Origin of the sequence: Burkholderia sp. LA-2-3-30-S1-D2, assembly GCF_001523915.2 — a bacterium.
In the GTDB taxonomy this organism is placed as follows: domain Bacteria; phylum Pseudomonadota; class Gammaproteobacteria; order Burkholderiales; family Burkholderiaceae; genus Burkholderia; species Burkholderia diffusa.
Genome location: NZ_CP013384.1, coordinates 1,832,684 through 1,889,096, shown reverse-complemented (window position 1 = coordinate 1,889,096; position 56,413 = coordinate 1,832,684). Strand labels below are relative to the sequence as shown.

General features: G+C 65.2%; 53 protein-coding genes and 1 pseudogene (2 of these 54 cut by a window edge). 37 read left to right on the top strand and 17 right to left on the bottom strand.

Annotation, left to right across the window (positions count from 1 at the left end; translation table 11 throughout):
* A protein-coding gene (locus tag WS66_RS21485) for an IS256 family transposase (RefSeq protein ID WP_059600046.1) crosses the window boundary here: on the top strand, positions 1–542 show its final stretch. It extends 709 nt beyond the left edge of the window; 542 of the gene's 1,251 nt are visible here — the last part of the coding sequence; its start codon lies off the left edge, out of view; it ends in the stop codon at positions 540–542.
* Positions 543–582: 40 nt separating this feature from the next.
* On the opposite strand, the pseudogene WS66_RS34440 reads toward WS66_RS21485, so the two are convergent.
* A pseudogene (locus WS66_RS34440) lies at positions 583–717 on the bottom strand (2Fe-2S iron-sulfur cluster-binding protein); the annotation flags it as partial.
* A 565-nt stretch (positions 718–1,282) separates the two neighbouring features.
* Between WS66_RS34440 and WS66_RS21475 the strand changes: the two are divergent.
* The 3 genes from WS66_RS21475 to WS66_RS21465 all read left to right on the top strand — a co-directional run bounded on the left by WS66_RS21475 (position 1,283) and on the right by WS66_RS21465 (position 3,897).
* Positions 1,283–2,368, top strand: a complete 1,086-nt coding sequence (locus tag WS66_RS21475) for an NAD(P)/FAD-dependent oxidoreductase (protein ID WP_059606604.1) — start codon at positions 1,283–1,285, stop codon at positions 2,366–2,368.
* A 480-nt stretch (positions 2,369–2,848) separates the two neighbouring features.
* On the top strand, positions 2,849–3,469 hold the full coding sequence (locus WS66_RS21470; RefSeq protein WP_059606606.1) for a hemerythrin domain-containing protein: 621 nt from the start codon (positions 2,849–2,851) through the stop codon (positions 3,467–3,469).
* Between the two features lie 80 nt (positions 3,470–3,549).
* The gene (locus tag WS66_RS21465; protein ID WP_059606609.1) at positions 3,550–3,897 is read left to right on the top strand and encodes a hypothetical protein; all 348 of its coding nucleotides are present in this window, start codon (positions 3,550–3,552) and stop codon (positions 3,895–3,897) included.
* A gap of 108 nt (positions 3,898–4,005) precedes the next feature.
* Here the strand turns inward: WS66_RS21465 and WS66_RS21460 are convergent, their stop codons facing one another.
* The gene (locus tag WS66_RS21460) at positions 4,006–4,605 is read right to left on the bottom strand and encodes a c-type cytochrome (protein ID WP_082729044.1); all 600 of its coding nucleotides are present in this window, start codon (positions 4,603–4,605) and stop codon (positions 4,006–4,008) included.
* A 72-nt stretch (positions 4,606–4,677) separates the two neighbouring features.
* Complete coding sequence (locus WS66_RS21455) at positions 4,678–5,940, bottom strand: cytochrome C (protein ID WP_174919805.1); 1,263 nt, start codon at positions 5,938–5,940, stop codon at positions 4,678–4,680.
* Positions 5,941–6,840: 900 nt separating this feature from the next.
* Here WS66_RS21455 and WS66_RS21450 point away from each other — a divergent pair.
* Positions 6,841–7,518 (top strand): class I SAM-dependent methyltransferase, encoded by a 678-nt coding sequence (locus WS66_RS21450; protein WP_059606611.1) that lies wholly within the window; start codon positions 6,841–6,843, stop codon positions 7,516–7,518.
* Positions 7,519–8,427: 909 nt separating this feature from the next.
* On the opposite strand, the gene WS66_RS21435 is transcribed toward WS66_RS21450, so the two are convergent.
* Positions 8,428–8,892 carry a plasmid fertility inhibition factor family protein gene (locus WS66_RS21435; protein WP_059606613.1) on the bottom strand — a complete coding sequence of 155 codons (465 nt, stop codon included), beginning with the start codon at positions 8,890–8,892 and terminating at the stop codon, positions 8,428–8,430.
* A 315-nt stretch (positions 8,893–9,207) separates the two neighbouring features.
* Between WS66_RS21435 and WS66_RS34105 the strand changes: the two genes are divergently transcribed.
* Complete coding sequence (locus WS66_RS34105; RefSeq protein WP_179955259.1) at positions 9,208–9,450, top strand: hypothetical protein; 243 nt, start codon at positions 9,208–9,210, stop codon at positions 9,448–9,450.
* A gap of 134 nt (positions 9,451–9,584) precedes the next feature.
* Positions 9,585–9,833 carry a hypothetical protein gene (locus tag WS66_RS33970; RefSeq protein ID WP_162499695.1) on the top strand — a complete coding sequence of 83 codons (249 nt, stop codon included), beginning with the start codon at positions 9,585–9,587 and terminating at the stop codon, positions 9,831–9,833.
* Between the two features lie 411 nt (positions 9,834–10,244).
* Here WS66_RS33970 and WS66_RS21425 read toward each other — a convergent pair whose 3' ends face one another.
* Positions 10,245–10,988, bottom strand: coding sequence for a DUF695 domain-containing protein (locus tag WS66_RS21425; RefSeq protein ID WP_059606615.1), 744 nt, complete (start codon positions 10,986–10,988; stop codon positions 10,245–10,247).
* 203 nt (positions 10,989–11,191) lie between these two features.
* On the opposite strand from WS66_RS21425, the gene WS66_RS21420 reads away from it, so the two are divergent.
* Positions 11,192–11,500: a hypothetical protein gene (locus tag WS66_RS21420; protein ID WP_059606936.1), complete on the top strand. Its 309-nt coding sequence runs from the start codon at positions 11,192–11,194 to the stop codon at positions 11,498–11,500.
* A gap of 119 nt (positions 11,501–11,619) precedes the next feature.
* The gene (locus tag WS66_RS21415) at positions 11,620–12,093 is read left to right on the top strand and encodes a VOC family protein (RefSeq protein WP_059606617.1); all 474 of its coding nucleotides are present in this window, start codon (positions 11,620–11,622) and stop codon (positions 12,091–12,093) included.
* A gap of 73 nt (positions 12,094–12,166) precedes the next feature.
* Here the strand turns inward: WS66_RS21415 and WS66_RS21410 are convergent, their stop codons facing one another.
* Complete coding sequence (locus tag WS66_RS21410; RefSeq protein ID WP_059606619.1) at positions 12,167–13,138, bottom strand: GGDEF domain-containing protein; 972 nt, start codon at positions 13,136–13,138, stop codon at positions 12,167–12,169.
* A gap of 292 nt (positions 13,139–13,430) precedes the next feature.
* Between WS66_RS21410 and WS66_RS21405 the strand changes: the two genes are divergently transcribed.
* Positions 13,431–13,649 carry a hypothetical protein gene (locus WS66_RS21405; protein WP_059606621.1) on the top strand — a complete coding sequence of 73 codons (219 nt, stop codon included), beginning with the start codon at positions 13,431–13,433 and terminating at the stop codon, positions 13,647–13,649.
* 182 nt (positions 13,650–13,831) lie between these two features.
* On the opposite strand, the gene WS66_RS21400 is transcribed toward WS66_RS21405, so the two are convergent.
* Positions 13,832–14,455, bottom strand: coding sequence for a phospholipase D family nuclease (locus tag WS66_RS21400; protein WP_059606624.1), 624 nt, complete (start codon positions 14,453–14,455; stop codon positions 13,832–13,834).
* A 203-nt stretch (positions 14,456–14,658) separates the two neighbouring features.
* Positions 14,659–15,141 (bottom strand): winged helix-turn-helix transcriptional regulator, encoded by a 483-nt coding sequence (locus WS66_RS21395; RefSeq protein ID WP_059606626.1) that lies wholly within the window; start codon positions 15,139–15,141, stop codon positions 14,659–14,661.
* Between the two features lie 169 nt (positions 15,142–15,310).
* Between WS66_RS21395 and WS66_RS21390 the strand changes: the two genes are divergently transcribed.
* Positions 15,311–15,748 carry a PaaI family thioesterase gene (locus WS66_RS21390; protein ID WP_059606628.1) on the top strand — a complete coding sequence of 146 codons (438 nt, stop codon included), beginning with the start codon at positions 15,311–15,313 and terminating at the stop codon, positions 15,746–15,748.
* Positions 15,749–15,949: 201 nt separating this feature from the next.
* Positions 15,950–17,002 (top strand): NADP(H)-dependent aldo-keto reductase, encoded by a 1,053-nt coding sequence (locus WS66_RS21385; RefSeq protein ID WP_059606630.1) that lies wholly within the window; start codon positions 15,950–15,952, stop codon positions 17,000–17,002.
* An 85-nt stretch (positions 17,003–17,087) separates the two neighbouring features.
* Here the strand turns inward: WS66_RS21385 and WS66_RS21380 are convergent, their stop codons facing one another.
* Both WS66_RS21380 and WS66_RS21375 read right to left on the bottom strand, forming a co-directional pair.
* Entirely contained in the window at positions 17,088–18,374 is a 1,287-nt protein-coding gene (locus WS66_RS21380) for an MFS transporter (protein ID WP_059606633.1), read from the bottom strand.
* 35 nt (positions 18,375–18,409) lie between these two features.
* Positions 18,410–19,831, bottom strand: coding sequence for a M20 family metallopeptidase (locus WS66_RS21375; protein WP_059606634.1), 1,422 nt, complete (start codon positions 19,829–19,831; stop codon positions 18,410–18,412).
* Positions 19,832–19,995: 164 nt separating this feature from the next.
* Here WS66_RS21375 and WS66_RS21370 point away from each other — a divergent pair, with 164 nt between their 5' ends.
* The 4 genes from WS66_RS21370 to WS66_RS21355 all read left to right on the top strand — a co-directional run bounded on the left by WS66_RS21370 (position 19,996) and on the right by WS66_RS21355 (position 23,765).
* A complete protein-coding gene (locus tag WS66_RS21370; protein WP_059606636.1) occupies positions 19,996–20,949 on the top strand; it encodes a LysR family transcriptional regulator in 954 nt (317 codons plus the stop codon).
* Between the two features lie 64 nt (positions 20,950–21,013).
* Entirely contained in the window at positions 21,014–22,141 is a 1,128-nt protein-coding gene (gene mnmH, locus WS66_RS21365) for a tRNA 2-selenouridine(34) synthase MnmH (protein ID WP_059606638.1), read from the top strand.
* On the top strand, positions 22,138–23,196 hold the full coding sequence (locus tag WS66_RS21360) for a permease (protein WP_059606640.1): 1,059 nt from the start codon (positions 22,138–22,140) through the stop codon (positions 23,194–23,196). The genes mnmH and WS66_RS21360 overlap by 4 nt, the downstream gene beginning before the upstream one ends.
* 146 nt (positions 23,197–23,342) lie before the next feature.
* Positions 23,343–23,765: a hypothetical protein gene (locus tag WS66_RS21355; RefSeq protein ID WP_059449632.1), complete on the top strand. Its 423-nt coding sequence runs from the start codon at positions 23,343–23,345 to the stop codon at positions 23,763–23,765.
* Positions 23,766–23,816: 51 nt separating this feature from the next.
* On the opposite strand, the gene WS66_RS21350 is transcribed toward WS66_RS21355, so the two are convergent.
* Together WS66_RS21350 and nodI are read right to left on the bottom strand one after the other, a co-directional pair.
* Positions 23,817–24,650, bottom strand: coding sequence for an ABC transporter permease (locus WS66_RS21350; RefSeq protein ID WP_059606648.1), 834 nt, complete (start codon positions 24,648–24,650; stop codon positions 23,817–23,819).
* A gap of 6 nt (positions 24,651–24,656) precedes the next feature.
* The gene (nodI, locus tag WS66_RS21345; RefSeq protein WP_059606650.1) at positions 24,657–25,571 is read right to left on the bottom strand and encodes a nodulation factor ABC transporter ATP-binding protein NodI; all 915 of its coding nucleotides are present in this window, start codon (positions 25,569–25,571) and stop codon (positions 24,657–24,659) included.
* Positions 25,572–25,898: 327 nt separating this feature from the next.
* Between nodI and WS66_RS21340 the strand changes: the two genes are divergently transcribed.
* Complete coding sequence (locus WS66_RS21340) at positions 25,899–26,396, top strand: universal stress protein (protein ID WP_044843612.1); 498 nt, start codon at positions 25,899–25,901, stop codon at positions 26,394–26,396.
* Between the two features lie 90 nt (positions 26,397–26,486).
* Here the strand turns inward: WS66_RS21340 and WS66_RS21335 are convergent, their stop codons facing one another.
* Genes WS66_RS21335 through lexA form a run of 3 tightly spaced genes read right to left on the bottom strand, consistent with a single transcriptional unit; the run spans position 26,487 to position 28,227 of the window.
* Positions 26,487–27,185, bottom strand: coding sequence for a DUF2939 domain-containing protein (locus tag WS66_RS21335; protein WP_059606651.1), 699 nt, complete (start codon positions 27,183–27,185; stop codon positions 26,487–26,489).
* Positions 27,186–27,214: 29 nt separating this feature from the next.
* Complete coding sequence (locus WS66_RS21330) at positions 27,215–27,553, bottom strand: hypothetical protein (protein WP_059606653.1); 339 nt, start codon at positions 27,551–27,553, stop codon at positions 27,215–27,217.
* Between the two features lie 26 nt (positions 27,554–27,579).
* Positions 27,580–28,227 carry a transcriptional repressor LexA gene (lexA, locus tag WS66_RS21325; protein WP_059606655.1) on the bottom strand — a complete coding sequence of 216 codons (648 nt, stop codon included), beginning with the start codon at positions 28,225–28,227 and terminating at the stop codon, positions 27,580–27,582.
* Between the two features lie 264 nt (positions 28,228–28,491).
* Here lexA and WS66_RS21315 point away from each other — a divergent pair, with 264 nt between their 5' ends.
* The 18 genes from WS66_RS21315 (at position 28,492) to WS66_RS21225 (ending at position 51,617) form a co-directional block, all read left to right on the top strand.
* A complete protein-coding gene (locus WS66_RS21315) occupies positions 28,492–29,529 on the top strand; it encodes a sulfate ABC transporter substrate-binding protein (RefSeq protein ID WP_059606657.1) in 1,038 nt (345 codons plus the stop codon).
* Between the two features lie 135 nt (positions 29,530–29,664).
* Positions 29,665–30,561, top strand: coding sequence for a sulfate ABC transporter permease subunit CysT (gene cysT, locus WS66_RS21310; protein WP_059606659.1), 897 nt, complete (start codon positions 29,665–29,667; stop codon positions 30,559–30,561).
* Entirely contained in the window at positions 30,558–31,508 is a 951-nt protein-coding gene (cysW, locus tag WS66_RS21305; protein WP_059606662.1) for a sulfate ABC transporter permease subunit CysW, read from the top strand. Before cysT ends, cysW begins: the two co-directional genes overlap by 4 nt.
* A 13-nt stretch (positions 31,509–31,521) precedes the next feature.
* Positions 31,522–32,580, top strand: coding sequence for a sulfate/molybdate ABC transporter ATP-binding protein (locus tag WS66_RS21300; protein ID WP_059606663.1), 1,059 nt, complete (start codon positions 31,522–31,524; stop codon positions 32,578–32,580).
* A gap of 80 nt (positions 32,581–32,660) precedes the next feature.
* The gene (locus WS66_RS21295; RefSeq protein ID WP_059606665.1) at positions 32,661–33,587 is read left to right on the top strand and encodes a CysB family HTH-type transcriptional regulator; all 927 of its coding nucleotides are present in this window, start codon (positions 32,661–32,663) and stop codon (positions 33,585–33,587) included.
* A 372-nt stretch (positions 33,588–33,959) separates the two neighbouring features.
* Positions 33,960–34,910, top strand: coding sequence for a sugar ABC transporter substrate-binding protein (locus WS66_RS21290; protein ID WP_059606671.1), 951 nt, complete (start codon positions 33,960–33,962; stop codon positions 34,908–34,910).
* A 145-nt stretch (positions 34,911–35,055) separates the two neighbouring features.
* Positions 35,056–36,669, top strand: coding sequence for a sugar ABC transporter ATP-binding protein (locus tag WS66_RS21285; RefSeq protein WP_059606673.1), 1,614 nt, complete (start codon positions 35,056–35,058; stop codon positions 36,667–36,669).
* Positions 36,666–37,685, top strand: coding sequence for an ABC transporter permease (locus tag WS66_RS21280; RefSeq protein WP_059606675.1), 1,020 nt, complete (start codon positions 36,666–36,668; stop codon positions 37,683–37,685). Before WS66_RS21285 ends, WS66_RS21280 begins: the two co-directional genes overlap by 4 nt.
* A 38-nt stretch (positions 37,686–37,723) precedes the next feature.
* The gene (locus tag WS66_RS21275) at positions 37,724–38,755 is read left to right on the top strand and encodes a LacI family DNA-binding transcriptional regulator (RefSeq protein WP_059606677.1); all 1,032 of its coding nucleotides are present in this window, start codon (positions 37,724–37,726) and stop codon (positions 38,753–38,755) included.
* Positions 38,752–39,681, top strand: a complete 930-nt coding sequence (gene rbsK, locus WS66_RS21270) for a ribokinase (RefSeq protein ID WP_059606680.1) — start codon at positions 38,752–38,754, stop codon at positions 39,679–39,681. Before WS66_RS21275 ends, rbsK begins: the two co-directional genes overlap by 4 nt.
* 277 nt (positions 39,682–39,958) lie before the next feature.
* Positions 39,959–41,731, top strand: coding sequence for a methyl-accepting chemotaxis protein (locus tag WS66_RS21265; protein ID WP_059606938.1), 1,773 nt, complete (start codon positions 39,959–39,961; stop codon positions 41,729–41,731).
* 523 nt (positions 41,732–42,254) lie between these two features.
* The gene (locus WS66_RS21255) at positions 42,255–44,177 is read left to right on the top strand and encodes a PrkA family serine protein kinase (protein WP_059606682.1); all 1,923 of its coding nucleotides are present in this window, start codon (positions 42,255–42,257) and stop codon (positions 44,175–44,177) included.
* 125 nt (positions 44,178–44,302) lie between these two features.
* Positions 44,303–45,571 (top strand): YeaH/YhbH family protein, encoded by a 1,269-nt coding sequence (locus WS66_RS21250; RefSeq protein ID WP_059606685.1) that lies wholly within the window; start codon positions 44,303–44,305, stop codon positions 45,569–45,571.
* A complete protein-coding gene (locus WS66_RS21245) occupies positions 45,568–47,247 on the top strand; it encodes a SpoVR family protein (protein ID WP_059606687.1) in 1,680 nt (559 codons plus the stop codon). Before WS66_RS21250 ends, WS66_RS21245 begins: the two co-directional genes overlap by 4 nt.
* 235 nt (positions 47,248–47,482) lie before the next feature.
* Positions 47,483–48,787: an MFS family transporter gene (locus WS66_RS21240; RefSeq protein WP_059606689.1), complete on the top strand. Its 1,305-nt coding sequence runs from the start codon at positions 47,483–47,485 to the stop codon at positions 48,785–48,787.
* A gap of 457 nt (positions 48,788–49,244) precedes the next feature.
* Entirely contained in the window at positions 49,245–50,060 is an 816-nt protein-coding gene (locus WS66_RS21235; RefSeq protein ID WP_059606940.1) for an ABC transporter substrate-binding protein, read from the top strand.
* A 106-nt stretch (positions 50,061–50,166) separates the two neighbouring features.
* The gene (locus WS66_RS21230; protein WP_059606690.1) at positions 50,167–50,889 is read left to right on the top strand and encodes an amino acid ABC transporter permease; all 723 of its coding nucleotides are present in this window, start codon (positions 50,167–50,169) and stop codon (positions 50,887–50,889) included.
* 2 nt (positions 50,890–50,891) lie between these two features.
* Complete coding sequence (locus tag WS66_RS21225; RefSeq protein ID WP_059606692.1) at positions 50,892–51,617, top strand: amino acid ABC transporter permease; 726 nt, start codon at positions 50,892–50,894, stop codon at positions 51,615–51,617.
* 138 nt (positions 51,618–51,755) lie between these two features.
* Here the strand turns inward: WS66_RS21225 and WS66_RS21220 are convergent, their stop codons facing one another.
* Together WS66_RS21220 and WS66_RS21215 are read right to left on the bottom strand one after the other, a co-directional pair.
* Positions 51,756–53,033, bottom strand: coding sequence for a M23 family metallopeptidase (locus WS66_RS21220; protein WP_059606694.1), 1,278 nt, complete (start codon positions 53,031–53,033; stop codon positions 51,756–51,758).
* Positions 53,034–53,363: 330 nt separating this feature from the next.
* On the bottom strand, positions 53,364–54,011 hold the full coding sequence (locus WS66_RS21215) for a TetR family transcriptional regulator (protein ID WP_059606696.1): 648 nt from the start codon (positions 54,009–54,011) through the stop codon (positions 53,364–53,366).
* A gap of 150 nt (positions 54,012–54,161) precedes the next feature.
* Between WS66_RS21215 and WS66_RS21210 the strand changes: the two genes are divergently transcribed.
* Together WS66_RS21210 and WS66_RS21205 are read left to right on the top strand one after the other, a co-directional pair.
* Complete coding sequence (locus WS66_RS21210; RefSeq protein ID WP_059606698.1) at positions 54,162–55,349, top strand: MexX/AxyX family multidrug efflux RND transporter periplasmic adaptor subunit; 1,188 nt, start codon at positions 54,162–54,164, stop codon at positions 55,347–55,349.
* Positions 55,350–55,368: 19 nt separating this feature from the next.
* On the top strand, positions 55,369–56,413 hold the 5' portion of the coding sequence (locus WS66_RS21205) for a multidrug efflux RND transporter permease subunit (protein WP_059606700.1). The gene runs 2,093 nt beyond the window's last position; the window shows 1,045 of its 3,138 coding nt (coding positions 1–1,045); its start codon is at positions 55,369–55,371; its stop codon lies beyond the right edge, outside the window.

The following is a 56,413-nucleotide window of genomic DNA, read 5'->3' as shown; positions in this document are numbered from 1 at the left end:
ACATCCTGATTGCCGTGACCGACGGCCTCAAGGGCATGCCCGAAGCACTTGCGGTGGTGTTTCCGGCCACGACGCTGCAAACCTGCATCGTCCACCTGATCCGCAACAGTCTCGATTACGCGAGCTGGAAAGACCGCAAGTCCCTCGCTGCTGCGATCCGCCCGATCTATACCGCCCCGAGCGCTGAAGCCGCGCAGGCCGAGCTGGATGCGTTTGCTGACGGTCCGTGGGGGCAGAAATTCCCGCCGGTCAGCACGGCGTGGCGCAACGCCTGGGATCGCGTGATTCCGTTCTTTGCGTTCCCGCCGGGCGTGCGCAAGGTGATCTACACGACGAACGCCATCGAGAACATCAATTCGCAGCTACGCAAGATCATCAAGACCCGAGGTCACTTCCCGACCGATGATGCCGCGACGAAACTGATCTGGCTGGCGCTGCGCAACATCACTGCCGATTGGGGACGTGCCGCTCACGACTGGAAGACAGCGATGAACCAATTCGCTATCCTCTACGAGGACCGGTTCGTTCGACCATCCGTGTGAATCTCAACCCCGCCTTGAACACGGAAATTCTGACACCCCCCATTGCATCCGAGCCGCACACGCCTTCACGGCACGAACGCCGAAAGCTGAGCGTCTCGTCCCGTGCCTTGAGCCGGACAAGGGCATCCAGCAACATCCTGTCAGTCGAGGGCGCCTCGATCTCGTACGTTTGCATGTACGGCCTGGCATCCCGGTCTGGATCGTAGCGGAAGATTTCAAACGTCCTTGTTCTACTCACGATGTTCCTCCTTTGTGGAACGGATCGCGTATCCGGCGCGCGTTATCTCCCCGTCACTTCGTTCCTGTCGATTGCAGACCGACGGTATTCCAGACGGAGCATCCGGTCACCCGCGCCCTAAATTCATTGTTCGCCTTGATCGGACGCCCCCACCACTCGCAGCCACGGCCGTTCTGCGGAAAATTGGGCGCAATGTAGAAAACGGGTCGGGTCTATTTCGCCCGAGGTGCGACGACAGTCACATCGCGACATAGATCACTCGCTCTCGCTTTATCGAGAGGAAACCGCAGGGATTTGCTCCACGTCGATGTATCCATGTATATCACGCCATGATACAAATGGATACTTGCGATGATGGCTTGGAGCCGGCGGGGCCGCGTTCCTTGAACCTTGGAGTAGTCGACGGGTGCGGTAATGGCGTCGTTGCGAGTTTGTACCGGCTCGATATGGGAAAAATGCAGGCGTAGTGCTGCGCCCCGCATGACATTCACGAGGAGGACACGTGACATCACCGGAAAATTCCTCGCTTGCGAGTCCTTTAAGAACCGACGTGCTGATTGTCGGTGCAGGTCCCGTGGGCCTTTTCGCCGCGTTCGAGGCAGGCGTGATCGGCCTGTCGTGCCGGATCGTTGACGGGATCGAGCGCCCGGGTGGCCAGTGCATCGCACTGTATCCGGACAAGCCGATCTACGATATCCCTGGCATACCATCGTGCACTGCACGCGATCTTGTCGATCGCCTCGTCGAGCAATGCCGGCCCTTCGATCCTCCGATGCATCTCGGTCAGCGTATCGAGACGCTTGACCGGCTCGAGGGCGGTCGATGGCTCGCTCGCACCGACAAAGGGTATGCGTTCGACGCCGCGGCGATCTTGATTGCTGCTGGCAACGGAGCGTTTGTGCCGCAACGGCTGGCACTCGACGAGGCGTCGTTCCTTGAAGGCCGGTGCATCCATTACAGCGTTTCCGACGTGAACGGCTTCGCAGGAAAAAACGTCGTGGTCGCGGGCGGTGGCGACTCCGCGCTCGACTGGGCGCTGGCGCTGCGCTCGGTCGCGGGGCGCGTCACGCTCGTTCATCGGCGGAACGGCTTCAGCGCGACGGACTCGAGCATCGCCCGGTTGCAGCAGGCGGTCGCGGCGGGCGAGATGGATTTCGTGGTTGGCACGATTGCTGGGCTGAATGCGCCCGGGGGGACACTCGAATCGATCGAGGTTCGCCAGATCGGTGGCTCGGTGTGCCTCGACACAGATCAATTGCTCGTGCTCTACGGACTTGTCGCGGACCTTGGTCCGATCGCCAACTGGGGGATCGCCGTGCAGGCCGGACGGATCGTCGTCGATACGTCGTACTACGAAAGCTCACGGCCAGGTATCTTCGCGGCAGGCGACATCGCCGGTTATCCGAACAAGCAGAAGCTGATCCTGTCCGGGTTTCATGAGGCATCGCTCGCGCTGCGCAAAGCATACGTCTATGCGTGTCCCGACAAGAAACGCGTGCATGTGCACTCGAGCTACGATGCAAATCTCGCCGAGCGCGTGGCCGCCGTTCATCCCTCGCGGGGCGCCCGGGATTTCTCCGCGCTTTAGAGACATGGACCGACCTGGGCGCGACGGGGAAGGCGAGGAATCAAGCATCGTGTCGACGTTGCTAAACGCGTCGTCACTCGTCCAAAGCAGGACGCAATAGGCCTCGAATGACAACAACGGTGTCAAACCGCCGCGGCTGCTTTGCTTGGTTGAGCGAAAGGCTGGAGTACCTCGGAAGCTGCCGTTGAGGTTTCGCCGGGTCAAGGAACCGATGATGCATCCGATAAAGACCAGACAAATGCCAAGGATCATTTGCCCTATAGTCGGTTGAAAGGGGCGCAGGCCGCCATCGGAACACATCCCGGTGATGATGCCCGCACAGATCGTTGATCTCCATCAACGCGGTGGTGTTGGTGCACTTTGATGTCGGGCGGCGGATGACCAACATTGAAGTATCGAAACAGGCTTTCTCGCTCGCTGTCGGGGTGAGTCAGTAAGCTGATTCGCAAACAAACTTCACCTTCCGGTGCGGAGGTTGAGATGCCGTTGCTCAGGCCGCGTAGCGCTATAACCGTCATCCTCCACGAGCACGACCAGTTGCTTACCGTGATCGGGGGCATGCAGCGCTTTGTCCATCTGCTTGTTGCAGGGGCACCCGTTCCGGGCCTCATGGTGTTTCGGGCGATGCTTTACTACATTCGGGAATACCCGCAACAGGTACACCATCCCAAAGAGGATCGCTACCTGTTCAGGCCATTGCGGGATCGAACCGACGAGTTCGACAGTGTCCTTGATGAACTGGAGTCACAGCACGATCGAGGCGAATTGAAGTTGAGAAATCTGGAGCACGCGCTGACCCGGTACGAGTTGAAGGGCGCGCCAGCGCTTCGTACGCTGGGCGCGCTGATGGACGATTATGCGGAGTTCTATGCGGACCACCGGTGTCTGGAAGAGACACTGATTCTGCCGGCCGCCAAACGTCTGTTGACAATGGATGATTGGGCAGAGATCGACGCCGCCTTTGGCGCCAATCGCGATCCATTCGACGGAGAAAAGCTTGAAGAAGATCTGGGCAAATTGTTCTCGATGATCGTCCAAACCATCCCGGATCAGGACGCTGGCTGTTCAGTCGCGTCGTTCGATGGACGGCCGGTCATGTGATGCACATGCGGATCAGCAGGATCTGCCACCACGAAATGCAGGAAGGCTTTTGAGTACCGGAAGCCGACGCAGGAGGAGATATGCAAGCCATTCACCACTTTCATCTGGAACTGCGGCACGCAAGTGTTCCCACCTACGTCGCCAGTTACGTGTTTCCGATCCTGTTGTTGGCATATGAAGTGCTCAGGGTGGGCAGGTCGGTCGCCGAATACGGCGTGAACTTCTCGAACTTCCGGTTCATGGGCTACGAGTTCCTGTTAATGCTCGTGTTTGTTGCGCTTCAGGTCGTCTTCGAAGGCGTTTTCCTGATTGCAGCCTGGATCAGCCGCCATCACGATTTCGAACATCGTGTCGGAAACGTCCTGGCCGGCCTCGGCTGCTCGCTGGTCGTAATCGGTTTCGACCTGGCATTGCAGTACGCGCTATAGCGCAAGTGGCGCGGGGCGAACTGTCGTTTGGCCGAAATCGCGAGCATCTCATTACGGATGTCGCGAGCAGCCATCCGACTTCCGCCCGTCAACGAGGGGCGGCGAGGACTAATGGGACTCCAGCCACTCTGCGACGGCTTTCGCTTGATCGGCGTCCAGCGTATGCGCGACAGCGGTCATGACGGGCGCATTTGCGCGTGTTCCGTTCCTGAAGACTTCGATCTGACGAAGCAGATATTCCTTGTGCTGGCCGGCAAGGCGCGGAAACTGGCCGATTCCCTGGCCCTGTGCGCCGTGGCACGACGAGCACGCGGGAGTTCCGCGATCAGGCACGCCATGTTCGAAGATTTCCTGTCCCTTCGACATCATTGCCGCGTCGCCCGGTGCACCGCGCACCGGCTCCTGGTGCGAGTAATAGTCGGCCAGCGATGCGATCGTCGCATCGTCGAGTTGCGACGCGATTGCCCACATGTACGAACGGGCATCCGTTTCGCCGCGCGCATGTTCACGGAATCCTTTGAGCTGCGCAGTCAGATATTCCGGTGTCTGAGCGCTCAGCCGGGGAAAAATCGGCGATTCGCTATGTCCGTGTACGCCGTGGCAAGCAGCGCAAAGCTGGGTGGCGAGGCGCGCGCCATCTTCGGCGTGCGTGGTTGATGGCATCCCGATCAGGATTGCGAGGATGCCAAGAGCCGGCACCAGCGGCATCGGCAAGCGAAGCAAGTTCGTCGGGACGGCTCCAGAGCGGCAGAAAATCGTGCGCATGAGTTACCTCGCGGGTCAGAAGACAAGCCAGGCGAGCAGATACAGCGTGTTGTTATCGCTGGCGTTCCGTCCGCTTCCGTCATAGTTGAATCGTGCGCCATTGAACTTGAGGAACCAGGTGTACTGCACGGACAGCTTCACTTGCGGCATCGGCAGGTAGTCGAGTTCGAGGATGATGCCTCGCGTATCGGGCAAGCCATTTGCACTCCCTGTCACTGGAACGGCGCCGTATAGCCCCGCATCCGCATTTCCTGTCGTCGAGAAGTACCCCAGCGTGGCACCGTACTTGCGCTGGTAGTAATACGACGCCTTGAGCTTGAGGGTATTCAGGTGGTCCGTCGGATTGGTGGGGGTCGGTCCTGCACCGATCCCTCCGCTTGGGAAACTTGCGCTCCAGTCCTGCTTTTCGTGAATGAACGCGATCTGGGCCGTGAATGCATTTGACAGCGTAATGTACTGGTACTGGGCGTCCAGGCCAAAATCGGTGAAACGGTCGGTTGGGGTCGTCGGGATCGTGTTATCCGGATAGACATCGGCGATCATGCCGAAGGTGCCCACCTCGAGAGAATGTGGCCCGAACTCGCGGTTGTAAGCGAGCCGCCAGTACGGATTGGCGCCTTTCAGGCGCTTGACACCGCCGGGTGTCGCGGAGTCCTGACCGGTCCGAAACACCGAAAACATCTGATCGGCCGTACGGTAAAAGCCGAACTCTGCATATATGGTCCGGTTCCAGAAGGCGTAGGCGGATACACCCGCAACCTGTTGAGCGAGACCGCCATCGATAAGCGTACTTGCGGTCGGCGTCAAAGAAATGCTGCTCGACGCATACGGAAAACCAAAGGCAGGGGTGGTATTCCAGACATCGGAAACGGTCGGATTGTTGTTGACCGTAACGCCGTAGATGAAATCGATATCGTCCCGCGTGAAATGCCCTGCGGCACGGATATCCGTATTGTCGATCCCGCTGTGGTGAGCGATCCCGTCGTACGTCCACTGCGCAAACGCACCGACCGGACCAGCAATGCGGCCGCCGTAGAATAAGCTCGCCTGCTGCAGCACAACGTCTTGATTGCGGGCGAAGTCGTAGTTGGCGTTGTTGATGCTGCGAGTGTTGGTCTGGGACATCTGGACCATCCCTGCGAGCGGAATAGTCCATTTGTTGGAAAGCGTGTAGGCGGTCAACTTGAAGAAGCGGCCAAAGGGCGTCAACTCAGGGAAGCTGACATGACACGCGACGCAGGCCAGCCCGGTTTGCCGCGCGAACGCAGGTACCGCCATGACCTTGGATGAAAATGACAGCACAGCCGCAGCCAGTACAAACACGGCAAGGGAATACTTTCTCGTCCGGTTGACCATGTCGTCCCCTTCGTCGTTCTTCTCGATGGACTTCACGCCCGATCTCGTTGGCGCTGAAACGGGCTGTCGCTGGCGGCGTCTTTTTAACAGTATTTAACAGAATACGACGGAATGCCGTTTCGTCAACTCTAACGTGCATCAGATACGTAGGTCCGCCGGCGGCCTGCGTCGAATCCGGCATATGTCTACGGGTGAAACCCCATGTTCGTGATGCGGGTTACGCCGAACTCGAGGTCAATATAGAGGCAGCCGGCTGAGGAAATATGATCGAAGTCAAAAACTCTAACTCCTGCATTGATCACGGCGCGTGGCATATGGCCCCCCACCTCGATGAGAGGGCGTGCTGGCCGATGATGTGGACGGTGCCGTGGCGGAACAGCAGCAGGCGCTCCTGCGGAATCGAATGGCCGGTAGAGACGGCGGATTCAGGCCAGCCTCGGCTTCCCACAAGATGCCGATGATTTGTTCTTCGGTGAATCGCTTTTTCATTGCCATTCCGCTCTGGAACAGACTCTACACCGTCACCGTACTAAACGCGGGGAGCAGGTCACTAGTTGAGCCGCAACGAATATTGCACGGCCAACCGTGGAGCGTTGCATTTCGCCGGCCCGGCGTCGCTTGCCTTGGCTAATCGGTCTCTGCTGCACGCGACAATACAGCGAAAACGCGGCTCGCTGAAGCACAACACCCGAAGGCGATACCAAGAAAAGTAAGATCGCCCCCATTTTTCTGTCAAACGAATCACTTTTCAGACATATCTAATATGAGTCGCAGATTGTCTGCTGGTATACAACTTATACCTATCGCCGCCAGCACCATAAAATGAAACATCGCGACCACAGCTACTACCTTCACGGTCAAACGGAATACATGAAGCAGGCGCTCCAGTATTTCGCAGCCCGATGCCACGGGAAGACCAGAATCCTCGATATACCATCAGGTTCCGGCGTGTTCGCCGCATCATTGAATGCGCTCGGCCATGATGTAGTGCAGGCAGACATCCATGGCTACGACGATTCCGTCGTAGCCGACATGGAAGCTTCCCTCCCGTTCCAGAATGACGAGTTCGGTGCAGTCACCTGCCTTGAAGGGGGCGATCACGTACCGAATCCGGCGAATCTCATTTCGGAGTTGGTTCGCGTAACGCGGCAGAATGGCATCATCATCGATTCAACGCCGAATGTATCGAATCTGCATTCGCGCTTGCAGTTTCTCTTTACCGGTACTTTCTTCCAGTTCGATGTGCGTGGTGTGCGCCAGACTCACGGGGTGTCGCCCGGTTGTGGCCACGTGAGTCCGTTCACGCCGCTTCAACTGATCTATGTGTTTGGTGCGATGGGCTGCACGCTCAAGGATATCCACATCGATCGCTGCGAGCGCATGGCGCTGCTCCCGTTCTACCTGCTCCTGAAGCCCCTCTCGATCCTGTGGACCCGGAAAATCACGGGCGGAACTGCCGTCGTAACATACCCGGCGTTGCGCGTCTTAGCCGCCTCCTGACGGGATTCACGCTGATGTTCGGTCGATCGCAAATTTTGATCTTCGAAACAATGCAGTGACCGAGAGGCACCGATACAAAGGCCATGAAAAAAATCGTCGCGAACCATCTCCGGGAGTCGTGGCTCTTCCAGTCCGACACATTCAGTTGAAATATGATTCAGAACTTCTGGCTCGAGTTACTCATAATTGCATGCGCAGCACCATTGGTAGCACATCATTTCCGGACGGAACAAATGGCAAAAATCTGCCGGAAAATCGGCCTGCCGTGCAACATTACATTCTGGACGATGGTGTTTCATCCGCGCTATTGGCACCTCTGGAGCTTGAGGCAGTGGGAGGTTCATCTTGCGCGTCAAGAGGATGCCGAGGGCAAATTGAGACGCGACTAAACCGTCGCCGACTCATTGTGTGTTGGCTCTTCGAACGTCGGCCGGTGATTCAGGCATCACATGATGCTGAGCTGAAACCTGCAGATTGGCGGAATAAGCCAGTGACTTGGCATAAACCACCAAAGATTGACAGTCTTACATTGGTGTAATATTTCGATTCCTCGTGCCCTCAGCTTTGCAGGGCCGTTCGGTCCCGACAACCCGGAAGGCGTCGGGACATTTTTTTGCCAGTCGTGCCCTCGTGCAGCATCTCGTGTGACTCGCGACTCAACCCACCGTCAAAAATATCGGTGCGGACAGGGTTCATCTTTCGGGGCTTGAGGGCAATGTCAGCGCGATTGGCTTCTACGAGCACAATGGATGCGATTGGCACGCGCTGAAACGAGCTTCATTGGCTCGACGGAAGTCGCTGACCGGATCTACGTGATCGAAGCCTGACGGCCTGCCGGCACCGGGTCCAGCGTTCGCACGTTGCACGACCGATTCCGCAAGAGACGGAAAAGATGGCGCATCGCGCCAGTCACTCGCCGCAATACCGCATGAGCAAATCCGCCTCCGTTTCATGTACCTCGACCGGCATGCTCGTTGCCCCGGCATACGCCAGATATCGCGCGCGATGCTGACCGTTTCGGAACGACGCGACGCCGACTTTCGACAGCCCCGGAATGCCGAACAGCATCCGCGTTCTCGTCTCGCGAAAGGTGATGAAGGGCATCTCGGGAATCCGGGCTTGGGCCGGGTCGAGGAAGTCGCGGATGCCGGCGGCCTTGCCAGGCGCCCAGTACTGAACCGATGGCAACACATAGTCCGTCGTGTCGCGATCGGCGCAGGCGAGCAGTTTCGTCAGGTCGACCGTCACGACGCGATGTCGCGAGTCGTCGGATGCGAATACACGCTTGAGATGCGTGGAGGCATAGGCGGCATGCCCCGAAAGCTGGATGATCCAGACATCGACACCATCATGTTGTGCCCGAGCGAGTGACATTGTTTCCTTGGGGGCAAGCGATTTTTGTGGCGGGAGTGTAGCAGCACGGCCGCAGCCGCGGAGCAGTCGGATATCCGGAATCGACAGGGCGAAATCACGCGCGAGCGACCGCGGCGCGGAATCGATCACGCAACGGATACCGGACGCGACGGCCATGTATTTTCAGTCGAGGTCGATAGCTCGCGAGAATATCGCGATACTGCCTGCACGGAATGACGTACAGCCCCGGATTCACACAAGATTCACGCAGCGCGTGAAGCCGGACCGGCGCAGCGCGTCATAAGAACCGAGCGGGCGGATTGGCCGGAGAAAATCATGTCGCCGGAACTTGAGATCGAATATCTCGATTACCGCTTCACGTCGACACTCGAAACGCGGGAAACGGGGCGAGTCGCCGTGGTCGACTGGCAACTGGATTCCATTTCGCGAGGCAAGACGTTCGCGTCGGTCATGTTCGAACGCTTTCTGAAACGCAATGACTTCGCCGACGAGGACGACGCGCGCGCCAATCTCGTCGACTGGCTGGCACAGCTGGTCAGCCGCAGGGCGCGCCACTGATCGAAATCCCTGCGGCGCAGGCTGCTGCCGCCGATGCAGTCGACAATACGGTCGACGGCGATGCTTCAGCCGCGAAAATCGTCAGTGAGGTCGTCGTTGAAATCGTCAGCAATCTCGACTGGAACGAACTGAGCATGGACGGCGCGCTGAACGGTACGCTCTATCGGGTCGGCGGTTTTGAGCGAGGCAAGACGTGGTCGTTTTCCCATACCTGCAAGAGTGGGGTCGACGATCGCCTCACGAAGGGCGGCACGGCCCTGCGCGTGCTCGCGCCCCCCGTCACGCTGGCGGCCGACGGCGTAATGATGATCGGGGCCATCGTGTTGCTTCCGGTGATCCTCGTGATTGCCGCACCGGCCGCAGGCGTCCCGCTTGGACCGTGACGAGCTGCATGCTGCGCCAGGCACACGGACTCTCCGTATGAAAGGGTGAGTTGCCGCACAGACGGTTGCACGGGGCACGATCACAATCTGGCCGGTTGACCGTTCTACCCCGGCCCGGTCAACCATTTCCCCGCTCGCTCGCGCAGGAGCGGGGGCTTTTTCCCTGCACGACGCATGCAAGCCGCGTCGGCGGAAACGGACAGGCGTTCGGCAGGCGGCGTCTTGCGCCACGGCATCCGTTCGCCCGAGCCGCATGAATCGCTTTCCTCGTGCCTGAGCGGTTGCTTGGGCCCATTGCCGGTTACGGCCGGCGATGCCTTGGTCCCGGCGGCGCACAGTCGCGCTGCCGGGATGCTTTTTGTACCGAACCCGTCAAGGTCCGACACGCGCGCAACGCGCGTGTCGGCGGGATCAGCCCGCCTGCTCGACGCTGGTTTCCCAGCCGTCGTATTCGCCGCCGAGCGAGCGTACCTCGCGATTGATCTCGAGCGTATGGTGTGTGATGTCGGCCAGCACCATCGTGCCTTCGTGCGCAAACCTCACGGCCGATTTGCCGTCCTCGGTCGGCGCGACCGATTCGACCAGATAACCTTTCGACTCGGCCCAGTCGGCGAACTGGTGCGCGTCGCTCGGTTCAGGGAAGTAAGCCCAGTGCATCACGCGCCGGCTCGCGTCGCTCACGTCGCCTTTCTGCCGCAGCGCATCGAGCACGCGCATGTCGCGCATCAGTTGCCAGTCGTCGTCGGTCGGGTAGAGCGTGCGCCAGTACGTTTCCTTGTCCGGATCGTCCTGGTATGCGTACTGAAGCGCGTAGGTCGTGTGCTCGGCCAGCGAGTCGACGATCCCGGCCGCGGCTTCCTCGTCGAACGGCACGTAGAACAGGAAATCCTGGTTGCCTTCGACCGTGATGCGGCCGACTTGCACGCCGTTTTTCGCGGTCACTGCGGCGTCCAGCAGATCTTCGACTTTCGTGAGACCGGCGAACTCGTCGCTGCTCGGCAGGCCGTCGGGCGTCGGATGCGCGAACGTGACGCGCACGCTGAACAGCGACGTGCGCGGATCGCTTTCGGCGATTTCCGCAAAGCCGTGATTGAAGCTGATGAAGGCCTGATGGTCGCCCATTCTGGCAGGGAAGGTTCCCCAGGCGTCGGTCATGTGTTTCTCCCGTGCACGATTGTCTGTTGACGGTTGCAAAGCGTCCCAATGTATCATCGAAAATCGCGTTGGCCGAAGCCGCGTGCGGGGATGATCGTGCGTCAGGCTGGTCTGGCGGCGGTCAAATTCGCGTGCTGTTGCGCCATCGCCGGTTTCCATCGTCCGGCGTTCGTCCGGCCGCAATCGTTTCGAAGGAGATTCCGATGTCGATGTTCGCGGTGAATGGTGTCCGAATCGACGTGCTCAGCGCGCGTGTGACGCACGTGCGCTGGGCGGCCGTCAATCCGGCGGACCGGTCGTGGGCGGCGACGCCGAGCGAGGCGTTGGTGGCGGAAGTTGCGCGCGCGCTTGCAGCCGGCAACGACGTTCGCGCAGTGTTTGACGAAGCAGACGGGACGGCGGTGGGGCCGAGACTGAAGCGCGTGCTCTATCGCGACGCGTCGGAAGGGATCGAACTCGACATCGATGCGACAAGCGAGTCGCGTACGCTGCGTGACCTACCGCAGATCTGAAAAAAATGTCTGCAGGCGTGTCGATTTCCGTCGAGTCCGCCCGTCGTAGCATCGGAGGCGTGCGCATCGTGCGTCCGTCCCGATTTCCGCCACGATAACCGACTGAAGGAGCGACACCCATGGCCACGTCCGTCAACCCGATCCCGGAAGGGATGCGCACGCTGACACCGCATCTGATCTGCGCCGGCGCAGCCGCCGCCATCGACTTCTACAAGCGTGCGTTCAACGCGACCGAACGGTTTCGCCTGCCGACCCCGGACGGCCGGCTCGCGCACGCGTGCCTCGCAATCGGCGATTCGACACTGATGCTCGTCGATGAAATGCCGGAGCACGGCGCACTCGGGCCGAAGACGCTGAACGGCACGCCGGTCTGCCTCCACCTGTTCGTACCGGACACCGATGCGGCGATCGCGCAGGCCGTCGCGGCCGGAGCGACAGTCAGGATGCCGGCCGCCGACATGTTCTGGGGAGATCGCTATGGCCAGGTGGAGGATCCGTTCGGCCATCGCTGGTCGATTGCGACCCACAAGCGCGACCTGACGCCGGAGCAGATCGCGGAAGCGATGGCGAGCGCGCCCCCCTGCGGAAGCTGACCGAACGGCGCGTATCGGACCGAACGCGGCTTGCGGCAGCGGCGCCGCGTATCCGAGAGCGGTTCATCCGTGCTCAGGCGCCGGCGGCTTTGCGGCGCTGCTTGTCGTCGTACATGTGGCGATCGGCCGATTCGAGCAGGTCGGCCACGGTGCGATGTTGCGCGGGATCGTATGCCACGTAGCCGACACTGAACCGGATCGCATAGCCGCGTGCGTCGGCCGCGTTGCGCAGCGCGAGTGCCTGCGTGACGCGCTCGATCGGCTCGCCGACGTCGGCCGGATCGCTGGCGCTCAACAGCACGACGAATTCGTCGCCGCCGAGTCGGGCGATCACGTCGCTGTCGCGCAGTGCACCGGTCAGCGTGTCCGCGAAGGCCATGAGCGCGCGGTCGCCTTCGGCATGGCCGAAGCGGTCGTTGATCGCCTTGAAGTCGTTCAGGTCGAAGAAGAGCAGTACCGCGTGCCGGTCCACGCGCTCGCACAGGCTCAGCACGTGGCGCGCGAGAATCTCGAAGCCGCGCCGGTTCGTCAGTTGGGTCAGCTCGTCGGTCGTCGCGAGATGCAGGGCCGCGATTTCGCGTTCGGTCATGTGCGCGAGATCACCGAGCAGCGCGAGTTCGTCGACGGAGAGTTCGCGCGGCCGCGTGTCGATCAGGCACAGCGTGCCGACGGGTGCGCCGTTCGGCGCGGCAAGCGGCCGGCCCGCGTAGAAGCGGATGCCGGGCTGGCCGGTGACCAGCGGATTGTCGTGGAAGCGATCGTCGTTGCGCGCGTCCTGGATCACCATCGTGTCGTCCGCGAGCAGCGCATGTGCGCAGAACGAGACGTCGCGCGAGGTCTGCGTGGCGTCGAGACCTGGATGACTCTTGAACCACTGGCGATTCTCGTCGACGAGGCTGACGAGTGCGATCGGAACGTCGAACAGCCGGCGCGCGAGGCGCGTGAGGCGGTCGAACCGTTCTTCCGGCGGCGTGTCGAGGATCGACAATGAATGAAGCGTCTCGAGCCGGGCCGCCTCGTCGACCGGTTTGGAAGCAATCTGCATTGGTTTTTGTCTCTGGTCCCGGCTGCGGAGCCGGTTATCGATCATCTGTATGTCACTCGGCGCGTGCGCAAGCCCGTCGGCGCATTCGTGCCGATATCGCCGCGCACGCCGAACAGTATCGCGCATTCGCCATTGCGCTGCACGCCGTGTTGTGCGGAATCGCCATGTCGATGCGACGCGAACGCTTCATATGTCGTGCGTCGCTGCCGGCATGCAATTTGATGCCCGGCGGCTCAAGCTCTTCGGCGCGATGCCGTAAACAGGGCAAGATCAATCGCTCATCCACCGCACCATGGTTCGAATTCTGTACGCGGGGTATCTCGCGTTGGCGCTGTATCTGCTCTATCCGATGGTCCAGGACACGCTGACCTTCAGTGCGGACTGTGTGCTCGGCGCGCTGCCGGGCGGGACTCGCGATCGACCGAAGTCTTCGGCCAGCGATGCGCGTGCGCATGCGAGCCGGTGTGTCGCGACCACGCAGATCGCGGAGCGATCGCCCGACATCCACTGATTTCATCAACCGATTCCACCGATCGCGGCGCCGTCACGCCCGGTATGCAGGCCATTCGGCCAGATTGACCGGCGTGCTATGCGCACCGATCATCGACGACATCCCGGCGCGAATGCGCGCAACGATGCGCGTCGGCCGCGCCGCATGCGAACGGCGTCTGACGATCGCACGCGTACGAACGGTCAGTACGTCGAGCGGTACGGCGTACCCTGGTCGAAGCGGCTTTGCCAATGCGCAAGGTAGCGCGACGCGAGTTGCGGATTGTTCCAGACCACGACGACGTTTTCGGAATTGCGGCTGGCTGCCGAGGCGCTGTAGTTGAACGAGCCCGTCTCGACATGCTCGGCATCGACCACGACATACTTGTCGTGGTGGATTGCATAGGCGTCGATCGTGCGTGTCGGAATGCCCGCGTTGACGAGCAGGTTCAGTGCCTGCTTGCTGCTCTTCGCGCGATTGCCCTTGTCGTCCACGACGACCGCGACATTCACGCCGCGCCGTTTCGCGGCGAGCAGCGCGCGCGTGACGGGTGGCGACGTGAACGAGTAGGCTGCCACGCGAATCGAGGTGCGCGCGGCGCCGATTGCCTTCAGCACGAGCGCCTCGGCACCCCCATCGGGCGAGAACGCAGATTCGACAACCTGCGTGGCGGGCGCCTCGTGTGTCGGGGCCGGCAGAAGTCGCCCGATGAAGTCGATCGCCTGCTGCAGCAGCGATTCATTTTGCGTCTTGCCGAAGGCGGCGAAGGGCGTGGCGAGCAGGGAGGCGGCGAGGCAGGCAGCGGCGAGGCGTTGGCGCGACAACATCTTGGACAGCGAATGATTTTGAGACAGCGGGCCGTGAGTGTAACGCAGACACGGCGGCGCGGTCACGCGCGGATGCGAATGCGCGACATCGTGTGACGGTCCGGCGCGGTCGACGTGATGACGTTCATCGTGCCGAGCGGTAACTGCATTGGCTCCGTGATCGTGCGCTGCCATGCGGCACGACACCCGCTTCGCGCCATGCGTCAGGCATCGAGCGGTCCGGCCGCCTCGCGTGCGATCCATCCGGGCCCGGGCTCCGGCTGCACGTCGTGCGCGTCAAGCGGCTCGCCGCACGCCGAGCACACCGCGACCGCGTGCATCAGCTGACCACAGGTGCGATGGCGCAATTGCACCGGCGGCCCCTGGCCGTCGTCCTTCCAGCGATCGCCCCATGTCATCAGCGCGAGCAGGGCCGGGTAGAGGTCGAGGCCTTTTTCCGTCAACCGGTACTCGAAGCGCGGTGGGCGCGCCTGATACGCGCGCTTGACGAGCACGCCTTCGTCGACGAGGCGCGCGAGCCGCTCGGCCAGGACGTGGCGCGTGAGGCCCAGTTGCGTCTGGAACGCATCGAAGCGGCGGCAGCCGAGAAACGCGTTGCGCAGGATCAGCATGGTCCACCGATCGCCGAGCACGGCGAGCGTGCGCGCGACCGAACAGTTCAGCGTGCCGATGTCATCCCATTTCATGATCGATTCTCGTGCGGCGGTTCAGCGAAAGAGCGGGTTGGATTATAGAACTTGCCTTCGGTTGCAACGGGCGGTGGTTGCGTTGACAAGCCCGGTGCGGTTGTCAATAATAAGTTCCAATTTAGAACTTACTCGCGCGGCGACGCGCTTTCAATCAGGAGACAACCCGATGAATCCGCTTTCCCTGTCCGGTCTCGAACTGCTGCGCGCGGCCGCGGCGGGCGATCTGCCGCTCGCGTCGATCTCGGAAACGATCCCGATGCGACCGCTGGGCGTCGAGCTCGGTTACGTGAAGATGTCCGCGCGTGCGGACGGCCGGCACCTGAATCCACTCGGCGGCGTGCACGGCGGGTTCGCCGCGACGGTGCTCGACTCGGTCACGGGCTGCGCGGTGCATTCGATGCTCGACGCGGGCGTCGGTTATGGCACGGTCGACCTCCACGTGAAAATGCTGCGCCCCGTGCCGCGCGACGTCGACCTGATCGCAGAGGGGCGTGTGATTCACCTGTCGCGTTCGCTCGGCGTCGCGGAAGGCACACTGAAGACGCCGGACGACAAGATCGTCGCGCACGCATCGGCGACTTGCTTCATTCAGCGGCCGCAATGACGCAGCGGGTGGCGTCCTGATACCAGCCCGGCCGTCCGGCATCATCGGGACCATGCACGCACACGCGAAGGCCGCCGTACCGCGAATGAGCGAGGGTCGGGCGCACATCGAAGGCGGCCTGTAAGCGAACGCATCGGCCGTCTGAAGCGCTCGCTTCAATGTGATAGCGTTCCTGCTTTCCACTGACGCGACAGGAGCAGCATGGAATACCGCACACTCGGCGATTCAGGCATCGAGGTCAGCCTGATCGGTCTCGGCACGATGACGTGGGGCGAGCAGAATTCTGAACGCGACGCCCACGAGCAGATCGATTTCGCGCTCGGGCAGGGCGTCACGCTGATCGATGCCGCGGAAATGTACCCGGTGCCGCCGAAGCCCGATACCCAGGGACGCACGGAGCAGTACATCGGCACCTGGCTCGCGCAGCATCGTGCGCAGCGCGACCGGATCGTGCTCGCGACGAAGATCGCGGGCCCGGCACGGCAGCCGCACAATCCGCGTCATATTCGCGGCGAAGGCAACCAGTTCGACCGCAAGAACCTGACCGAGGCGCTCGACGGCAGTCTCAAGCGCCTGCAGACCGACTATGTCGACCTGTATCAACTCCACTGGCCCGATCGCAGCACCACGACGTTCGGCCGCCCCGCGTATCCGTGGGTCGACGATGCGTACACGGTGCCGATCGAGGAAACGCTAAGCGTGCTCGCGGAATTCGTGAAGGCCGGCAAGGTCCGCGCGATCGGCGTGTCGAACGAAACGCCGTGGGGCGTCGCGCAGTTCCTGCGCGCGGCCGAGAAGCTCGGTTTGCCGCGCATCGCCAGCATCCAGAATCCGTACAGCCTGCTGAACCGCACGTTCGAGAACGGCCTGTCCGAGTTCACGCATCGCGATGGCGTCGGCCTGCTCGCGTATTCGCCGCTCGCGTTCGGCTGGCTGTCCGGTAAGTACGAGAACGGCGTGCGTCCGGCCGGCGCGCGGATCACGCTGTTCGAGCGCTTCCAGCGTTACAGCAAGCCGCAGGCCGTCGAGGCGACGTCGCGCTACGTCGCGCTCGCGAAACGACACGGGCTGTCGCCCGCGCAGCTGGCGCTCGCGTTCGTCAACGGCCGGCCGTTCGTGCGTAGTAACCTGGTCGGCGCGACGTCGCTCGCGCAACTGAAGGAGAACATCGGCAGCATCGACGTGACGTTGTCCGACGAGATCCTCGCCGAGATCGACGCGCTGCACGAACTGCAGCCGAACCCGGCACCGTAAACGGCGAGCGGCCCGCGCGGCACGGTGCCGCGACGGACCGCGTCCGACGCGCATTGCCGCGCCGCGGTTTCCTTCGTGAGCGCGGTCAGCGCATCCCGAGCCGCGCGCGCGCGACCATCAGTGCGACGAGACTCAGCACCGCGCAACCCATCAGGTACAGCGCCGGCGACAGCCGGTTGCCGGTTGCGCTGATCAGCCACGTGATCACGAACGGCGCGAAGCCGCCGAACAGCGTGACGCCCGTGTTGTAGCTGACGGCGAGGCCGGTCGCGCGGGTCTGCGACGGAAACAGTTCGGCCATCAGCGCCGGCAGCGCGCCGCAGTACGTCGCCTTCAGCAGCCCGATCCAGATCAGCGCCGCGAGCATCGTCGCGAACGACGCGTGATGCGTGAGCCACACGAACGTCGGCCACACGGTGGCGAGCATCAGCAAGGCTGCCGCCGTCATCACGCGGATCCGCCCGGTGCGATCGGACAGATGGCCGACCAGCGGCGTGACGAGCGTCAGCACGAAGCCGGTCGCGAGCGTCGCCGCGAAGCCCGTCGACGCGGGCAGTCCGAGCTGTTTGATCGCATACGTCGGCATGTACAGCACCATGTAGTTGATCGCGGTCGAGATCACGAGCACCCCGATCGACAGCAGCACGCGCATCTTCTGGTCCGCGAACAGCTCGCGCACGGGTGCTTCGGAGCGCGCCTGCGTTTTGAACTCGATCCCCTCGTCGACGTAGCGGCGGATGTAGAGCCCCACCGGGCCGATCGCGAGACCGAAGAGGAACGGCACGCGCCACCCCCAGCTTTCGAGTTGCGCGACGCTCAGCGTCGATGTCAGCAGCGCACCGAAGCCCGATGCCAGTAGCGTCGCGAGGCCCTGGCTCGCGAACTGCCAGCTCGACATGAAGCCGCGCCGCTGCGGCGCGTGTTCGACGAGGAACGCGGTCGAGCTCGCGAATTCGCCGCCGGCGGAAAAGCCCTGCATCAGCCGCGACAGCATGATCCCGAGCGGTGCGAGGATGCCGATCGATGCATAGGTCGGCATCAGCGCGATCAGCAGCGTGCCGGCCATCATCATCCCGATCGACAGCAGCAGCGACGCCTTGCGGCCCGCGCGGTCCGCGTAGGCGCCGAGCACGAAGCCGCCGATCGGCCGGATCAGGTAGGACAGCCCGAACGTGCCGAGCGTGAGCAGCAGCGACGTCGCCTCGCTCGTCGTGGGGAAGAACAGCTTGGCGATCGTCACCGCGAAAAAGCCGTAGACGATCAGGTCGAACCATTCGAGCGCATTGCCGATCGACGCGGCGAAGATGATGCGCCGGATCTTCGCGGCGCTGGGTCGCGCGGCGTCCTGCGAGGTCAGGGTGGTCGTATTCATCGTGTGAGCAGGTCTCGAGAAAGGGGCAAAGCGCGTTACAGGGCGGCGCCGGCCGCGGCGGGTGCCGCGTGGCGAACAGGCGGCGCGGCCTCGCCGAGATCCCAGAAGAGGCCGGCCATCATCTGCAGTCCCTCGCGCACGACGCTCGCGAGCAAGTGCTCGTCGGGCGCGTGCTGCGAGCACGCCGGATACGAGTGCGGCACCCACAGCGTCGGCAGCCCCAGCGTATCGGCGAATACTTCGTTTGGCAGCGTGCCGCCGAGGTTCGGCAGGATCGCGGGCTTCTTGCCGGTCGTGCGCGCGAGCGACGCGACAGCCCAATGGACCCACGGATCGTCCGGCGACAGGCGCGTCGCCGGCGCGCCGCGTTCGACGTCGATCTCGATGTCGCTGAAGCCGTGCGCATCGAGATGCGCGCGCAGGTGCGCATGCAGCGCTTGCCAGTCAGTGCCGACCACGAAACGCAACTGGCAGTGCGCATATGCGACGGGCGGAATCGCATTGACCGGATGGTCGGGATTGCCGGCCTTGAACGCGAGAATTTCGAACGTGTTCCAGCCGAACACGCGCTCGGCGGCGGAGAGGCCCGGCTCGCCCCAGTCCGCGTCGAGCGCCGGATCGCCGGGGCCGCCGCCGACGGACAGGTCGGCGAGCGCGGCGCGCACGGCGGCCGGGATCGGAGGCGGGCGCAGCCCGGCGACACGGATCGCACCGCGCGCGTCGACCAGGCTCGCGAGCGCATTCGCGAGCACGGTCGCCGGGTTGCGCAGCAGGCCGCCCCAGTTGCCCGAGTGATGGCCGCCGTCGCGTGCGCGCAGGCTGAGCGTGAAGTTGACGGAGCCGCGCGAGCCGAGGAACACGGTCGGACGTTCGGCGGTGACGCGAGGTCCGTCGGATGCGATCAGCACGTCGGCCGCGAGCGCGTCGCGCTCCTGCCGGCACAGCGCGTCGAGGCCCGGAGACCCCGTTTCCTCGCCCATCTCGATCAGCAGCTTCGCGTTGAAGCCGAGCCGGCCGCCCCGCGCGTCAAGCACGCTCGCCAGCGCGGCCAGGTTGATCGTGTGCTGACCCTTGTTGTCGGCACTGCCGCGGCCGTACCAGCGATCGCCGTCGACGGTCAACGTCCACGGCGACAGCGGCGCGCGCCATTGCGCGTCGTAGCCGCGCACGACGTCGCCGTGACCATAGACGAGCACGGTCGGCAGCGCGTCGTCCTCGTGGCGCGACGCCAGCAGGAACGGGCCGCCGCCGTCGACGGGGTTCTCGACGATGCGCGACGTGAAACCCAGACGCGTGGCATCCGGCGCGATCTCGTCGGTCAGGTAGGCGCGCAGCGCGGCGCGCGAGCCGCTGTCCTGGCTTTCGGTGCGCAGGCCGACGCGGCGGCTCAGGGTCGCGAAGACCGCGCCCGATTCGAACTGGTTCAGCGCGTGCTGGATGGCGGCGGTACGGCTCAAGACGTGTCTCCTGTATCGGTTTTCCGGCGGGCGCGGCGCGCAGGGCCGGGAGTGCGATCGATTCTAGAAAGCCGTTTTTTTTGTCACAATGATCGAATTTCGAACATTTCTTTGCCGAAAAGGCAAAGCGGAGCGGCCTGGACGACGGGCCCGGGGACAGAACGATGGCGGTTTTCCTGCATGGGCTTGCGTTGCGGTATTTCGTCGAAGTCGCGCGCACCGGGTCGATCAGCGACGCATCCACGCGGCTGCACGTGGCCGTCTCGGCGATCAGCCGGCAGATTGCGAAGCTCGAGAGCGAGCTCGGCGCGCCGCTGTTCGAGCGCCGGCCGCGCGGGATGGCGTTGTCGGAGGCCGGCGAACGGCTGCTGGGCTTCGCGCAGCGTAGCCTGCTGGAGGCCGAGCATGTGATGAAGGAAATCGGCGGGCTGGAGGCGCTGCACGGCAGCCTGTTGAAGGTCGCCTGCTCGGAGGGGTTCGCGATCGACTTCCTGCCAGGCGTGCTGGCAAGCTTCAAGGCGCGCCACCCGGGCGTCGATTTCTCGGTGTGGGTCGTGTCGCCGGCGGAGGCGACACGGCGCGTGCGCGACGGCGATGCAGACATCGGGCTGACGTTCAGCCTCGCGCCGGAGCAGGGCGTGCGCGTCGAACACACGGAGCGTGCGCCGGTCTTCGCGCTCGTGCGGCGCGACCATCCGCTCGCGGCGCGCGATTCGGTGTCGCTTGCCGATGTCGCGCGGCACCCGCATGTGCTGCCCGAGGCCGGCACGACGGTGCGCCAGCTGATCGACATCGCGTGCGTGCTCGACGGGCTCATGCTCGAGCCGGAACTGACCAGCAACAACACTGCGGTGATGTATCGCTACGCGCAGCGTACCGGCGCCGTGATGTTCACGGGGCTGCTGTCGGTGCGGGACCGTTTCGACGCGGACGGCTTCGTCGCCGTGCCCGTCACGAATCCCCAGTTGCGTGAGCGCAGCATCCAGGTGCAGACGATGGCGGGGCGCGATCTTCCCGCGTCGGTGCGCGCGTTTCGCGACCATCTGATCGACGTGATGAGCAGCGCATCGCCCCCGCCGGTTGCCGTGCGCGGCCCGAGACGCCCGGGCATGAGATAATCGCGAATCCGCCTTCCATTCCCGTGCGGCTCGCCGAGCCGCATCGCCCCTGTTCGACGCCAAATTGAAGAACCTGATTGTCACCCTCGATCGCGCTGGCGAGTTCGACGAGATCATCGACGTGCGCACGCCGCTCGAGTTCGCCGAGGACCATATTCCCGGCGCGATGAACGCGCCCGTGCTCAGCAACGAGGAGCGCGTGATCGTCGGCACGATGTACCGTCAGGTGTCGCCGTACGAAGCGACGCGCGTTGGCGCGGCGATGGTCGCGCGCAACATCGCGCGCCATCTCGACACCACGTTCGCCGACCGTCCGCGCAACTGGCGGCCGTTGATCTACTGCTGGCGCGGCGGCAAGCGTTCGGGTTCGATGACGACCTGGTTCAACCTGATCGGCTGGCAGGCGCGCCAACTCGAAGGCGGGTACAAGGCGTACCGCCGCTCGGTGTGCGCGACGCTCGATACGTTGCCGACGCGGTTTCGCTACATCGTGCTCGTCGGTCACACGGGCTGCGGAAAGACGCGGCTCCTGAACGCGCTGCGCGATGAGGGGGCACAGACGCTCGATCTCGAGGCGCTCGCGTGTCACCGTGGCTCGCTGCTCGGTGCGCTGCCGGGTGTGCCGCAGCCGACGCAGAAGTCCTTCGATTCGGGGCTCGTCGGTACGCTCGAGCGTTTCGACCCCGCTTGGCCCGTGTTCGTCGAATCGGAAAGCCGCAAGATCGGGCTCGTGCAGCTGCCGCTCGCGTTGCTGGACGCGTTTCGCGCGGGGCCGTGGGTGCAGGTCGAGGCGGCGCATGACGAACGTATCGCTTTCCTGCTCGAAGACTACGCCCATCTGTTCGATGAACCGGCCACGTTCAAGTCGCAGCTCGATCGACTGATCGGCCTGCATAGCCGTGAAGAGGTCGCGCGCTGGAACGCACTGATCGACGCGAACGAGCGCACCGAACTGTTCCGCACGCTGATCGACAAGCATTACGATCCTGCGTATGCACGCACCTATCGTTCGTCGTACGACAAACCGAACCGCGTGCTGACGTTCACGTTCCGGCCGAATGCGGCCGACGGGCGCCAGCAGGCGCGCGCGCTGCTCGACGCGCTCGCGCTGGCCGGGCTGCCGGCATCGCCCGCTGCCGGCGCGGCGGCGCGAGCCGACACCGACAACAACCCTACGACCACCACACGATGACGACCACACGCCCTCAACCCAGTCCAGCGCTCGGCTGGATGACCTTCCTGCTGATCGCGGTCGCGGGACTGTTCTACGTGAAATGGTTCCCGTATTACAACAAGGCGTTCGTCGCCGCCGTGCATCATTCGATCGGCCAGTCGATCCTGATGGGCACGTCGGCAAGCGCTCCCGAGCCGTCGCTGAAGGCGGCGCTCGACTACGCGTGGGCGTACGGCAAGGCGATCTGGCAGGCCATGGTGCTCGGCCTGCTGCTCGGTTCGGCCGTGCAGGCGCTGCTGCCGGCACACTGGGTTGCGCGTGCGCTCGGCCGCACGGGCTTCGGCAGCGTCGCCGCGGGCGGCCTGCTTTCGCTGCCCGGCATGATGTGCACGTGCTGCGCGGCGCCGGTCGTCGCGGGCCTGCGCGCGCGGCACGCGTCGCCGGGCGGCGCGGTCGCGTTCTGGCTCGGCAACACGGTCCTGAATCCGGCCGCGCTGGTGTTCATGGGCTTCGTGCTCGGCTGGCACTGGAGCGCGCTGCGGCTCGTGCTCGGCGTCGCGATGGTATTCGGGATCGGCTATCTGCTGAACCGTGTCGCGCGCCCCGAGGACCGCAGCGTCGACGATGCGCAATTCGCCGCGCTGGCAGCCGAGCAGGCCGCCGCGGGCAATCCGTTCGTCCGCTGGATGAAGCTGCTCGCACGCATGGCCGTGCGGCTCGTGCCCGAATACATCGTGCTCGTGCTGCTGCTCGGCGCGGCGCGCGCGTGGCTGTTCCCGCATATCGGCCCGGACATCGGCAATCATCTCGGCTGGATCATCGCGTTCGCGGTCGCGGGCACCTTGTTCGTGATCCCGACGGCCGGCGAGGTGCCGATCATCCAGGCGATGCTGTCGCTCGGCATGGGCGTCGGCCCGGCTGCCGCGCTGCTGATGACGCTGCCGCCGATCAGCGTGCCGTCGCTCGCGATGCTCGCGCGTTCGTTCAAGCCCTACATGCTGGCGATCGTCACGGGCCTCGTCGTCGTGTTCGGGATCGTGAGCGGGCTGCTCGCGATCGCATTCGGGTTCTGACGGACACGCGGGCGGGAAGGCGAGCGGGCCTGCGCGATGGCTGCCGTGCCGCGCGCCGACCGATTCCGCCGCGCGACGGCCGTATTCATCCGGCGCCGCCGCTTCACGCGTGCGGTGCCCTTTACAAGAAGCAAACAGGAAAACGCATGACCCAACCGAAGATTCATCCTCGACTCGAAAAGGCGCTGACGCGCGGCGATCTCGCGATCCGCCAGGCCAATTCCGCGCGGGCGACTGCCGTGCTGAACGCGCTCGGCACGATGATCATCGAAGCCTCCGCCACGATCGGCGTCGAGGCCAGCATCGACATTCCGCAAGGCGACCGCATTTACGATCCGGTGAACGGCCTGTGGCCGCAGAAGATGCTGGTGTCGTTCGACGGTCCGGTCGACGAGGCCGACGCGGAAGAACTGCGCGCGGTCTATCTCGTCGCCGACGATCCGGGAACGCAGTTCCGCGTCGAATGGCACCGTGCTGACGGCAAGCTCGGCCGCCACGAAGGCGGTCCGCTGGCGACCGTCGCATTCCTGACCGACGTCGAGATCCCGTGGAGCGACGACGACGAGTAACGTCGTCGCCATTTCCTCGCAGCATCGAGCGGGCGCCGTGCGCGCCAGCCGTCAGCGCATCATCCGCCGCCGGAACAGCCACGCGGAGACCACGAATCCGCCGACCGCGTAGCCGGCGAGCACCGCGAGATGCAGGCCGACGTCCGTCGCCGGCCGGCCGAGCATCGCGGGGCGGATGAGTTCGACCGCGTTCGCGAGCGGCAGCAAGTGTGCCGCGTGCTGCGCGACCGGCGGCAACTGCGTGATCGGGAAGAATACCCCCGACAGCAGCAGCATCGGCGTCAGCACGAGCGTCTGATAGAACATGAAGAAGTCGTAGGACGGCGCGAGCGCGGTGACGATCATCGCCGTGCTCGCGAACGCGAGGCCGGCGAGTGCGATCACGGGCAGTGCCGCGAGCATCGACGGAAACCGCGCATAGCCGAGCAGTCCCGCGACGAGCATGATCGCGACGCCGGACAGCAGCGCCTTGCTTGCGCCCCAGACAATCTCCCCGAGCACGATGTCGCCCAGCGCGAGCGGCGTATGCATGATCGCTTCCCAGGTGCGCTGCACGTGCATTCGCGAGAAGCCCGAATACATCGATTCGAAGCTCGCGGACATCATCACGCTCGAACTGACCGTGCCGGCCGCGAGGAACGCGATATACGACACACCGTCGACGTGGCCGAGCATCAGGCCGAGCCCGAACCCCAGCCCGAACAGGTAGATCATCGGATCGGCGAGATTGCCGAACAGCGAGGCGAGCGCGAGCTTGCGCCACACGAGGTAGTTGCGTCGCCACACGGCAATCCAGTTGGTGGCATTCGCGGGCAGCGCGATCGCGAAGCGTGATTCGCGTGGCGGTGCGGACGGCGCGGCGGCGGAATAGTTGCGTACGTCCATGATCGATCAGTCCTGCATTTCGCGGCCCGTGAGCCGCAGGAACACGTCCTCCAGATTGGCCGGACGGTGCAGATAACGCAATCCCGTGCGACCCTTGAGTCGCGCACTGAGCGGCTCGGGATCGGTCACGTAGCAGAACAGCGTCTCACCGCTGATCTCGGTGTGCTTCGCGAACGGCGCCAGTTCGTCGCGCAGCGCGACCGGGTCGAGCCCGTAGATCTCGATCACGTCGCAGCCGATCTCCGATTCGATCAGCGCGTGCGGCGCGCCTTCGGCGATCTTGCGGCCTTCCTCGATCACGCACAGCCGGTCGCACAGGCGCTCGGCTTCTTCCATGAAATGCGTGGTGATCAGGATCGTCTTGCCGCGGGCGAGCAGCGACCGCAACCGCTCCCACATCAGGTGCCGCGCCTGCGGATCGAGGCCCGTCGTCGGCTCGTCGAGCACCAGCACGTCGGGATCGTTGACGAGCGCGCGTGCGAGCGTCAGACGGCGCTTCATGCCGCCCGACAATTCGCCGACCTTCGCATCCGCCTTGTTTTCCAGCTTCGCGAATTCGAGCAGTGGTTGCACGAGCGCGCGTGCGGCGTGTGCCGACATTCCGAAATAGCGGCTGAACACGAGCAGGTTCTCGCGGACCGTGAAGTCGGGGTCGAGGTTGTCGAACTGCGGGACGACACCGACGCGCTGGCGCGCATGCCGTGCGCGTGACGGAACCGGCTCGCCGCAAAGTGAAATGGTGCCGGCGTCGGGATACGCAAGGCCGAGCAGCATCTTCAGCGTCGTGGTCTTGCCGGCGCCATTCGGCCCGAGCAGGCCATAGCATTCGCCGGCCTGCACGTGGAAGGACAAATCGTTGACGACGAGCTTGTCGCCATAGCGCTTTTCGACGTTCCGGAAATCGATCGGTGCAACGGACATGGGCAGGTTGTCGTTGTAAGCGGACGCGGACGCGTTTCGCGGCCGGTCGGACGGGCATGCCGGCTGGCGAACGGATCGGGTGAATGCGTGTCACATGGGCATGACCGAGGCGAACGCGCGTCGACGGCACGGACGGGCCATTCTAGTGCATCGGCTGCGTCTCTTCAGGGCAGGCTCGCGCGACACGGTGCATGCGCGCACGGATCGTGCACCGCATCATCGCCGACGCGCCCCGCGTGGCGAATCAGCGTTTTCCATCCCTTGCGTCCGGAATTGCGGCGCACCATGATGAGTGCATAGGGTACGAAGTCGCGATAGGGAGGTCTCATGGCTAGCTACAACAAGATTCTGCTTTGCTACGACGGCACGCTCGAAGGACGCAAGGCATTGCGGTGCGGTGCCAATCTTGCGCTGGACCTGAAGGCGGAAACGCATTTGCTGTCGGTCGTCGACATGCGCTCGAGCATCGCGCAAAGCGCAGGGCTGCTGACCGACGTCGCGTGCGGCCGCTTCGAGGAAACGGCGCGCGAGATACTGCAGGAAGGCGTGAACTGGCTGCGCGAGCGCGGCGTTCAGGCGGAAGGCCATTTCGCATTCGGCTATCCGATCGACGAAATCGCGAACCTCGCGACGGAATTGAAGGCCGACCTCGTCGTCGTCGGCCATCGGTGCCGCAGCGGGTTGTCGAGATGGTGGATGGGTTCGGGCAACACGCAACTGCTCGATCGCGTGAACTGCAGCATTCTGGTCGCATGTTCGTCGGCGGAAGAGCAAAAGGCCGAGATCGCACGCGAACGCGAAGCGGCCACCGCGAGCGGCAAGTGACGCAACGATTGTGTGGCCGGCCGGGTCGTATCGCGATTCGCGCCGGTCACGCGCAGTGCCGCTAGCGGCATCCACGCCGATTGCGGCCGCTCAGGCGTGCAGGTCGATCGCGGACAGCTTCCACGAAAACAAGCCGAAGCGGTGGAAGATCGCCGCATAGCGCGTGCCGTCCGCGCTGCGCTGGTAGGTCACGACAAATTCATCGATATTCCGGTAGCCGGCGCTCGTTTGCCGCGGATGGGCCGCCTCGCCGGGGCTGGCCGGTGCGGGGGCGGTGGCTGGCGCAGATGCGGCGGAGGCGGTGGCATTGCTGGCCGGTACGGGGGCGCTCGCCGGATTGACCGGCGGCGCGGCCGGTGCATTGTCAGGCGTAGCGCCTGACGGCGGGCCCGACCATTCGGGCGGTCGTTCGCCCGGATTGCCGCGCGGGGGAATGCCGCTCATCAGCGCCGCTACACCTTCCGGTGTCGCATAGGCATCGACCAAGGGGCCGATCAACGCAGATCCGATCAGCGCGCCAATCACCGCGAACGGATTGTCCTTCTTCACTGCGTCGATTCGGCGCATCAACTCTTCCGTGACCTGCTGCTTCAGGCTGATGCGCAGCGACGGAAAATCGACATACTCGCTGACCGCTTGCGCATCGCGCGCATCGATCGCCGATTTCAGGCGACCGAGCGCGACGTACGGCGATGCGTACGCATAACCGATCGCCACCAGGACGGCGATGGCCAGCACGACGATCAGCAATGGCTTGAGCCGCCACGCGCGGCCCGAAGATCCAGTCACGATGCCTCCGGTGCGGACACGTTCCGCAATCAGAGACCGCCGTGCGTGGCCGATCGTTCCTCGGCGATGCAGCGATCGATCATCCGGCACACGGCACCGATCGTCCCGACCATGATCAGGCGCGACCGGCCGTGATAGACGCGCACGGGCGCACGGCGCGCCGGTTCCGCGTGATTCAGGCCGCCATTCAGCGAGACCCGCGCGAATGCGGGAAGTGCTGACGGCAGCAGCGACGCCTGCCGTTCAACTGCGACTTCTTGGCTCACCACGGGCGCCGCGGCGGACAGCGGCGCGCAGGGCGTGCGGCCGCGCAGGTGACGCAGGCGGCCGAATTGACGGAAAGGCAGCAGACGGGAAAGGCGTTCCATGATGTTCTCCTCAGCGAGACCGATTGTCAGAGTTCGCCCGAGCGGATCAGCCCGACGGCGATGCCTTCCAGCGCGAACTCCGCGCTGCCGGCCTTGACGAAGATATTTTCGTAATCCGGGTTCTCCGCGATCAGCTCGAGGCCGCCGGGCCGGCGCATCAGGCGCTTGACCGTGACGTCGTCGCCGAGACGCGCGACGATGATCTGGCCGTCCTTCGCTTCCGTGCGCTTCTGCACGGCGAGGAGGTCGCCGTCGAGAATGCCGGCGTCGCGCATCGACAGGCCGCGCACCTTCAGCAGGTAATCGGGCTTGCTGGTGAACAGCGCGGGATCGCACGCGTAATGATGCGAGATGTGCTCCTGCGCGAGGATCGGGCTACCGGCCGCGACGCGGCCGACGAGCGGCAGCGACAGTTGCATCAGGCCGGCGTGCGGCAGCGTGAACTGGTGCGGGGCGTCGTCGATGCCGAGCAGGCGGATGCCGCGCGACGCGCCGGCGGCCAGCTCGATCACGCCCTTGCGCGCCAGCGCACGGAGGTGTTCCTCGGCCGCGTTCGGCGAGCTGAAACCCAGCTCTGCCGCAATTTCGGCGCGCGTGGGCGGGAAACCGGAGCGCTCGATCGCGCGGCGGATCAAGTCGAACACTTGCTGCTGACGGGCGGTGAGTTTGGTCATGGCTGAACTGTATGGATAGACAGTGAGCTGTATTTTTATACAGTACTTCGCGAATTTCAAGTGTTACTTGAGGTTCGACGCGATCACGCCGGTTCCGGCGCGATTTCACGACGTCCGGACGCCGGTTTGTCTGCCGCAACCGTCCGTCCCGTCTGCGTTAGCACTTTTGAGTATTAAAAAATGAAGAACGATTATTTTTAATCATGTAACCCGTTCGTTAGACTGGCCCGACATCGCAATACAGGCAACACTGGAGAACCAAGGATGGGCAAGCGCAATACGGGGTTGGTGGGCGGAGCGGGCCGCCTGATCGCAACACTCGCGCTGGGCGCGGCGGCGGCGCTGGGCGTCGCGACGCACGCCCAGGCCGATGTGACGTTCCTGAACGTGTCCTACGACCCGACGCGTGAGCTGTATCAGGACTTCAATCAGGCGTTCGGCAAGGAGTGGAAGGCGAAGACGGGCGAGACCGTCAACTTCAAGCAGTCGCACGGCGGCTCGGGCGCGCAGGCGCGCTCGGTGCTCGACGGCCTGCAGGCCGACGTCGTGACGCTTGCGCTCGCCTACGACATCGACGCGCTCGCCAACAAGGGCCTTGTCAACAAGGGCTGGCAGAAGCGCCTGCCCGACAACGCATCGCCGTACACGTCGACGATCGTGTTCCTCGTGCGCAAGGGCAATCCGAAGGGGATCAAGGACTGGGACGACCTGACCAGGCCGGGCGTCTCGATCGTCACGCCGAACCCGAAGACGTCGGGCGGCGCGCGCTGGAACTACCTGGCCGCGTGGGCGTATGCGGTGCACAAGCCGGGCGGCAACGAGCAGACGGCGAAGGAATTCGTCACGAAGCTGTACAAGAACGCGGGCGTGCTCGATTCCGGCGCGCGAGGCGCGACGACGAGCTTCGTTCAGCGCGGAATCGGCGACGTGCTGATCGCATGGGAAAACGAGGCATTCCTGTCGGTCAAGGAATTCGGTACCGACAAGTTCGAGATCGTCGTGCCGTCGGTGAGCATCCTGGCCGAGCCGCCCGTCGCGGTGGTCGACAAGGTGGTGGACAAGAAGGGCACGCGCAAGCTGGCCGACGCATACCTGAACTTCCTGTACAGCCCGCAGGGCCAGGAGATCGCGGCGCGCAACTACTACCGGCCGCGTTCGAAGAACGTGCCGGCGGAGCTGACGAAGCAGTTCCCGAAGCTGAAGCTGTACACGGTCGACGACACGTTCGGCGGCTGGACGAATGCGCAGAAGACGCATTTCGCGGACGGCGGTGTGTTCGATTCGATCTACAAGCCGCAGTAACGCGACGCAGCAAGCCATAACGACAGTGGCGCGCCACGAGAGCGCGCCGCATCCCCGACGGGCCGCCGGCGCACTGCATCGCGCCGGCGGTTTGCGTCGGACCCATGAGCAGCATCGACCCAGCAAGAGCATCCGATGACGACGTACACCTTTCGCAAGCCGAGCGCGCTGCCCGGTTTCGGCGTGACGCTCGGCATCACGGTGGCTTATTTGAGCCTCGTGGTGCTGATTCCGCTCGCCGCCACGTTCATGAAGACCGCGACGCTGTCGTGGGACCAGTTCGTCACCGCCGTCACGTCGCCGCGCGTGCTCGCGTCGTACCGGCTGACGTTCTCCGCCGCGCTCGGCGGCGCGCTGATCAACGCCGTGTTCGGCTTTCTCGTCGCGTGGGTGCTCGTGCGCTACACGTTCCCGTTCAAGCGCCTCGTCGATGCGATCGTCGACCTGCCGTTCGCGCTGCCGACGTCGGTCGCCGGCATCTCGCTTGCCGCCGTCTATGCGACCAACGGCTGGGTCGGCCTGTATCTCGCGCCGTTCGGCATCAAGATCGCGTTCACGCCGGTCGGCGTGCTGGTGGCGCTGACCTTCATCGGGCTGCCGTTCGTCGTGCGCACCGTGCAGCCGGTGCTCGAGGATTTCGAGCGCGAGCAGGAAGAGGCCGCAGCGTGCCTCGGCGCATCGCGCTGGCTGACGTTCCGCCGCGTCGTGCTGCCGGCCGTGCTGCCGGCGCTGCTCACCGGCTTCGCGCTGGCGTTCGCGCGCGCGCTCGGCGAGTACGGGTCGGTCATCTTCATCGCCGGCAACGTGCCAATGAAATCCGAGATCACGTCGCTGCTGATCATCACGAAGCTCGAGCAGTACGACTATGCGGGCGCGACCGCGCTGGCGGTCGTGATGCTGGTCGCGTCGTTCCTGATGCTGCTGCTGATCAACTCGCTGCAGTGGTATCTGCAACGCCGCACGAGCAAGGGCGCGAGCGGCCCCGCGCCGGCGACCGTCACCGTCGCCGCCGGAGCAGGAGGCCAGCAATGAACGAGGAGGCCACCGTCGTGCTGAAAACCCCGCCGTCGGCCGCGCAAGGCCGTGCCGCGAATCGGCTCGACCCCGTCAGCGAGCCGCGCGCCGTGCGCTGGCTGCTGATCGGCGTCGCGCTGGCGTTCCTCGCGTTCTTCCTCGTCGTGCCGCTCGCCGCGGTGTTCTTCGAGGCGCTGCGCAAGGGCGTCGGCTTCTATCTCGAATCGCTCGCCGATCCCGACGCCTGGTCGGCGATCAAGCTGACGCTGACCGTCGCCGTGATCGCAGTGCCGTTGAACCTCGTGTTCGGCGTATGCGCATCGTGGGCGATCGCGAAGTTCGAATTCCGCGGCAAGGCGTTGCTGACCACGCTGATCGACCTGCCGTTCTCCGTGTCGCCGGTGATCTCGGGTCTCGTCTACGTGCTGCTGTTCGGCGCGCAGGGCTGGCTCGGGCCGTGGCTGCAGGATCACGACGTGCAGATCATCTTCGCGGTGCCGGGCATCGTGCTCGCGACGATCTTCGTCACGTTTCCGTTCGTCGCGCGCGAGCTGATCCCGCTGATGCAGGCGCAGGGCACCGACGAGGAAGAGGCCGCGCGCGTGCTCGGCGCGTCGGGCTGGCAGATCTTCCGGCGCGTGACGCTGCCGAACGTGAAGTGGGGCCTGCTGTACGGCGTGATCCTGTGCAATGCGCGGGCGATGGGCGAATTCGGTGCGGTGTCGGTCGTGTCCGGCCACATTCGCGGCGTGACCGACACGATGCCGCTACACGTCGAGATCCTGTACAACGAATACAACTTCGCGGCGGCGTTCGCGGTGGCGTCGGTGCTGGCGTTGCTCGCGCTCGTCACGCTCGCGCTGAAGCTGCTCGCCGAACGTCACCTCGCCGCCGAACTGGCCGGCGCACGCGACGACGTTCCCGCTCATGCCGGCCCCGTCGCCGCCATTTCGTCGAAATCGTAAAGAGGCAACCAGAATGGGTATCACCGTCCGTCACCTTCAGAAGCGCTTCGGCGATTTCACCGCGCTCGACAACGTATCGCTCGACTTTCCGCAGGGCGAGCTCGTCGCGCTGCTCGGGCCGTCCGGCTGCGGCAAGACCACGCTGCTGCGCGTGATCGCGGGCCTCGAGCACGCGGACGCCGGCCAGGTCGTGCTGCAGGGGCTCGACGTCGCGTCGGTCGGCGCGCGCGATCGCCAGGTCGGCTTCGTGTTCCAGCATTACGCGCTGTTCCGCCACATGACCGTGTTCGAGAACGTCGCGTTCGGGCTGCGCGTGAAGCCGCGCCGCGAGCGGCCGTCGGAAGCCCTGATCCGCGACAAGGTGCACGAACTGCTGAAGCTCGTGCAGCTCGACTGGCTCGCGCAGCGCTATCCGTCCGAGCTGTCGGGCGGCCAGCGCCAGCGGATCGCGCTGGCCCGCGCGCTCGCGGTCGAGCCGAAGGTGTTGCTGCTCGACGAGCCGTTCGGCGCGCTCGACGCGAAGGTGCGCAAGGAACTGCGCGGCTGGCTGCGCCGCCTGCACGACGACCTGCACATCTCGACGATCTTCGTCACGCACGACCAGGAGGAAGCGCTGGAAGTGGCCGACCGGATCGTCGTGCTGAACCGCGGTCACGTCGAGCAGGTCGGCAGCCCGCAGGATGTGTACGACCATCCGCAAAGCGCGTTCGTCTACGAGTTTCTCGGCGCGGCGAACCGGTTGCCGGGCACGGTCGCCGGGCGCGGCTTCGTCGCCGAGGGCGCCGCTGCGCCGATCGAGGTCGACGCCGACTTCGCGGGCCCCGCGAACGCGTACGTGCGGCCGCACGACCTGCAGCTTTGGCCGGCAGGCGAAGGGCATCGGGACGGCATCGCGGTGGACGTGCGCCGCGTGATCCCGCTCGGCGGCTCGGTGCGGGTCGAACTCGAGGCGCGCACGTGCGGCGCGCTCGAAGCGGAGCTCGATCGCGATGCGTGGCGTGCGCTCGCGCTGCAGGTCGGCGACGGCGCGACGGCCGTGCCGCGCGCGGTTCGCGTATTTCCCGCACACTGACGCCCTCACCCGGTAATGAGAGGAGGGCGGATACCGCTCCGGATCGACATTCGAACAACGACAGCCCAAGAGGCAAACCCATGAATTTTCAGCAATTGCGTTTCGTGCGCGAAGCCGTGCGCCAGAACATGAACCTGACGGAAGTCGCAAACGTTCTGTACACGTCGCAGTCGGGCGTGTCGAAGCAGATCAAGGATCTCGAGGATGAACTGGGCGTCGACATCTTCATCCGGCGCGGCAAGCGGCTCACGGGGCTCACGGAGCCGGGCAAGGCCGTGCACCAGCTGATCGAGCGGATGCTGCTCGATGCGGAGAACCTGCGCCGCGTCGCGCGCCAGTTCGCGGACCAGGACAGCGGTCACCTCGTCGTCGCGACGACCCACACGCAGGCGCGCTATGCGCTGCCGAAGGTGATCCGCCAGTTCACCGACGTGTTCCCGAAGGTGCATCTCGCGCTGCGCCAGGGCAGCCCGCAGCAGATCGCGCAAATGATCCTGAACGGCGAAGCCGATCTCGGCATCTCGACCGAGGCGCTCGATCGCTATCCGGATATCGTCACGTTCCCGTGCTATTCGTGGCACCACACGGTGGTCGTGCCGAAGGGGCATCCGCTCGTCGGCCGCGAAAACCTGACGCTCGACGAAATCGCCGAGTACCCGATCATCACGTATGACCAGGACTTCACGGGCCGCTCGCACATCGACCAGGCGTTCGCGCAGGCCGGCGCCGTGCCCGACGTCGTGCTGACCGCGATCGACGCGGACGTGATCAAGACCTACGTCGAGCTCGGGATGGGGATCGGCGTCGTCGCGGCGATGGCCTTCGATCCGCAACGCGACACCGGGCTCGTCGCGCTCGACACGCAGCACCTGTTCGAGGCGAGCACGACGCGCGTCGGGTTGCGCAAGGGCGCGTTCCTGCGCGCGTATGCATACCGGCTGATCGAGATGTTCGCGCCGCACCTGAACGAAGCCGAAATCGCCGGGCTGCTGCGCGAAGCGGTCTGATCGAGCAAGCGATGTTTCGGGGGCGCGGCAGGCCCCCGCAGGGCGGCCGCGACGAAGCGGCGCCGCCGCACCCGGTGTAACGCGCCGCAATCGGAGCGCGCAATCGCGCGCTCCGAATAAACCCTTAAATATTGATCAGACGGGTTGCGCGTCGACCCGAAACGGTACAGCATAGCCCTCACCCCGCCGGCGTCCCCGCCGGCGGTGGCGCGTCGACGACAGCACGCGCCAGGCAGTCGGCCGTCTGCCTCGCTTCCATTCCGTGGTACCGACAAGCAGCATCGATGGCCAATGCCCGGGTAGTGTGGCGCAAACGTTTGCTCGCATTAAAACAACAGTCCGGCCCGTCGGGCCAGTCGCCAGGAGATATGTATGAATGTCCGCTTTCGCCGTCGCTTCCTGACCGCCGCGCTTGCCGCCGTCGCGGTCGCTGCCGCACCGGCCGTCCATGCCCAATCCGCAGGCAAGCCGAAGGTCGCGCTCGTGATGAAGTCGCTTGCCAACGAGTTCTTCCTGACGATGGAAAACGGCGCGAAGGAATACCAGAAGCACAACGCCGGCCAGTTCGACCTGATCACGAACGGGATCAAGGACGAGACCGACACCGCGAACCAGATCCGCATCGTCGAGCAGATGATCGTGTCGAAGGTCGATGCGATCGTGCTCGCGCCGGCCGATTCCAAGGCGCTCGTGCCGGTCGTGAAGAAGGCGGTCGACGCGGGCATCATCGTCGTGAACATCGACAACCGGCTCGATCCCGACGTGCTGAAGTCGAAGAACCTGAACGTGCCGTTCGTCGGCCCCGACAACCGCAAGGGCGCGCGCAAGATCGGCGACTACCTCGCCAAGCGGCTGAAGGCGGGCGACCAGGTCGGCATCATCGAAGGCGTGTCGACGACCACCAATGCGCAGCAGCGCACGGCCGGCTTCCAGGATGCGATGAAGGCGGGCGGGATGAAGGTCGTGTCGGTGCAGTCGGGCGAATGGGAGATCGACAAGGGCAATGCGGTCGCGTCCGCGATGCTGAACGAATACCCGAACCTGCGGGCGCTGCTGTGCGGCAACGACAACATGGCGATCGGAGCCGTGTCGGCCGTGCGGGCGGCGGGCAAGCAGGGCAAGGTGCTCGTGGTCGGCTACGACAACATCAACGCGATCAAGCCGATGCTGAAGGACGGCCGCGTGATCGCGACCGCCGACCAGTACGCGGCGAAGCAGGCCGTATTCGGCATCGACACGGCGCTCAAGGCGATCGCCGAGCATCGCAAGCAGGCCGACATGACCGGCGTGGTCGAGACGCCGGTGGATCTCGTGACGAAGTGACGCCGCGCCGGTGCGGCCGCCGCCCTCAAGAATCCGGCGCGGCGGCCGTTATCCGGTGTGAGCGCGATCACGGCCACTGCATGCACATGCACTAGTGAGCGTCATACCCGCGCGCCGCGTGCGCGCGGCCGCAACCAGGATCGCGATGGAACCGACCTTCCAACCCTCCCGTTCAGCTGTTCCCGTGCTGTCCGTCTCCGGCGTGGGCAAGACCTACGCCGAACCCGTGCTCGCCGACGTCACGCTGATGCTCGCGCCGGGTGAGGCGCTCGCGCTGACGGGCGAGAACGGCGCAGGAAAGAGCACGCTGTCGAAGATCATCGGCGGGCTCGTCGACCCGACGACCGGCACGATGCAGCTCGGCGGCCAGGCCTATGCGCCGGCGAGCCGCACGCAGGCCGAGGCGCTCGGCGTGCGCATGGTGATGCAGGAGCTGAACCTGCTGCCGACGCTGACGGTTGCCGAAAACCTGTTTCTGAACCGTCTGCCGCGGCGCTTTGGCATCATCGATCGCGCGCGGCTGCGCGACGATGCGCGTGCCGCGATGGCGCAGGTCGGGCTCGATGCGGTCGACCCCGATACGCCGGTCGGCGCGCTCGGCATCGGCCACCAGCAGATGGTCGAGATCGCGCGCAACCTGATCGGCGACTGCCGCGTGCTGATCCTCGACGAGCCGACCGCGATGCTGACCGCGCGCGAGGTCGAACTGCTGTTCGAGCAGATCGACCGGCTGAAGGCGCGCGGTGTGGCGATCGTCTACATCTCGCACCGGCTCGAGGAGCTCGCGCGCGTCGCCGAGCGCGTCGCGGTGTTGCGCGACGGCCGGCTCGTGCATGTCGGCGACATGGCCGCGACGACGTCCGACGGGCTCGTCACGCTGATGGTCGGGCGCGAGCTCGGCGAGCACATCGATCTCGGCGCGCGCCATATCGGCGCGCCGCGACTCGTCGTGTCGGGCATGACGCGCGGCACGGCCGTGCAGGACGTGTCGCTCGAAGTGCGCTCGGGCGAGATCTTCGGCATCTCGGGGCTGATCGGCGCGGGGCGCACCGAGCTGCTGCGGCTGATCTACGGCGCGGATACGCCGGACGCCGGGATGATCGCGGTCGGCGATCCGCTGAAACCGGCACACATCGGCTCGCCCGTCGACGCGGTGAGGCACGGCATCGCGCTGATCACCGAGGACCGCAAGGGCGAAGGGCTGCTGCTGTCGCAGTCGGTCACGTCGAACGTGTCGCTCGGCCAGCTCGACCGGCTCGCGCGCGGCGGCATCGTTGATACGACGCGCGAGACGGCGCTCGCCGAGCGGCAGATCGACGCGTTGCGGATCCGCACGCACGGCGCCGCGCAGGTGGTCGGCGAACTGTCGGGCGGCAACCAGCAGAAGGTCGTGATCGGCCGCTGGCTCGCACGCGACATGGGCGTGCTGCTGTTCGACGAACCGACCCGCGGGATCGACGTCGGCGCCAAGTTCGAGATCTACACGCTGATGGGCGCCCTCGCGCGCGAGGGCCGTGCGCTGGTGGTCGTATCGAGCGACCTGCGCGAGCTGATGCTGATCTGCGACCGGATCGGCGTGATGTCGGCCGGCCGCATGACCGCCGTGTTCGAACGCGGCAACTGGACCCAGGATGCGCTGCTGGCCGCGGCGTTCGCCGGCTTCGGCCGCGAAGCGCTGCCGGACGGCGTGCGGCATCCGGATGCGGAAGGCGCACCGCGCGCGGCTTCCGGCACTTCGACCACAGGACGACAGCAATGACCCAGCCTCCCGTATCCCCGAGCGACGCAGGCGCGCAGCAGACCGTGACGGGGCGCCGCGCGCGTACGCTGTCCGGCACGCGGCTCGGCGTGTCGAACTATCTCGGGCTCGCCGGCGCGCTCGCCGCGATGATCGCGCTGTTCTCGGCGCTGAGTTCGCATTTTCTGAACTACGATACGTTCAGTACGATCGCGAACCAGATCCCCGATCTCGTCGTGATGTCGGTGGGGATGACCTTCGTGCTGATCATCGCCGGCATCGACCTGTCGGTCGGCTCGGTGCTCGCGCTGGCCGCGTCGATGGTCAGCGTGGCCGCGCTGAAATGGCAGTGGGGGCCGCTGCCGGCCGCGCTGATCGGGATCGCGGTCGCGACCGCGACGGGCTCGCTGACGGGCGCGATTACGGTCGGCTGGCGGATTCCGTCGTTCATCGTGTCGCTCGGCGTGCTCGAGGCCGCGCGCGGCGTCGCATACCAGCTGACGAATTCGCGCACGGCCTACATCGGCGACGCGTTCGATTTCCTGTCGAATCCGATCGCGCTCGGCATCTCGCCGGCGTTCCTGATCGCGGTCGCGGTGATGATCGCGGCACAGTTCGTCCTCACGCGCACCGTGTTCGGACGCTATCTCGTCGGGATCGGCACGAACGAAGAGGCGGTACGGCTTGCCGGGGTTAACCCGCGTCCGTATAAAATCCTCGTATTCGCATTGATGGGCGCGCTCGCCGGGCTCGCGTCGCTGTTCCAGATCTCGCGGCTCGAGGCCGCCGATCCGAACGCGGGCGCGGGCGTCGAGCTGCAGGTGATCGCAGCCGTCGTGATCGGCGGCACGAGCCTGATGGGCGGGCGCGGCTCGGTGATCAGCACGTTCTTCGGCGTGTTGATCATCTCCGTGCTGGCCGCGGGGCTGGCGCAGATCGGCGCGAACGAGCCGACCAAACGGATCATCACCGGGGCGGTGATCGTGGTCGCGGTCGTGCTCGACACGTATCGCAGCCGGCGCGCGCGCGCGCGATAGAACTACTACACGGAAAGCAGACCAGAGAGAAACGGGAAATGGCGACGATCAAGGATGTGGCAGCCATGGCGGGCGTGTCGTTTACGACCGTCTCGCACGTGGTGAACAATTCGCGGCCGGTGTCCGCGGATGTGCGTGCGAAGGTCGAGGGTGCGATCCGCGAGCTGAATTACGTGCCATCGGCCGTGGCGCGCTCGCTGAAGGCGCGCTCGACGGCGACCATCGGCCTCGTCGTGCCGAACAGCACGAATCCGTACTTCGCGGAGCTTGCGCGCGGCATCGAGGACCAGTGCGCGGCCAACGGCTATTGCGTGTTCTTCTGCAACTCGGACGACGATCCCGTGAAGCAGCGCAACTACCTGCGCGTGCTGCAGGAAAAGCGCATCGACGGGCTGATCGTCGCATCGGCCGGCGAGGACGCGGTGCTCGCGCAGACACTCGCGGACGCGCATGCGCCGCTCGTCGTCGTCGACCGCAACATCGAGGGGCTTGCGGCCGACCTCGTGCAGATCGACCACGAACGTGGTGCCTACCTGGCGACGCGTCACCTGCTCGAACTCGGGCACGCGAAGATCGGCTGCATCACCGGGCCGACCGACACGGCCGTCAGCGCGATGCGCGTGCACGGCTTCATCCGCGCGATGGCCGAGCGCGGGATCGACATCGTGCCGGGCGCGATCGCGGAAAGCGATTTTTCGTGCCTCGGCGGCTACCACGCGGCATCGCGGTTGTTCGAGTCGGTGCATCCCAGCGCGATTTTCGCGGGCAACGACCTGATGGGCGTCGGCGCGCTGCGCGCGGCGGCCGAGCGCGGCATGCGCGTGCCGGACGACTGCTCGATCATCGGCTTCGACGACATCGAATTCTCCCGTTACACGTACCCGGCGCTGTCGACGGTCGGCCAGTCGGTGCGCGCGCTCGGCGAAATGGCCGCGCAAACGCTGATCGAGCGCATCGGCGGCGGTTCGACGGCTGCGCCGAGCCGTCGTCGCGTCGTGTCGCCGCGTCTCGTGCTGCGCGAATCGACGGCGATCTACCGCGAGCCGGCCGCGCCGGGCGGCCGCCCATGACGGCGAGTACGGCGGGCGCCGGCCGCGTGACGGTGGTCGGCAGCCTCAACATGGATCTCGTCGTGCGTGCGCCGCGGCTGCCGCTGCCAGGCGAAACGCTTGCCGGGCATGAATACGCGCAGGCGGCGGGCGGCAAGGGCGGCAACCAGGCCGTCGCGGCGGCGCGGCTCGGCGCGCAGGTCGTGATGATCGGCTGCGTCGGCGCGGATGCGCACGGTACCGCGCTGCGGGCCGGCCTAGAGGCCGAAGGCATCGACTGTTCGCGGCTCGCGACGAGCGCGTCGGCGTCGACCGGTGTCGCGCTGATCGTCGTCGACGACGCGAGCCAGAACGCGATCGTGATCGTCGCGGGCGGCAATGGCGAAGTGACGACCGATACGGTGGCGCGGCACGAGGCCGCGCTCGCCGCGACCGACGTGCTGATCTGCCAGCTCGAGACGCCGCCGGACGCCGTGTTCGCGGCGCTGTCGGCCGGGCGGCGGCTCGGCCGCATCGTGGTGCTCAATCCGGCACCGGCCGTCGCGCCGCTGCCGGACGGCTGGCTGCCGCTGGTCGATTACCTGATTCCGAACGAAGTGGAGGCGGCCGCGCTGACCGGGCTACCGGTGCGCAATCCGGCCGAGGCGGAAGCCGCAGCGCGTGCGCTGCACGCGGCCGGCGCGCGCAACGTGCTGATCACGCTCGGCGCGCGCGGCGTGTGCGCGCTGACGGCCGACGGCGCGGCGCGCCATTATCCGGCACCCGTCGTCAAGGCCGTCGACACGACCGCGGCCGGCGATACCTTCATCGGCGGATTCGCCGCGCGGCTCGCGGCAGGTGAGGCCATCGACACGGCCATCCGCTTCGCGCAACGCGCAGCGGCGTTGTCGGTCACGCGCGCAGGCGCGCAGCCGTCGATTCCCACCCTCGCCGAGCTGGCCGAATAGGGCTGGATCGCGCCTCTCGGCCGGCGCGTGCGGAAGCAGGCGCCGGCCATCTCCCCCGATTGCACCATCACGATGCTTGCCACACGATTTCGCGAGGCAGGCCTGCGATGCTTCGGCCCTATTGTTCGGAAATTTGCAATTAACCGACGAATTGATGAAAAAATTGACGTGAATACCATCAAGCTGCGCAGCATCCGGTCGTAAATACATCAGGACGAAACACCGTTTCGAAAAAACGGGCCTTGCCCGTTCATGACGACGCAATACAGGAAGAATGATGGTGATCGGAAACCTGACGATACGTGCACGCATCGGTTTGACGATGGCGTTTCTCGCGGTACTGCTGGGCGTGATCGGCGTGCTGGGCGTGTACGGGATGACGCGCGCGAACGACGCGACGCGCGAGATTTTCACGAACCAGATGCCGAGCGCGGTCGACGTGGCCGTTGCCGAAATGTACGCGGCGCGCGAGCGTCTAGCGCTCGATCGCGCCGCGCTGCTGGCGGGGACACCCGACTCGGCTGCCGCGGTGGAGCGGAGCCGCGCGATGCGCGCGCAGTCCGATGCGTGGTGGAAAAAGTACCTCGTGCTGCCGCGCGATGCGGAGGAGGACCGGCTCGCGCAGGACGTGTCCGCGAAGCGGCAGGCGCTACAGCGCAGTTGCGACACGTTCGGAGGCCTTGTCGCGACGGGCGACCACGACCGGATCGGCGATGGCGCCAAGCAGCTCCAGGTGCTTTACAACGATCTCGCGGTTGCGAGCGAGGCGCTGCGCAATTTCCAGTTCAGCACCGCGCAGTCGGGCTTCGATCATTCGGAATCGACGTTCGAAACGCTGCGCTTGCTGTCGATCGTCCTGCTGGCGGCTGGTCTGGTTGCCGCGGTGCTGTCTTGGTTGACGCTCAGTCGTGCGATCGGCCGTCCGCTCGCGGACGCGCTCGCGCATTTCGACGCGATCGCCGCGGGCGACCTGCGCCGCTCGATCGTGGTGCATCGGCGCGACGAAATGGGCCAGCTCCTCGACGGTCTCGGGAAAATGCAGCGCGGGCTGGTCGACACGGTGCGCACCGTGCGCGGCGGCAGCGAATCGATCGCGACCGCGGCCCGCCAGATCGCCGCCGGCAACATCGACCTGTCGTCGCGCACGGAGGAGCAGGCGTCCGCGCTGCAGGAAACCGCATCGAGCATGGAGCAACTGACCGGCACCGTGAAGCAGAACGCGGACAACGCGCGGCAGGCAAGCGCGCTGGCCGCGAACGCGTCGGAGATTGCAAACAAGGGAAATACGGTGGTCGGCCAGGTGGTCGGCACGATGGGCGAGATCAACGACAGCTCGGCGAAGATCGCGGACATCATCGCGATCATCGAGGGCATCGCCTTCCAGACCAACATTCTGGCGCTGAACGCGGCCGTCGAAGCCGCGCGCGCCGGCGAGGAAGGCCGCGGCTTCGCGGTCGTCGCGGGTGAGGTGCGCAGCCTCGCGCAGCGCTCGTCGAGCGCGGCCAAGGAGATCAAGGCGCTGATCGACGCGTCGGTGGAGCGTATCCGGACGGGTTCGACGCTGGTCGACGAAGCGGGCCGCACGATGAGCGACGTGATCGGTGCGGTGCAGCGCGTGACGGACATCATGGGCGAGATCGCGGCGGCGTCCGAGGAGCAGAGCGGCGGCATCGACCAGGTCGCGCGCGCGGTCGCGCAGATGGACGAGGTCACGCAGCAGAACGCCGCGCTCGTCGAGGAGGCGGCGGCCGCCGCGCAATCGCTCGATGAGCAGGCCGCGCGCCTGCGCGAAACGGCGTCGGTGTTCCGGATCGATGACGACGCGGCCGGGCCGGTCGTCGCCGCTGCGCGCCAGGCGCCGCGCTCGGTGGCCGCACCGGCTGTCGTGCAGGCTGTCGTGCCGGCTTCGCCGCCCGCACCATCCGGGGCGCGCAACGACCGCGATGCAGCACCGAAGCGCGCGGCACCGGCTCGCAAGCCGGCGGCCGCGGCCGCTGCACCCGCACCGGTGGCTGCGTCTGCCGGCGCTGACGACTGGGAAACGTTCTGAGTCGCGCGCGCCGCGCATCTATCCCCATTTGGCAGCAGACGAGGCAGCACACGACGCCCGCGACATGCGGGCGTCGTCGTTTCGACGGCCGATGAAATGTGACAGCGCGCGTGAACGTGCGTGCGTCGCCACGCGCGTTGCATGTGCGCATCCGCGCTACGGGTATCTCCGGACGATGCGAAAAAAATTTGTAACGGTGCGCGCGGCGTGTCGTCGAAAACGTCTGCTCGAACGTATAGGGATGAAGGGGGGAGTGAAGGGCGAGGCGACGACGGCGGAGGCATCCAACGTACGAGATGTTCCGATGCTCGACGAGACGCGGCGGATGCAGTTTCTGCGGCTCGGGAGATCGATTGTAAAGCGTCGAAATGCGTTGTCCAAGCGGTGTTGTCGAGAATGACGAACTTCATACGAAGAGTTCGTGAAAAAAAATAAGAAAGGGTTTAGGATGAATTCGAACGCGCTTGCTTCTGCGCAGTCATAGAAGGCAGGCACGTCTTCAGACTCAGGCGAGGGAGGTAGCATGGATATTTACAGCAGCTTCGCGAACCGCTTCGAAAAAACGCGAGAGGAAGAGTTCTCGCTGGAGGAGTACCTCGCGCTCTGCAAGAACGATCCGTCAGCGTACGCCACGGCTGGCGAACGCATGCTGGCTGCAATCGGGGAACCGGAACAAGTCGATACCCGCAACGACCCGCGCCTGTCGCGGATCTTCGCGAACAAGGTTATCAAGGTCTATCCCGCGTTCCGTGAGTTCTACGGAATGGAGGAAGTGATCGAGCAGGTGGTCGCGTACTTCCGCCACGCTGCGCAAGGGCTCGAGGAAAAGAAGCAGATCCTCTACCTGCTCGGCCCGGTGGGCGGCGGGAAGTCGTCGATCGCCGAGCGCCTGAAGCAACTGATGGAGCGCGTGCCGTTCTATGCGCTGAAGGGTTCGCCCGTCAACGAATCGCCGCTCGGGCTGTTCGACTACGACGAGGACGGCCCGATCCTCGAAGAGCAATACGGCATTCCACGCCGCTACCTGAAGAGCATCCTGAGTCCGTGGGCCGTCAAGCGCCTGCACGAATACAACGGCGACATCCGCCAGTTCCGCGTGGTGCGCCGCTATCCGTCGATCCTTCGTCAGATCGGTATCGCAAAGACGGAGCCTGGCGACGAGAACAACCAGGACATCTCGTCGCTCGTCGGCAAGGTCGACATCCGCAAGCTCGAACAGTACGCGCAGGACGATGCCGATGCGTACAGCTATTCGGGCGGCCTGTGCCTGGCGAACCAGGGCCTGCTCGAATTCGTCGAAATGTTCAAGGCGCCGATCAAGGTGCTGCACCCGCTCCTGACCGCGACGCAGGAAGGCAACTTCAAGGGCACCGAAGGATTCGGCGCGATTCCGTTCGACGGCGTGATTCTCGCGCACTCGAACGAGTCGGAGTGGAAGGCATTCCGCAACAACCGCAACAACGAGGCGCTGCTCGACCGGATCTTCGTCGTGAAGGTGCCTTACTGCCTGCGCGTGTCGGAAGAGACGAAGATCTACGAGAAGCTGATCCGCAATTCGTCGCTGGCCGAAGCCGTGTGCGCGCCGGGCACGCTGAAGATGATGTCGCAGTTCTCGGTGCTGTCGCGCCTGCACGAGCCGGAGAATTCGAGCCTGTTCTCGAAGATGCAGGTGTATGACGGCGAAAACCTGAAGGACACCGATCCGAAGGCGAAGTCGTACCAGGAGTATCGCGATTACGCGGGCGTGGACGAAGGGATGACGGGCGTGTCGACACGCTTCGCGTTCAAGATCCTGTCGCGCGTGTTCAACTTCGATTCGAGCGAGGTCGCGGCGAACCCCGTGCACCTGATGTACGTGCTCGAACAGCAGATCGAACGCGAGCAATTCCCGCCGGAGACCGAGCAGAAATACCTGTCGTTCGTGAAGGATGTGCTCGCGTCGCGCTATGCGGACTTCATTGGCAAGGAGATCCAGACGGCTTATCTCGAATCGTATTCGGAGTACGGGCAGAACATCTTCGACCGCTACGTCACGTATGCGGACTTCTGGATCCAGGATCAGGAATTCCGCGATCACGACACGGGCGAGAGCTTCGACCGCGCCGCGCTGAATGCGGAACTGGAGAAGATCGAGAAGCCGGCCGGGATCAGCAATCCGAAGGATTACCGCAACGAGATCGTGAACTTCGTGTTGCGCGCGCGGGCGGCGAACGCCGGGAAGAACCCCGTGTGGACGAGCTACGAGAAGTTGCGCGTCGTGATCGAGAAGAAGATGTTCTCGAATACCGAGGAACTGTTGCCGGTCATTTCGTTCAACGCGAAGGGGTCGGCGGAGGAGCAACGCAAGCATGAGGACTTTGTGAACCGGATGGTCGCGAAGGGCTATACGCCGAAGCAGGTGAGGCTGCTTTGCGACTGGTACCTGCGCGTGCGCAAGTCGTCATGACGCGCGCGGTACCGCGCCCGTACGGCGAGTCCGTACGGGCACCTTCAGAGGCGCCGCCCGCATGACGGCAGACGGCATGCGCGGCGAGTGCCCCGGCAGATCGATTTTCGAGCGGGAGACCGGGAGTGCTTCATCAAATCATCGACCGCAGGCTGGCCGGCAAGAACAAGAGCATCGCCAACCGCGAACGCTTTCTGCGTCGCGTCAAGAACTACATTCGTCGTGCCGTGTCCGACGCGGTGCGCGACCGTAGCATCAAGGATATCCAGAGCACGCAAAGCATCACGATTCCGCGCAAGGACATCGCCGAGCCGAATTTCCGGCACGGGCCTGGCGGGCGTCGTGAATATGTGCACCCGGGCAACGAAGACTACGTGCGCGGTGACAAGATTCCGCGTCCGCAGGGCGGTTCGGGTGGCGGCGGCAGTCAGGCGAGCAACGAGGGCGAAGGGCAGGACGACTTCGTGTTCGAGTTGTCGCGCGACGAATTCATGCAGTATTTCTTCGACGATCTCGAACTGCCGCGCCTCGTGAAGACGCACCTGCTGACGGTGCCGAGCTGGAAGAACGTGCGCGCGGGCTGGTCGGCGGAAGGCACACCGAACAACATCGACGTCGTGCGTTCGCTGCGCAGCGCGCTCGGCCGGCGCATCGCGCTCGGCTCGCCGCTCGTCAACGAGTTGCGCGAGCTGGAAGCGCAGCTCGAGGCGATGAAGCTCGACCCGGAAGACCGCCGCGCGGAAATCGCGACGCTCGAGGCCGAGATCCATCACCTGAAGGGGCGCATCTGGCGGATCCCGTTCATCGATCCGTTCGACCTGCGCTACATCAATCGCGTGAAGCAGCCGCAACCGTCGAGCCAGGCCGTGATGTTCTGCCTGATGGACGTGTCGGGCTCGATGGACGAGCAGCGCAAGGATCTCGCGAAGCGCTTCTTCATCCTCCTGTACCTGTTCCTGAAGCGCAACTACGAGCGCATCGAGGTCGTATTCATCCGACACCACACGCGTGCCGAGGAGGTCGACGAGGACACCTTCTTCCATTCGACCGAAAGCGGCGGCACGGTCGTGTCGAGCGCGCTCGAACTGATGCGCAAGGTGATGAACGAGCGCTACTCGCCGACCGAGTGGAACATCTACGGCGCGCAGGCGTCCGACGGCGACAACTGGACCGACGATTCGCCGAAGTGTCGCAAAATCCTGGAAGAGGATATCCTCACCAAGACGCGTTACTTCGCGTATATCCAGGTCGCACCCGAAGAGCAGAACCTGTGGCTGGAGTATGCGCAACTGGCGCTGTCGCAACCGCACCTCGCGATGAAAAAAGTCGAATCGGCTGCCGACATTTACCCGGTGTTTCGCGAATTGTTCGAAAAGCAGGTGGAAACGTCATGACGACCCGCCATCTGCACAACGAGTCGCGCGGCTACGCGCCGCGCCCTTCCGGCGACGACACGGCCGGCCCTGCCGCATCGCAGCAAAGCGGCCGGACCGAGCCGGCGGCGCCGGCCGCCGACTTGCCCGCTGCCGGGCAGAAGGAAGCGCGTATGAACGTTGCCGAACGCAAGCCGCTGCCGTGCCCGTCCGACTGGACCTTTGAATTGCTCGAGGAATACGACACGCACATCTCGCAGGTCGCCGAGCAGTACGAGCTCGACATCTATCCGATCCAGCTCGAACTGATCAGCGCCGAGCAGATGATGGATGCGTATGCGTCGGTCGGGATGCCGGTCAACTATCGCCACTGGTCGTTCGGCAAGCATTTCCTCGCGACCGAGAAGAGCTATCGCCGCGGCCAGATGGGGCTTGCCTACGAGATCGTCATCAACTCGAATCCGTGCATCGCGTATCTGATGGAAGAGAACACGATGACGATGCAGGCGCTCGTCATCGCGCACGCGGCGTATGGCCACAACTCGTTCTTCAAGGGCAACTATCTGTTCAGGCTGTGGACCGACGCGCATGCGATCATCGACTATCTCGTGTACGCGAAGAACTACGTCGCCGAATGCGAGGAGCGCTACGGGCTCGACCGCGTCGAGGAACTGCTCGATTCGTGCCATGCGCTGATGAACTACGGCGTCGACCGCTACAAGCGGCCGCAGAAGCCGTCCCTGTCGAAGGAGGCCGCGCTGCGGCGCGAGCGCGAGGCGTATCTGCAGTCGCAGGTCAACGAGCTGTGGCGCACGCTGCCGGGCAAGAAGCCCGAGCAGATGGAGGAGCAGGAGGAGCGCTATCCGCCCGAGCCGCAGGAGAACCTGCTGTATTTCGCGGAGAAGAACGCGCCGCTGCTCGAGCCGTGGGAGCGCGAAGTGATCCGCATCGTGCGCAAGATCGGCCAGTATTTCTATCCGCAGCGGCAGACGCAGGTGATGAACGAAGGCTGGGCGACGTTCTGGCACTACACGCTGCTCAATACGCTGTACAACCAGGGCAAGCTGGAAGACGGCTTCATGATGGAGTTCCTGCATTCGCACAGCAACGTGGTCTATCAGCCGCCGGTCACGAAGCCGTACTACAGCGGGATCAACCCGTATGCGCTCGGCTTCTCGATGATGAGCGACATCCGGCGGATCTGCGAGGCGCCGACGGAAGAGGACTACAAGTGGTTTCCGGAGATCGCGGGCACACCGTGGCTGCCGGCGATGCACTACGCGATGCGCAACTTCAAGGACGAGAGCTTCATCGCGCAGTACCTGTCGCCGAGCCTGATCCGCGAGATGCGGCTGTTCTCGGTGCTCGACGACGACATGCGCGATTCGCTCGAGGTATCGGCGATCCACGACGAGTCCGGCTACCAGTACGTGCGGCAGGCGTTGTCGCGGCAGTACGACATCCATCACCGCGAGCCGAACATCCAGGTGTGGGCGGTGAACACGCGCGGCGACCGCAGCCTCACGTTGCGCCACTTCATGACCGACAACCGCCATCTGTCGAACGACAGCGACGAAGTGCTCAAGCACATGGCGCGGCTCTGGCAGTTCGACGTGTTCCTGGAAAGCGTCGACGAGGCCGGCACCGTGCGCAAGCGCTACGAGTGCCGCTACGTGCCGCCGGAGGTGCGTGTCTGAGCATCGAGACCGGGAATAGTTTGCACCGGACGCCAGCCTCGCGGCTGGCGTTTTCATATGACGAACGCGTGGCGCGAGAAAATTTTTCTACATCCGGACGAACCCGGAAAGCCTTTTACTTTACATTTCGCTAAAATCCCGTAGCGCCGTGCGCCGGAACCGGTGCCACGTGCGACCGCACGCGGCGGCCCCCAGCCGTCTCGCCCAGAAAGCACTAAAAGGAACAGACCAACCCATGGACGTCCAGACCGACCAAGCTGCGCTGTCCGCGCAAGACACCCGGCGGCGCGTATTCGCCATCGTCGGCGCCTCGTCGGGCAACCTCGTCGAGTGGTTCGACTTCTACATCTACTCGTTCTGCGCGCTGTACTTCGCACCGGCGTTCTTCCCGAGCGGCAACACGACGACGCAGCTGCTGAACACGGCCGGCGTGTTCGCGGCCGGCTTCCTGATGCGTCCGATCGGCGGCTGGCTGTTCGGCCGTATCGCCGACCGTCATGGCCGCCGCGCGGCGATGATGATCTCGGTGCTGATGATGTGCGGCGGCTCGCTCGTGATCGCGGTGCTGCCGACCTACGCGCAGATCGGCGCGCTCGCACCGGCGCTGCTGCTGGTCGCCCGTCTGTTCCAGGGCCTGTCGGTGGGCGGCGAATACGGGACGAGCGCGACCTACATGAGTGAGGTCGCGCTTAAAGGGCGGCGCGGCTTCTTCGCGTCGTTCCAGTACGTGACGCTGATCGGCGGCCAGCTGTGCGCGCTGCTGGTGCTGGTGATCCTGCAGCAGGCGCTGTCGAATGACGAACTGAAGGCGTGGGGCTGGCGCATTCCGTTCGTCTGCGGCGCGGCGGCCGCGCTGATCTCGCTGTACCTGCGCAAATCGCTCGACGAGACGTCGACGAGCGCATCGCGCGACAAGAAGGATGCGGGCACGATCCGCGGCGTGTGGCGTCACAAGGGCGCCTTCTTCACGGTGGTCGGTTTCACGGCCGGCGGCTCGCTGATCTTCTACACGTTCACCACGTACATGCAGAAGTACCTGGTGAACACGGCCGGCATGCACGCGAAGACGGCCAGCAACGTGATGACCGTCGCGCTGCTCGTCTACATGCTGATCCAGCCGGTGTTCGGCGCGCTGTCCGACAAGATCGGCCGCCGCACGTCGATGATCCTGTTCGGCGTGTTCGCGGTGATCGGCACGGTGCCGCTGATGCACACGCTGAAGACCGTGACGAGCCCGACGGCCGCGTTCGTGCTGATCACGATCGCGCTCGCGATCGTCAGCTTCTACACGTCGATCAGCGGCCTCATCAAGGCCGAGATGTTCCCGCCCGAAGTGCGCGCGATGGGCGTCGGCCTGTCGTATGCGGTCGCGAACGCGATCTTCGGCGGCTCGGCCGAGTATGTCGCGCTGTGGTTCAAGTCGAAGGGCAGCGAGGAAACCTTCTACTGGTATGTGACCGTGCTGTGCGCGATCTCGCTGCTCGTGTCGTGGCGGATGCGCGATCCGAGCAAGGTTGGGTATCTGCGTCACGAACCGTGATCGGCGGGGCAGCCTCGCGAAGCTGCCCGCATCGACCGGCAACGTGCAACGGGACGGCGCTCCGCCTCACAGGCGGCGCGCCGTTTTTTCATGCGCGACGGCTTCGCATGGACGCGTGCAAGCTCATCGCGGGACGCGCGATATCGATATCGGAATCGCTTCGTTGTTCGCCGCGGGCGGTGCTTTTATTCTGAACCCGTAGTTCGTGTGACACCTCCTTGACTGGGATTCGCGCCCGCTGCGTGCAGCGGGCGTCTTTTTTTCGAAGCGTTGCGCGATGCCCGTCGCCTGCAAGCCTCATCACGAAAGCCGCAGAGCAAAGCACCATTTGTTGGTTCGGAATCGCCGCACGCGCTGATACGTTGGCGGCTTCGCGACGACACACAACGTCGCGATGTTCCTCGAACCGGCCGCCGCGCGATCCGCGGCGGCCTTCATGACAAATCAGGTCGTGCTCATGAAAATCCACACTCTCGCTACGTGGCTCGTCGGGGCCGCCCTCGTCACGGCCGGCACGGTCGCGCACGCGGACCGCCTCGACGACATCAGGAAGGCCGGCGTGCTGCGCGTCGCGACCTTCGACAGCAATCCGCCGTTCGGCTATGTCGACGGCAAGAGCAATCACATCGTCGGCCTCGACGTCGACTATGCGAAGGCATTGGCCGACAAGCTCGGCGTGAAGCTGCAACTGCAGCCGACCAATCCCGCGAACCGCATTCCGTTCCTGACTTCCGGCAAGGTCGATCTGGTGCTCGCGAACTTCACGATCACCGACGAGCGCGCGAAGCAGGTCGACTTCAGCATCCCGTATTTCTCGTCGGGCCAGCAGTTTCTCGCGAAGAAGGGCGTGCTGAAATCGGCCGACCAGTTGAACAGCCTGCGCGTCGGCGCGGACAAGGGCACGACGAACGAAATCACGCTGCGCGAGAAATTCCCGAAAGCGACGATCGTCGCGTACGACGACACGCCGTTCGCGTTCGCCGCGCTGCGCGCCGGCAACGTGCAGGCGATCACGCAGGACGGGCCGAAACTGATCGGCCTGCTCGCGAACGTGCCCGACAAGCAGAACTACGAGATCCCGGCGTTCACGATCTCGAACGACTACATGGGCGTCGGCGTGCCGAAGGGCGAGACACGCCTGCTCGGCTTCGTCAACGACACGCTGAAGGGCCTCGAGGCGAACGGCCGCGCGGGGCAGATCTACGACGCGTGGTTCGGGCCGACGACGAAGACGCCGCTCACGCGCATCTTCCGCATCGGCGACAAGACCTGAGTCCCACGCCAGGTGCGCCGCGTTCCGCCGCCGGCCACGCCGGTGCGCAGGGGCCGCGGCGCTTTCCGTTTCTTTTCGATCGCGCGCTTCGCGCGCGCACCAAGGCATGCTCGGGTTGGCTCCCAAATATCTGTCCTGGCTCTGGCAGGGCTTCCTGCTGACGCTCGGCCTCGCGGCCGCGTCGGCGCTCGCCGCGACCGTCGGCGGGCTGCTGCTCGCCGTCATGCGGCATGCGCGCGGCATCGTGCCCCGTACGCTGGCGGCCGGTTACGTCGTCGCGTTCCGCAACACGCCGCTGCTCGTGCAGTTGTTGTTCTGGTATTTCGGCGTCGCGTCGTTGCTGCCCGATACGTGGGTCGCGTGGCTGAACGCGCGCCATCAACTGAGCGCGGGCCCGTTCACGCTTGCGTGGCCGTCGTTCGAGTTCGTCGCGGGCTGGTTCGGGTTGAGCGCGTACACGGCCGCGTTCGTCGCCGAGGAATGCGAAGCCGGGCTGCGCGGCGTGCGCCGCGCGCAGCACGATGCGGCTGCGGCGCTCGGCCTCACGCCAATGCAGTCGCTGCGCTACGTCGTGCTGCCGCAGGCCGTGCGCATCGCGCTGCCGCCGTTGTTCGGGCAATACATGAATCTCGTGAAGAACTCGTCGCTCGCGATGGCGATCGGCGTCGCCGAGCTGTCGTATGCGTCGCGGCAGGTCGAGACCGAGACGTTCAAGACGTTCGCCGCGTTCGGTGTCGCGACCGTGCTGTACATCGCCGCGGTGGCCGCGATCGAGGCCGGCGCATACGCGGCCACGCAATGGCGCGACCGGCTCGGGGCGGGGCGTTGACGATGGACTTCTCGCTGCTGCTCGACAACCTGCCGCACCTGCTCGTCGGCGCGTTCCCGGACGGCGCGCTCGGCGGTGCCGCGCTGTCGCTCATGCTCGCGATCGCGTCGGCGCTCGCGTCCGCGGTGCTGGGCGTAGCGCTCGGCGTCGCGATGGCGCTCGCGCGCGGCCCGCTGCGCGTGCTGCTGCTCGCGCTCATCGGCTTCTTCCGCGCGATTCCCCTGCTGATGCTGATCTTCTGGACGTATTTCCTGATGCCGATGCTGCTGCACATGGACGTGCCGGGGCTCGCGACGGTCGTGTGTGCGCTGGCGCTGATCGGCGGTGCGTATCTCGCGCATGCCGTGCATGCGGGCATCGTCGCGGCAGGCGACGGGCAGTGGCAGGCGGGGCTGTCGCTCGGGCTCACGCGCTGGCAGACCGTGCGCTACGTGCTGCTGCCGCAGGCGATCCGGATCATGACGCCGTCGTTCGTCAACCAGTGGGTCGCGCTCGTGAAGGACACGTCGCTCGCGTACATCGTCGGCGTGCCGGAACTGTCGTTCGTCGCGACGCAGGTGAACAACCGGCTGATGGTCTATCCGGCGCCGATCTTCCTGTTCGTCGCGGCGATCTATCTGGTGCTGTGCACGTCGCTCGACGGCGCGGCGCGCTGGCTGCTGTCGCGTCGCCCGCCTGCGGAGCGCGTCGCGCGGGCGGCGGCCGAGCGCACGGAACCCGCGCGGTGACGACGGGCGCGTGCGAAGCCCGCCGCGCATTGCCGGCGATGAAGATCGGTCGCTTGCGGCGATCCGCTGCGGGCCGCGTCGCCACTGCTCGAGCGGCGACGGGCGTGATGAGGTTCGGGGTGCGTCGGTGCGTCGGCGTCAGGACGCGCTGTAGTGCGTATCGAACACCGAGCGCAGCGTCGACGGGCCGGTCGCGAAGTCGCCCCACAGCGGGCCGTCGCTCTGCGCGAACGCGAACGGCGTCGTACTGATCGACGCGAGGCGGAAGCGCCATTGCGTCGCTTCCTGGCGGAACGCGGTGAGCTGCATGTCGGACAGCCCGGTCTGCGCGTTCGCGAGCGTGACGAGCGGATCGACCGGATCGTTCGCGACGCGCACTTCGAAGTGCAGATGCGGGCCGGTGGCCGCGCCGGTCATCCCGACCGAGCCGAGGCGTTGCCCCTGCTTCACGGTTTCGCCGGTCTTCAGTCCGCGCGCGTACGCGGACAGGTGGGCGTAGTAGGTCGAATAACCGTCCGCGTGATCGACGATCACGTAGTGGCCGTAGCCGCCCGGATCGGTGCCGACGAACGACACGACGCCATCGGCCGCCGCATTGACCGGTGTGCCGGACGGCGCGGCGAGGTCGACGCCGGTATGGAACGCCATCGCCTGCGACAGCGGGTGGATGCGTTCGCCGAAGAAGGAGCTGATGCGCGTCCACTTGACGGGCATCGTGAACGCGGCCGCCTCGAGCGGTGCGCCGTCGAGCGTGTAGTACGCGCCGTGGTCGGCGCCCGGCGCGCGGAACCAGATCGCGCCGAACGTGCGGCCCGCGACGCGCAGCTCGAGCGCGGTGAGGTGCGGCGTGCCGTTGTTGGTGTCGTACGCGAGGCGGTAGTAGTCGCCGCGCCGTGCGCCGGCGCGCATATCGACCTTGCCGGTGACGAGATCGCCGAGCTGGATGCGCACCTCGGGCGGTACGTCGAGACGGTTCAGCGTATCGGACAGCGTGAGTTCGATGTCGCCCGCGCGCATCCCGTGCTGTTGTTCGGGCGGCGCCAACTGGAACAGGCTCGTATAGCCGAGCATGTCGTTGCGGTGCGCGCTGAGCGGCGCGAACAGGCCCGGCTGCAGGCTGCGCTCGCCGCGTCCATTGAGTTCGTTGCGCTCGCCGATCGTGCGCGCGAGTTCGCTCGTCACGAAATGTTGCGCGGTGGGAAACGGCGTGTCGGACAGCACGCGCTGCGGCAGCGCGGCCGTGCCCGAATCGACGGCCCCCGGCAGTTGCGAGACGGCCGGCAGCGCGGCGGCGAGACCGAAGGCGGCGAGGGCGCCGAGGACGGCGGCCGGCACGAGCGCGCGCACGAGGCGCTGCGCGCGGCCGGGCGCGAAAGCATCAGGGGTTGCGGCAGGCTTGACCAAAGGTGTCCACATCCAGGAAAGCGGTTCAAAGAGGTGTGGGCGGGAGCCATCGGCGGCATGTCCGCCGGGTGGCGACGGGGGCAGGCGACGGGCGTGCAACAAAACAGGCCCCGCCAGGGGCCTGTGTCGTTTCCGTTCGACCCAACTCGCGGGCAGGCCCGCTTCGAACGGCGGCGTGAACTTTCCGGGTCGCACCCGGATTACCACGAAGACGCTAAAGAAAGATGACAGCGTCAGTCTACCGATGTTCCGCGAAACGTTAAAAATTTTAAAGAGGGTCAGCTCATTCGTTTCGCACTGCGGTAAATCGGGTTAAATCAGCATTTATTGCGCGGCTTTTCGTCAAGCAGGCAATTTTTGCGCGGGCACCCGTAGCGCGCTGGACGTTCTGACCGCGTCGAAGCCGGCGTCGAGCATCGCTTCCGCGTCGTTCCACAAATTGCCGCGCAACCGGTTGGTCCAGATCATCGACGCGAACACGCCTTCGAGCAGCGACACGAGATAGACGGCCGCGAGATGCACGTCGAGATCGGCGGCGAGTTCGCCGGCCGCGATCGCGCGGCGCAGCAGCGCCTTGGTGATGCGCAGTATCTGCAGCTCGAGCAGCATGCGGCGCCGCAGCAGCGCGCCGTTCTCCTCGCTCTGTTCGCACTTCGTATAGAGGATCACGAGCACGCGCTGCATCGAGCCCGGCTCGCCGCATCGCTGCAGGTAGTGCGATGCCGCGCGGCGCAGCGTGGCGAACGCGGGCAGGCTGTCGACCGTGTCGAAGCCTTCCGACGTGCGAGCGAACGCGCGGTCGCACATCGCGAGACACACTTCCATCTTGTTGCGGTAGTGGCCGTACACGGCGCCCCGCGACATCCCGGCGGCCTCGGCGAGGTCCGCCATCGCGGTTTGCGCGACGCCTTTCTCGAGCAGGACGAGCTCGGCGGCGTCGAGGATCCGGTGCTTGATGGCGAGCGATTCTTCCCGGGTCTTGCGGGCCATGGCGTGAATTTCCTTACAGTTCGCTGTCGCTTAATTGACACAGTGACGCGGTCGGATTGCAACCACATGTATTTAATCAGTCGTGACTGATTATAATCGGCCACCCTGAGCCGCCGCATTGTATCGGCGGCGAACGATCCGAGGTCATACATGAACAACAAACGCTCCCTGGAGCGCCGCCTTCGGCTGGCGCCGTTCGCGCTCGCAGCCATGCTGCTCGTGACCGGATGCGGAAAGGGCGAACAGGACAAGGCGCCGGAGGCCATTCAGCACGCGACGGTCGTCACGGTGCGTCCGACGGCCGTGCCGATGACCGTCGAATTGCCCGGCCGGCTCGACGCGTATCGGCAAGCGCAAGTGCGCGCGCGGGTCGCCGGCATCGTCACCGCGCGGACTTACGAAGAAGGCCAGGAAGTGAAGCAGGGCGCGGTGCTGTTCCGCATCGACCCGGCACCGCTGAAGGCCGCACGCGACGCCGCACAGGGTGCGCTCGCGAAGGCGCAGGCCGCCGCGCTCGCGGCGAGCGACAAGCGCCGCCGTTACGACGACCTCGTGCGCGACCACGCGGTCAGCGAGCGCGATCACACGGAGGCCGTTGCCGACGACGCGCAGGCGAAGGCCGGCGTCGCTTCGGCGAAGGCCGAACTCGCCCGCGCGCAACTGCAGCTCGACTATGCAACCGTCACCGCGCCGATTTCGGGCCGCGCGCGGCGCGCGCTCGTGACCGAAGGTGCGCTCGTCGGCCAGGACCAGGCGACGCCGCTCACGACCGTCGAGCAGCTCGATCCGATCTACGTGAATTTCTCGCAGCCGGCGGCCGACGTCGATGCGTTGCGCCGTGCGGTGAAGAGCGGTCGCGCGACGGGCATCGCGCAGCACGACGTCACGGTGACGCTGTTGCGTGCCGACGGCACCGCGTACCCGCTGAAGGGCAGGCTGCTGTTCAGCGATCTCGCGGTCGACCCGACCACAGATACCGTCGAGATGCGCGCGCTGTTCCCGAATCCCGAACGCGAACTGCTGCCGGGCGCGTACGTGCGGATCGCGCTCGACGCGGCCGTCGACCAGCGCGCGATCCTCGTGCCGCGCGATGCGCTGCTGCGCACGGCCGACCGCACGTCGGTGCGCGTGGTCGGCGCGAACGGCAAGGTGAAGGACGTCGAGGTCGTCGCCGACCGGATGAGCGGACGCGACTGGCGCATCACGCGCGGCCTCGCGGGCGGCGAGCGCGTGATCGTCGACAACGCCGCGCAGTTCGCCCCCGATACCGCCGTCAAGCCCGTCGAGCAGGCAACGCCGACGAAGGCTGCGTCACAGGCGGCCGCCCGTCAATCCTGACCGGTTCACCGAGACCAACATGGCACGTTTCTTCATCGATCGCCCCGTCTTCGCGTGGGTGATCGCACTCTTCATCATGCTCGGCGGCGCGTTCGCGATACGCGCGCTGCCCGTCGCGCAGTACCCGGACATCGCGCCACCCGTCGTCAGCATCTATGCGACGTACCCGGGCGCGTCCGCGCAGGTCGTCGAGGAATCGGTGACCGCGCTGATCGAGCGCGAGATGAACGGCGCGCCGGGGCTGCTGTACACGTCCGCGACGAGCAGCGCCGGCGCCGCGTCGCTGTACCTGACGTTCAAGCAGGGCGTCAACGCCGATCTCGCGGCCGTCGAGGTGCAGAACCGGCTGAAGACCGTCGAGGCGCGGCTGCCCGAGCCCGTGCGGCGCGACGGCATCCAGGTCGAGAAGGCCGCTGACAACATCCAGCTCGTCGTGTCGCTGACGTCGGACGACGGCCGGATGACCGACGTGCAGCTCGGCGAATACGCGTCGGCGAACGTCGTGCAGGCGCTGCGCCGCGTCGACGGCGTCGGCCGCGTGCAGTTCTGGGGCGCCGAATATGCGATGCGGATCTGGCCGGACCCGGTGAAGATGGCCGGGCACGGCCTCACCGCGTCGGATATCTCGTCGGCCGTGCGCGCGCACAACGCGCGCGTGACGATCGGCGACATCGGCCGCGGCGCGGTGCCGGACACCGCGCCGATCGCGGCGACGGTGTTCGCCGACGCGCCGCTGAAGACGCCGGCCGACTTCGGCGCGATCGCGCTGCGCACGCAGCCGGACGGCTCGGCGCTCTACCTGCGCGATGTCGCGCGCGTCGAGTTCGGCGGCAACGACTACAACTATCCGTCGTACGTGAACGGCAAGACCGCGACCGGGATGGGCATCAAGCTCGCGCCGGGCTCCAACGCGGTGGCAACCGAGAAGCGCGTGCGCGCGACGATGGACGCGCTGTCCGCGTACTTCCCGCCGGGCGTGAAATACCAGATCCCGTACGAGACGTCGTCGTTCGTGCGCGTGTCGATGAACAAGGTCGTCACGACGCTGATCGAGGCCGGCGTGC

What these genes read in the sequence shown, in the direction of transcription:
- WS66_RS21470 (WP_059606606.1), top strand. Translation starts at nt 2,849, where the DNA reads ATGCCGTTGCTCAGGCCGCGTAGCGCTATAACCGTCATCCTCCACGAG.
- WS66_RS21465 (WP_059606609.1), top strand. Translation starts at nt 3,550, where the DNA reads ATGCAAGCCATTCACCACTTTCATCTGGAACTGCGGCACGCAAGTGTT.
- WS66_RS21460 (WP_082729044.1), bottom strand. Translation starts at nt 4,605, where the DNA reads ATGCCGCTGGTGCCGGCTCTTGGCATCCTCGCAATCCTGATCGGGATG.
- WS66_RS21455 (WP_174919805.1), bottom strand. Translation starts at nt 5,940, where the DNA reads ATGGCGGTACCTGCGTTCGCGCGGCAAACCGGGCTGGCCTGCGTCGCG.
- WS66_RS21450 (WP_059606611.1), top strand. Translation starts at nt 6,841, where the DNA reads ATGAAACATCGCGACCACAGCTACTACCTTCACGGTCAAACGGAATAC.
- WS66_RS21435 (WP_059606613.1), bottom strand. Translation starts at nt 8,892, where the DNA reads ATGTCACTCGCTCGGGCACAACATGATGGTGTCGATGTCTGGATCATC.
- WS66_RS34105 (WP_179955259.1), top strand. Translation starts at nt 9,208, where the DNA reads ATGTCGCCGGAACTTGAGATCGAATATCTCGATTACCGCTTCACGTCG.
- WS66_RS33970 (WP_162499695.1), top strand. Translation starts at nt 9,585, where the DNA reads ATGGACGGCGCGCTGAACGGTACGCTCTATCGGGTCGGCGGTTTTGAG.
- WS66_RS21425 (WP_059606615.1), bottom strand. Translation starts at nt 10,988, where the DNA reads ATGACCGACGCCTGGGGAACCTTCCCTGCCAGAATGGGCGACCATCAG.
- WS66_RS21420 (WP_059606936.1), top strand. Translation starts at nt 11,192, where the DNA reads ATGTCGATGTTCGCGGTGAATGGTGTCCGAATCGACGTGCTCAGCGCG.
- WS66_RS21415 (WP_059606617.1), top strand. Translation starts at nt 11,620, where the DNA reads ATGGCCACGTCCGTCAACCCGATCCCGGAAGGGATGCGCACGCTGACA.
- WS66_RS21410 (WP_059606619.1), bottom strand. Translation starts at nt 13,138, where the DNA reads ATGCAGATTGCTTCCAAACCGGTCGACGAGGCGGCCCGGCTCGAGACG.
- WS66_RS21405 (WP_059606621.1), top strand. Translation starts at nt 13,431, where the DNA reads ATGGTTCGAATTCTGTACGCGGGGTATCTCGCGTTGGCGCTGTATCTG.
- WS66_RS21400 (WP_059606624.1), bottom strand. Translation starts at nt 14,455, where the DNA reads ATGTTGTCGCGCCAACGCCTCGCCGCTGCCTGCCTCGCCGCCTCCCTG.
- WS66_RS21395 (WP_059606626.1), bottom strand. Translation starts at nt 15,141, where the DNA reads ATGAAATGGGATGACATCGGCACGCTGAACTGTTCGGTCGCGCGCACG.
- WS66_RS21390 (WP_059606628.1), top strand. Translation starts at nt 15,311, where the DNA reads ATGAATCCGCTTTCCCTGTCCGGTCTCGAACTGCTGCGCGCGGCCGCG.
- WS66_RS21385 (WP_059606630.1), top strand. Translation starts at nt 15,950, where the DNA reads ATGGAATACCGCACACTCGGCGATTCAGGCATCGAGGTCAGCCTGATC.
- WS66_RS21380 (WP_059606633.1), bottom strand. Translation starts at nt 18,374, where the DNA reads ATGAATACGACCACCCTGACCTCGCAGGACGCCGCGCGACCCAGCGCC.
- WS66_RS21370 (WP_059606636.1), top strand. Translation starts at nt 19,996, where the DNA reads ATGGCGGTTTTCCTGCATGGGCTTGCGTTGCGGTATTTCGTCGAAGTC.
- WS66_RS21360 (WP_059606640.1), top strand. Translation starts at nt 22,138, where the DNA reads ATGACGACCACACGCCCTCAACCCAGTCCAGCGCTCGGCTGGATGACC.
- WS66_RS21355 (WP_059449632.1), top strand. Translation starts at nt 23,343, where the DNA reads ATGACCCAACCGAAGATTCATCCTCGACTCGAAAAGGCGCTGACGCGC.
- WS66_RS21350 (WP_059606648.1), bottom strand. Translation starts at nt 24,650, where the DNA reads ATGGACGTACGCAACTATTCCGCCGCCGCGCCGTCCGCACCGCCACGC.
- nodI (WP_059606650.1), bottom strand. Translation starts at nt 25,571, where the DNA reads ATGTCCGTTGCACCGATCGATTTCCGGAACGTCGAAAAGCGCTATGGC.
- WS66_RS21340 (WP_044843612.1), top strand. Translation starts at nt 25,899, where the DNA reads ATGGCTAGCTACAACAAGATTCTGCTTTGCTACGACGGCACGCTCGAA.
- WS66_RS21330 (WP_059606653.1), bottom strand. Translation starts at nt 27,553, where the DNA reads ATGGAACGCCTTTCCCGTCTGCTGCCTTTCCGTCAATTCGGCCGCCTG.
- lexA (WP_059606655.1), bottom strand. Translation starts at nt 28,227, where the DNA reads ATGACCAAACTCACCGCCCGTCAGCAGCAAGTGTTCGACTTGATCCGC.
- WS66_RS21315 (WP_059606657.1), top strand. Translation starts at nt 28,492, where the DNA reads ATGGGCAAGCGCAATACGGGGTTGGTGGGCGGAGCGGGCCGCCTGATC.
- cysT (WP_059606659.1), top strand. Translation starts at nt 29,665, where the DNA reads ATGACGACGTACACCTTTCGCAAGCCGAGCGCGCTGCCCGGTTTCGGC.
- cysW (WP_059606662.1), top strand. Translation starts at nt 30,558, where the DNA reads ATGAACGAGGAGGCCACCGTCGTGCTGAAAACCCCGCCGTCGGCCGCG.
- WS66_RS21300 (WP_059606663.1), top strand. Translation starts at nt 31,522, where the DNA reads ATGGGTATCACCGTCCGTCACCTTCAGAAGCGCTTCGGCGATTTCACC.
- WS66_RS21295 (WP_059606665.1), top strand. Translation starts at nt 32,661, where the DNA reads ATGAATTTTCAGCAATTGCGTTTCGTGCGCGAAGCCGTGCGCCAGAAC.
- WS66_RS21290 (WP_059606671.1), top strand. Translation starts at nt 33,960, where the DNA reads ATGAATGTCCGCTTTCGCCGTCGCTTCCTGACCGCCGCGCTTGCCGCC.
- WS66_RS21285 (WP_059606673.1), top strand. Translation starts at nt 35,056, where the DNA reads ATGGAACCGACCTTCCAACCCTCCCGTTCAGCTGTTCCCGTGCTGTCC.
- WS66_RS21280 (WP_059606675.1), top strand. Translation starts at nt 36,666, where the DNA reads ATGACCCAGCCTCCCGTATCCCCGAGCGACGCAGGCGCGCAGCAGACC.
- WS66_RS21275 (WP_059606677.1), top strand. Translation starts at nt 37,724, where the DNA reads ATGGCGACGATCAAGGATGTGGCAGCCATGGCGGGCGTGTCGTTTACG.
- rbsK (WP_059606680.1), top strand. Translation starts at nt 38,752, where the DNA reads ATGACGGCGAGTACGGCGGGCGCCGGCCGCGTGACGGTGGTCGGCAGC.
- WS66_RS21265 (WP_059606938.1), top strand. Translation starts at nt 39,959, where the DNA reads ATGGTGATCGGAAACCTGACGATACGTGCACGCATCGGTTTGACGATG.
- WS66_RS21255 (WP_059606682.1), top strand. Translation starts at nt 42,255, where the DNA reads ATGGATATTTACAGCAGCTTCGCGAACCGCTTCGAAAAAACGCGAGAG.
- WS66_RS21245 (WP_059606687.1), top strand. Translation starts at nt 45,568, where the DNA reads ATGACGACCCGCCATCTGCACAACGAGTCGCGCGGCTACGCGCCGCGC.
- WS66_RS21240 (WP_059606689.1), top strand. Translation starts at nt 47,483, where the DNA reads ATGGACGTCCAGACCGACCAAGCTGCGCTGTCCGCGCAAGACACCCGG.
- WS66_RS21235 (WP_059606940.1), top strand. Translation starts at nt 49,245, where the DNA reads ATGAAAATCCACACTCTCGCTACGTGGCTCGTCGGGGCCGCCCTCGTC.
- WS66_RS21230 (WP_059606690.1), top strand. Translation starts at nt 50,167, where the DNA reads ATGCTCGGGTTGGCTCCCAAATATCTGTCCTGGCTCTGGCAGGGCTTC.
- WS66_RS21225 (WP_059606692.1), top strand. Translation starts at nt 50,892, where the DNA reads ATGGACTTCTCGCTGCTGCTCGACAACCTGCCGCACCTGCTCGTCGGC.
- WS66_RS21220 (WP_059606694.1), bottom strand. Translation starts at nt 53,033, where the DNA reads ATGTGGACACCTTTGGTCAAGCCTGCCGCAACCCCTGATGCTTTCGCG.
- WS66_RS21215 (WP_059606696.1), bottom strand. Translation starts at nt 54,011, where the DNA reads ATGGCCCGCAAGACCCGGGAAGAATCGCTCGCCATCAAGCACCGGATC.
- WS66_RS21210 (WP_059606698.1), top strand. Translation starts at nt 54,162, where the DNA reads ATGAACAACAAACGCTCCCTGGAGCGCCGCCTTCGGCTGGCGCCGTTC.